Origin of the sequence: Rhizobium sp. ZPR4 (assembly GCF_040215725.1) — a bacterium.
Lineage (GTDB): Bacteria > Pseudomonadota > Alphaproteobacteria > Rhizobiales > Rhizobiaceae > Rhizobium > Rhizobium rhizogenes_D.
Genome location: NZ_CP157968.1, coordinates 1,657,282 through 1,714,279, shown reverse-complemented (window position 1 = coordinate 1,714,279; position 56,998 = coordinate 1,657,282). Strand labels below are relative to the sequence as shown.

At 59.2% G+C, this 56,998-nt stretch carries 51 protein-coding genes (2 of these 51 running past the window's edge); 26 read left to right on the top strand and 25 right to left on the bottom strand.

Annotation, left to right across the window (positions count from 1 at the left end; all coding sequences use genetic code 11):
• The 3 genes in view from ABOK31_RS27445 to ABOK31_RS27435 are tightly spaced (at most 22 nt apart) and all read right to left on the bottom strand, a layout consistent with a single transcriptional unit that may run on beyond the window.
• On the bottom strand, positions 1-732 hold the 5' portion of the coding sequence (locus ABOK31_RS27445; RefSeq protein WP_349959955.1) for an ABC transporter permease. It extends 321 nt beyond the left edge of the window; only the first 732 of its 1,053 coding nucleotides appear in the window; it begins with the start codon at positions 730-732; its stop codon lies off the left edge, out of view.
• A gap of 22 nt (positions 733-754) precedes the next feature.
• Positions 755-2,299: a sugar ABC transporter ATP-binding protein gene (locus ABOK31_RS27440; protein WP_174171827.1), complete on the bottom strand. Its 1,545-nt coding sequence runs from the start codon at positions 2,297-2,299 to the stop codon at positions 755-757.
• On the bottom strand, positions 2,296-2,937 hold the full coding sequence (locus ABOK31_RS27435; RefSeq protein WP_349959952.1) for a DUF2291 domain-containing protein: 642 nt from the start codon (positions 2,935-2,937) through the stop codon (positions 2,296-2,298). Before ABOK31_RS27435 ends, ABOK31_RS27440 begins: the two co-directional genes overlap by 4 nt.
• A gap of 905 nt (positions 2,938-3,842) precedes the next feature.
• Here ABOK31_RS27435 and ABOK31_RS27430 point away from each other — a divergent pair.
• From ABOK31_RS27430 to ABOK31_RS27400, 7 genes are all read left to right on the top strand, one after another.
• On the top strand, positions 3,843-5,393 hold the full coding sequence (locus ABOK31_RS27430) for an FGGY-family carbohydrate kinase (protein ID WP_349959949.1): 1,551 nt from the start codon (positions 3,843-3,845) through the stop codon (positions 5,391-5,393).
• A 78-nt stretch (positions 5,394-5,471) separates the two neighbouring features.
• Positions 5,472-6,983, top strand: coding sequence for a glycerol-3-phosphate dehydrogenase (locus ABOK31_RS27425; protein ID WP_349959947.1), 1,512 nt, complete (start codon positions 5,472-5,474; stop codon positions 6,981-6,983).
• A gap of 28 nt (positions 6,984-7,011) precedes the next feature.
• Entirely contained in the window at positions 7,012-7,944 is a 933-nt protein-coding gene (locus ABOK31_RS27420) for a TIM barrel protein (RefSeq protein WP_349959944.1), read from the top strand.
• Between the two features lie 132 nt (positions 7,945-8,076).
• On the top strand, positions 8,077-9,021 hold the full coding sequence (locus ABOK31_RS27415) for a sugar-binding transcriptional regulator (protein WP_349959942.1): 945 nt from the start codon (positions 8,077-8,079) through the stop codon (positions 9,019-9,021).
• A gap of 114 nt (positions 9,022-9,135) precedes the next feature.
• Positions 9,136-9,912: a DeoR/GlpR family DNA-binding transcription regulator gene (locus ABOK31_RS27410; protein ID WP_349959940.1), complete on the top strand. Its 777-nt coding sequence runs from the start codon at positions 9,136-9,138 to the stop codon at positions 9,910-9,912.
• Positions 9,909-10,679 carry a triose-phosphate isomerase gene (locus tag ABOK31_RS27405; RefSeq protein WP_349959937.1) on the top strand — a complete coding sequence of 257 codons (771 nt, stop codon included), beginning with the start codon at positions 9,909-9,911 and terminating at the stop codon, positions 10,677-10,679. The genes ABOK31_RS27410 and ABOK31_RS27405 overlap by 4 nt, the downstream gene beginning before the upstream one ends.
• A 10-nt stretch (positions 10,680-10,689) precedes the next feature.
• Positions 10,690-11,145, top strand: coding sequence for an RpiB/LacA/LacB family sugar-phosphate isomerase (locus tag ABOK31_RS27400; RefSeq protein ID WP_349959935.1), 456 nt, complete (start codon positions 10,690-10,692; stop codon positions 11,143-11,145).
• Between the two features lie 318 nt (positions 11,146-11,463).
• Here the strand turns inward: ABOK31_RS27400 and ABOK31_RS27395 are convergent, their stop codons facing one another.
• The 3 genes from ABOK31_RS27395 to ABOK31_RS27385 all read right to left on the bottom strand — a co-directional run bounded on the left by ABOK31_RS27395 (position 11,464) and on the right by ABOK31_RS27385 (position 15,300).
• Positions 11,464-12,477, bottom strand: coding sequence for a polysaccharide pyruvyl transferase family protein (locus tag ABOK31_RS27395; RefSeq protein ID WP_174171818.1), 1,014 nt, complete (start codon positions 12,475-12,477; stop codon positions 11,464-11,466).
• 59 nt (positions 12,478-12,536) lie between these two features.
• Positions 12,537-14,021, bottom strand: coding sequence for a lipopolysaccharide biosynthesis protein (locus ABOK31_RS27390; protein ID WP_349959932.1), 1,485 nt, complete (start codon positions 14,019-14,021; stop codon positions 12,537-12,539).
• Positions 14,022-14,427: 406 nt separating this feature from the next.
• Positions 14,428-15,300: a glycerophosphodiester phosphodiesterase family protein gene (locus tag ABOK31_RS27385; protein WP_349959929.1), complete on the bottom strand. Its 873-nt coding sequence runs from the start codon at positions 15,298-15,300 to the stop codon at positions 14,428-14,430.
• A 236-nt stretch (positions 15,301-15,536) separates the two neighbouring features.
• Between ABOK31_RS27385 and ABOK31_RS27380 the strand changes: the two genes are divergently transcribed.
• A complete protein-coding gene (locus ABOK31_RS27380) occupies positions 15,537-16,664 on the top strand; it encodes an ROK family transcriptional regulator (RefSeq protein ID WP_349959928.1) in 1,128 nt (375 codons plus the stop codon).
• 16 nt (positions 16,665-16,680) lie between these two features.
• Here ABOK31_RS27380 and ABOK31_RS27375 read toward each other — a convergent pair whose 3' ends face one another.
• Entirely contained in the window at positions 16,681-17,091 is a 411-nt protein-coding gene (locus ABOK31_RS27375) for a hypothetical protein (protein ID WP_349959926.1), read from the bottom strand.
• 227 nt (positions 17,092-17,318) lie between these two features.
• On the opposite strand from ABOK31_RS27375, the gene ABOK31_RS27370 reads away from it, so the two are divergent.
• A complete protein-coding gene (locus ABOK31_RS27370) occupies positions 17,319-17,966 on the top strand; it encodes a hypothetical protein (RefSeq protein ID WP_349959924.1) in 648 nt (215 codons plus the stop codon).
• A gap of 37 nt (positions 17,967-18,003) precedes the next feature.
• On the opposite strand, the gene ABOK31_RS27365 is transcribed toward ABOK31_RS27370, so the two are convergent.
• Positions 18,004-18,981, bottom strand: coding sequence for a DUF1402 family protein (locus tag ABOK31_RS27365; RefSeq protein WP_349959922.1), 978 nt, complete (start codon positions 18,979-18,981; stop codon positions 18,004-18,006).
• Between the two features lie 201 nt (positions 18,982-19,182).
• Between ABOK31_RS27365 and ABOK31_RS27360 the strand changes: the two genes are divergently transcribed.
• On the top strand, positions 19,183-19,518 hold the full coding sequence (locus tag ABOK31_RS27360) for a hypothetical protein (protein WP_349959921.1): 336 nt from the start codon (positions 19,183-19,185) through the stop codon (positions 19,516-19,518).
• Here ABOK31_RS27360 and ABOK31_RS27355 read toward each other — a convergent pair.
• Positions 19,506-20,180 carry a transglutaminase-like cysteine peptidase gene (locus ABOK31_RS27355; protein ID WP_349959919.1) on the bottom strand — a complete coding sequence of 225 codons (675 nt, stop codon included), beginning with the start codon at positions 20,178-20,180 and terminating at the stop codon, positions 19,506-19,508. The two genes, ABOK31_RS27360 and ABOK31_RS27355, sit on opposite strands and share 13 nt — an antisense overlap.
• Positions 20,181-20,506: 326 nt before the next feature.
• On the opposite strand from ABOK31_RS27355, the gene ABOK31_RS27350 reads away from it, so the two are divergent.
• On the top strand, positions 20,507-22,978 hold the full coding sequence (locus ABOK31_RS27350) for a glycoside hydrolase family 3 C-terminal domain-containing protein (RefSeq protein ID WP_349959918.1): 2,472 nt from the start codon (positions 20,507-20,509) through the stop codon (positions 22,976-22,978).
• Between the two features lie 108 nt (positions 22,979-23,086).
• On the opposite strand, the gene ABOK31_RS27345 is transcribed toward ABOK31_RS27350, so the two are convergent.
• Positions 23,087-25,165 (bottom strand): EAL domain-containing protein, encoded by a 2,079-nt coding sequence (locus ABOK31_RS27345; protein ID WP_349959917.1) that lies wholly within the window; start codon positions 25,163-25,165, stop codon positions 23,087-23,089.
• Positions 25,166-25,683: 518 nt separating this feature from the next.
• On the opposite strand from ABOK31_RS27345, the gene ABOK31_RS27340 reads away from it, so the two are divergent.
• Entirely contained in the window at positions 25,684-26,955 is a 1,272-nt protein-coding gene (locus tag ABOK31_RS27340; protein WP_349961330.1) for a pilus assembly protein TadG-related protein, read from the top strand.
• Positions 26,956-27,094: 139 nt separating this feature from the next.
• Here the strand turns inward: ABOK31_RS27340 and ABOK31_RS27335 are convergent, their stop codons facing one another.
• Together ABOK31_RS27335 and ABOK31_RS27330 are read right to left on the bottom strand one after the other, a co-directional pair.
• Positions 27,095-27,502, bottom strand: coding sequence for a helix-turn-helix transcriptional regulator (locus tag ABOK31_RS27335; protein ID WP_349959916.1), 408 nt, complete (start codon positions 27,500-27,502; stop codon positions 27,095-27,097).
• A gap of 261 nt (positions 27,503-27,763) precedes the next feature.
• Positions 27,764-28,660, bottom strand: a complete 897-nt coding sequence (locus ABOK31_RS27330) for a LysR family transcriptional regulator (protein WP_349959915.1) — start codon at positions 28,658-28,660, stop codon at positions 27,764-27,766.
• 140 nt (positions 28,661-28,800) lie between these two features.
• Here ABOK31_RS27330 and ABOK31_RS27325 point away from each other — a divergent pair, with 140 nt between their 5' ends.
• The 4 genes from ABOK31_RS27325 to queE all read left to right on the top strand — a co-directional run bounded on the left by ABOK31_RS27325 (position 28,801) and on the right by queE (position 31,866).
• Positions 28,801-29,907 carry an aldo/keto reductase gene (locus tag ABOK31_RS27325; protein ID WP_349959913.1) on the top strand — a complete coding sequence of 369 codons (1,107 nt, stop codon included), beginning with the start codon at positions 28,801-28,803 and terminating at the stop codon, positions 29,905-29,907.
• Positions 29,908-30,074: 167 nt separating this feature from the next.
• Positions 30,075-30,785, top strand: a complete 711-nt coding sequence (queC, locus tag ABOK31_RS27320) for a 7-cyano-7-deazaguanine synthase QueC (protein ID WP_174171804.1) — start codon at positions 30,075-30,077, stop codon at positions 30,783-30,785.
• Complete coding sequence (queD, locus tag ABOK31_RS27315) at positions 30,785-31,141, top strand: 6-carboxytetrahydropterin synthase QueD (RefSeq protein WP_174171803.1); 357 nt, start codon at positions 30,785-30,787, stop codon at positions 31,139-31,141. Before queC ends, queD begins: the two co-directional genes overlap by 1 nt.
• On the top strand, positions 31,138-31,866 hold the full coding sequence (gene queE, locus ABOK31_RS27310; RefSeq protein WP_349959911.1) for a 7-carboxy-7-deazaguanine synthase QueE: 729 nt from the start codon (positions 31,138-31,140) through the stop codon (positions 31,864-31,866). Before queD ends, queE begins: the two co-directional genes overlap by 4 nt.
• Positions 31,867-31,961: 95 nt before the next feature.
• Here the strand turns inward: queE and ABOK31_RS27305 are convergent, their stop codons facing one another.
• On the bottom strand, positions 31,962-32,318 hold the full coding sequence (locus ABOK31_RS27305; protein WP_092719518.1) for a metalloregulator ArsR/SmtB family transcription factor: 357 nt from the start codon (positions 32,316-32,318) through the stop codon (positions 31,962-31,964).
• A gap of 327 nt (positions 32,319-32,645) precedes the next feature.
• Between ABOK31_RS27305 and ABOK31_RS27300 the strand changes: the two genes are divergently transcribed.
• Positions 32,646-32,849 carry a hypothetical protein gene (locus tag ABOK31_RS27300; RefSeq protein ID WP_174171801.1) on the top strand — a complete coding sequence of 68 codons (204 nt, stop codon included), beginning with the start codon at positions 32,646-32,648 and terminating at the stop codon, positions 32,847-32,849.
• 188 nt (positions 32,850-33,037) lie between these two features.
• Here the strand turns inward: ABOK31_RS27300 and ABOK31_RS27295 are convergent, their stop codons facing one another.
• On the bottom strand, positions 33,038-33,928 hold the full coding sequence (locus ABOK31_RS27295) for an SMP-30/gluconolactonase/LRE family protein (RefSeq protein WP_349959909.1): 891 nt from the start codon (positions 33,926-33,928) through the stop codon (positions 33,038-33,040).
• A 90-nt stretch (positions 33,929-34,018) separates the two neighbouring features.
• Between ABOK31_RS27295 and ABOK31_RS27290 the strand changes: the two genes are divergently transcribed.
• Positions 34,019-34,438 carry a heme-binding protein gene (locus ABOK31_RS27290; protein WP_349959908.1) on the top strand — a complete coding sequence of 140 codons (420 nt, stop codon included), beginning with the start codon at positions 34,019-34,021 and terminating at the stop codon, positions 34,436-34,438.
• A 63-nt stretch (positions 34,439-34,501) separates the two neighbouring features.
• Here the strand turns inward: ABOK31_RS27290 and ABOK31_RS27285 are convergent, their stop codons facing one another.
• Positions 34,502-35,533, bottom strand: a complete 1,032-nt coding sequence (locus ABOK31_RS27285; RefSeq protein ID WP_349959907.1) for an L-idonate 5-dehydrogenase — start codon at positions 35,531-35,533, stop codon at positions 34,502-34,504.
• A 10-nt stretch (positions 35,534-35,543) separates the two neighbouring features.
• Positions 35,544-36,491 carry a 2-hydroxyacid dehydrogenase gene (locus ABOK31_RS27280; protein ID WP_349959905.1) on the bottom strand — a complete coding sequence of 316 codons (948 nt, stop codon included), beginning with the start codon at positions 36,489-36,491 and terminating at the stop codon, positions 35,544-35,546.
• An 86-nt stretch (positions 36,492-36,577) separates the two neighbouring features.
• On the opposite strand from ABOK31_RS27280, the gene ABOK31_RS27275 reads away from it, so the two are divergent.
• The 6 genes from ABOK31_RS27275 (at position 36,578) to ABOK31_RS27250 (ending at position 40,912) form a co-directional block, all read left to right on the top strand.
• Positions 36,578-37,336 (top strand): SDR family oxidoreductase, encoded by a 759-nt coding sequence (locus ABOK31_RS27275; protein ID WP_349959904.1) that lies wholly within the window; start codon positions 36,578-36,580, stop codon positions 37,334-37,336.
• Positions 37,305-37,847 (top strand): gluconokinase, encoded by a 543-nt coding sequence (locus ABOK31_RS27270; protein WP_174171795.1) that lies wholly within the window; start codon positions 37,305-37,307, stop codon positions 37,845-37,847. Before ABOK31_RS27275 ends, ABOK31_RS27270 begins: the two co-directional genes overlap by 32 nt.
• Positions 37,844-38,731, top strand: a complete 888-nt coding sequence (locus tag ABOK31_RS27265) for an NAD(P)-dependent oxidoreductase (RefSeq protein ID WP_174171794.1) — start codon at positions 37,844-37,846, stop codon at positions 38,729-38,731. The genes ABOK31_RS27270 and ABOK31_RS27265 overlap by 4 nt, the downstream gene beginning before the upstream one ends.
• Positions 38,728-39,060: a hypothetical protein gene (locus ABOK31_RS27260; RefSeq protein WP_174171793.1), complete on the top strand. Its 333-nt coding sequence runs from the start codon at positions 38,728-38,730 to the stop codon at positions 39,058-39,060. The genes ABOK31_RS27265 and ABOK31_RS27260 overlap by 4 nt, the downstream gene beginning before the upstream one ends.
• 134 nt (positions 39,061-39,194) lie before the next feature.
• Positions 39,195-40,214, top strand: a complete 1,020-nt coding sequence (locus ABOK31_RS27255; RefSeq protein ID WP_174171792.1) for a LacI family DNA-binding transcriptional regulator — start codon at positions 39,195-39,197, stop codon at positions 40,212-40,214.
• Positions 40,215-40,453: 239 nt separating this feature from the next.
• Positions 40,454-40,912, top strand: a complete 459-nt coding sequence (locus tag ABOK31_RS27250) for a DUF1419 domain-containing protein (protein WP_350019290.1) — start codon at positions 40,454-40,456, stop codon at positions 40,910-40,912.
• 275 nt (positions 40,913-41,187) lie between these two features.
• On the opposite strand, the gene ABOK31_RS27245 is transcribed toward ABOK31_RS27250, so the two are convergent.
• From ABOK31_RS27245 to ABOK31_RS27235, 3 genes are read right to left on the bottom strand one after another with little or no spacing between them, the layout of a single operon-like run.
• A complete protein-coding gene (locus ABOK31_RS27245; RefSeq protein WP_174171790.1) occupies positions 41,188-42,282 on the bottom strand; it encodes a substrate-binding domain-containing protein in 1,095 nt (364 codons plus the stop codon).
• A 40-nt stretch (positions 42,283-42,322) separates the two neighbouring features.
• Entirely contained in the window at positions 42,323-43,393 is a 1,071-nt protein-coding gene (locus tag ABOK31_RS27240; protein WP_349959902.1) for an ABC transporter permease, read from the bottom strand.
• 16 nt (positions 43,394-43,409) lie between these two features.
• The gene (locus ABOK31_RS27235; RefSeq protein WP_349959901.1) at positions 43,410-44,906 is read right to left on the bottom strand and encodes a sugar ABC transporter ATP-binding protein; all 1,497 of its coding nucleotides are present in this window, start codon (positions 44,904-44,906) and stop codon (positions 43,410-43,412) included.
• A gap of 386 nt (positions 44,907-45,292) precedes the next feature.
• On the opposite strand from ABOK31_RS27235, the gene ABOK31_RS27230 reads away from it, so the two are divergent.
• Positions 45,293-46,279 carry an AraC family transcriptional regulator gene (locus tag ABOK31_RS27230; protein WP_349959900.1) on the top strand — a complete coding sequence of 329 codons (987 nt, stop codon included), beginning with the start codon at positions 45,293-45,295 and terminating at the stop codon, positions 46,277-46,279.
• A 46-nt stretch (positions 46,280-46,325) separates the two neighbouring features.
• On the opposite strand, the gene ABOK31_RS27225 is transcribed toward ABOK31_RS27230, so the two are convergent.
• Complete coding sequence (locus tag ABOK31_RS27225) at positions 46,326-46,736, bottom strand: hypothetical protein (protein ID WP_174171787.1); 411 nt, start codon at positions 46,734-46,736, stop codon at positions 46,326-46,328.
• Positions 46,737-47,186: 450 nt separating this feature from the next.
• Here ABOK31_RS27225 and ABOK31_RS27220 point away from each other — a divergent pair, with 450 nt between their 5' ends.
• Positions 47,187-48,329, top strand: a complete 1,143-nt coding sequence (locus ABOK31_RS27220; RefSeq protein ID WP_349959899.1) for a polysaccharide biosynthesis/export family protein — start codon at positions 47,187-47,189, stop codon at positions 48,327-48,329.
• Between the two features lie 11 nt (positions 48,330-48,340).
• On the opposite strand, the gene ABOK31_RS27215 is transcribed toward ABOK31_RS27220, so the two are convergent.
• The 5 genes in view from ABOK31_RS27215 to tssK are tightly spaced (at most 23 nt apart) and all read right to left on the bottom strand, a layout consistent with a single transcriptional unit that may run on beyond the window.
• Positions 48,341-49,240 (bottom strand): protein kinase, encoded by a 900-nt coding sequence (locus ABOK31_RS27215; protein WP_349959897.1) that lies wholly within the window; start codon positions 49,238-49,240, stop codon positions 48,341-48,343.
• 23 nt (positions 49,241-49,263) lie between these two features.
• Complete coding sequence (gene tagF, locus ABOK31_RS27210; protein ID WP_349959896.1) at positions 49,264-50,652, bottom strand: type VI secretion system-associated protein TagF; 1,389 nt, start codon at positions 50,650-50,652, stop codon at positions 49,264-49,266.
• Between the two features lie 10 nt (positions 50,653-50,662).
• On the bottom strand, positions 50,663-54,145 hold the full coding sequence (gene tssM / locus ABOK31_RS27205) for a type VI secretion system membrane subunit TssM (RefSeq protein WP_349959894.1): 3,483 nt from the start codon (positions 54,143-54,145) through the stop codon (positions 50,663-50,665).
• Positions 54,142-55,671 carry a type VI secretion system protein TssL, long form gene (gene tssL / locus ABOK31_RS27200; RefSeq protein ID WP_349959893.1) on the bottom strand — a complete coding sequence of 510 codons (1,530 nt, stop codon included), beginning with the start codon at positions 55,669-55,671 and terminating at the stop codon, positions 54,142-54,144. The genes tssM and tssL overlap by 4 nt, the downstream gene beginning before the upstream one ends.
• Positions 55,668-56,998: the 3' portion of a type VI secretion system baseplate subunit TssK gene (gene tssK, locus ABOK31_RS27195; protein WP_174171781.1), read on the bottom strand. The gene runs 10 nt beyond the window's last position; only the last 1,331 of its 1,341 coding nucleotides appear in the window; its start codon lies beyond the right edge, outside the window; the stop codon is at positions 55,668-55,670. Before tssK ends, tssL begins: the two co-directional genes overlap by 4 nt.

Below are 56,998 nucleotides of genomic sequence, written 5' to 3'. Positions count from 1 at the left end.
AGCGATTTTGACCTGCTTGACCGGAACGCCGGAAAGATCGGCGGCGCGCTCGTTGCCGCCTGAGGCATAGAGCCAGCGGCCAAAGGCGGTGCGGCTGAGTACGAGGCCGCAGACGATCGCAAGCACAGCAAGGACGATGACGCCGATCGGGACGCCGACAAGGCGATTGAAGCCCAACCAGTTGAAGCCGGTATTGCCGAGTTCCGGGCGGCCACCGAGATTGTTGTAGGTGAGGCCGTTGGTCATCAGCAAGGCGATACCGCGGGCAACATAGAGAACGCCGAGCGAGGCAACGAAGGCCGGAACGCGCAGGTAGGCGACGAGCACGCCGTTGACCGCACCAACGACGCCACCGAGGACACAGGTCAGCACCACGACGGCCCAGACCGGCGGATAGAGGATGACGCCAAAGCTCGACAGCGTGACGCCCTGCATCAGGAAACCGGCAATGCAGCCGGCAAGACCGAGCGTCGAGCCGACCGAGAGGTCGATACCGCCATTCAAGATGACCAGCAGCATGCCGATGGCAAGGATACCGAAGATGGCGACATGCGAGGCCATTGTCAGGAAGTTGCTGAGCGAAAAGTAATAGGGCGACAGGAAGGAGAAGACCGCGATGATGACGATCAGCGCGAAGAAGGCGCGTCCTTCGAGGATCAGCCGCACGAGACTGAAGTTTCGCCGCTGTCCGTTCGCGATTGGCTTTTTATCTGTGATGTTCGTGACTGACATAATCAGTGCTCCATGAATGCGGCTAGTGCGCGACCACTGCTTCGCCCGAGGCGGCCATGATCTTCTCTTTGGTGACGTCCGGACCGAATTCGGCAGAGATCTTGCCGCGGTGCATGACGATGATGCGATGGGCTATGCTGAGGCATTCGGCGACTTCCGACGTCGAATAGATCACCGCCAGACCCTCCTTGGCGCGCTCGGCGAGCAGCTTGAAGACTTCCGCCTTCGCGCCGATATCGATGCCGCGGCTCGGCTCGTCGAGCAGGATCACGCGAGGATCGGTTGCCAGCATCTTGCCGATGACGACCTTCTGTTGATTACCACCCGACAGCGAGCCGATTGCCGCGTCGCCGCCATCGGTCTTGATATGAACCTTGCGGATGGAGTCGGTCACCAGCGTCCGCTCGCGACCGCTCGAGGTGAAAAGACCCTTGGTAAAGGCGCCGATGCTGGCAAGCGACAGGTTCGAGCCGACGGTCATGGTCTGAACGAGGCCGTCGCGCTGCCGGTCTTCCGGCACCAGTACCAGTCCTTGCGCGATGCGGCCGGCAATGGAAAGACCGCCGACATCGGTGTTGCCGAGCAACACGCGACCGCCACTCGATCGCAGCCGACCCGCCACGCATTCGAGCAGCTCGGTGCGCCCAGCACCCATCAGGCCGTAGATGCAGACGATTTCGCCGGCGCGAACCGCAAGCGACATGCGGTCGACGGCATTATAGGCAGCACCTGACGGACCGGGAACCGTGAGATTGTCGATCATCAGCGCCACGTCGCCTACTTGATGGCCGGTCGGCGGGCTGCCGAGGTCGAAATTATCGCCGACCATGTTGCGCACGATCCATTCGAGATCGATGTCCTTGCGTTCGGCATAGGCGGTCATGTTGCCGTCGCGGAGAACGACGGCATGATGGGTGATCTGCAGCGCCTCTTCCAGGTGATGCGAGATATAGACGATCGACACGCCACGGCTCGTCAGGTCGCGAATGACCTTGAAGAGAACTTCGACTTCGCTGGCGCTGAGCGCCGAGGTCGGCTCATCCATGATCAGGATGCGGGAATTGACGGAAAGCGCCCGGGCGATCTCGACGATCTGCTGCTGGCCGAGGCGAAGATCTTCGACCGGTGTAAGCGGATCGATATTTTCTTCCAGCTCTTCCATCAGCGCACGGGTCTGGCGCTCTTCCTCGGCAAAATCGACCACGCCGCCCTTCATGATCTCGCGACCCATGAAAATGTTGTCGCGGACGCTGAGGTTCGGCGCCAGGCTCAGTTCCTGATGGATGATGGAAATGCCGCAGGCGCGTGCATGTGTGGAGGAGGCGAAAGAAATGGGCGCGCCATCGAGAATGATTTCGCCCGATGTCGGCTGGATGACGCCGGACAGGATCTTCATCAGCGTCGATTTGCCGGCGCCGTTTTCACCGAAGAGCGTGGTGACTTCGCCGCGGCGAATATCGAAATTGACACCCTTCAGCGCATGGACGTTGCCATAGGATTTGGCGACGTTGCGGGCGGCGAGAACGACTTCGCCCGTGGTCACGCCATTGTGCTGGACCTGGCTCATTTCACATCGACCTTTACCGGGGTGATGAGCCAGTTCTTCGGATTGATGAGCTTGAAAACGCCAACGACCGTCGCCGTCTTGCCCGTCAGCTTCTCCGGGTCCAGGCCGCCAAGGGTCGCCTTCTTCATCTCGTTGTTGATGGCAGAACCCGCGTCCTGATATTCGATCTGGTTGGTGAACTGGCCGAATTCGATCTTGCCTGTGGCGTCGCGAAGATCGGTACCGTTGATTGCGGGACCCGTCTGAACTCGAACGGTGATGCCGTCAGGCATGCCGTCGACCTTGAATTCGTTGAGGTTGGCCTTGCGTTCGCCGAACGTGCCAGTCAAGGAGACGGGAAGAACGGGGCCTGTTGTAGTCGCAACGCCATATTTCGCGCCGGCCGCCTTCTTGTCGGCGAGAACGGCGGTGGCGAGCGTCACCGCATCGACGGCGCGCTTTTCGACATCCGTCTGCACCTTCGGGAATTCCTCTGCGCCATAGGCTTCCGGCTGGAAGCCCTGCTCGCGCACGTCGTGCGCGGAGCCGATCTTGATCACCTTGGTATCGGCGGCGATGGCGCCGATGACGATCACCGCTGCGGCGATGCTGGCGACGATCTTCAGCTTGGCAGTTGCGTATTGAGCTTGCGTATTCATGTTCAAACGACCTTGGGCATGTCAGCCGGATTGCCTGATGGAGAAAGGGAGAAAAGTGCCGTGATCCGGCTTAACGGAAGCCCGGCTTGCGCGTTCGCACCGTTGAGCGCTCCGCTTGGCTTTGGGCTGCTACGCCCTCACCGGAAAGGAAATTCAACATCAGGAGCCTCCTCAGCGTGCGGACGGCTGTCTCCTCCAGTCGCCCATCTTGGGTTCACAATCGCCGCATCCATGCGACATTTGTGATATAAGTATGTTAATTTCTGCATTTCATATGTTATAAATCTTTGAGCGTGTCAACCGTGATTTAATGGATCTGGTATTCGATCGGTCCCTGTGGATCTCCGTGCTTCTTGCCTTTTCATATTCGAAGCTTTCGCTCTATGGACCTTATATCGAGGTTCGGCGATCGCCATCTTCTTGATCGATATCACATCAAATTATCTTTGTAATTAATTGGTATAATTATGAAATATAAGAGTGTCGCCTGTGGCTTTCCGCCAGCCTCCCGGATTCAATCCGCGAGATCTCGGTTGTTGGTCCGTGTTCTTGCATGGCGTTGCCAGGGCCGTTCCTTGCCGCGGCTTAACTATCAACTGCACCTATTTTATATGAAAAAAATTACAACACCAGAAAAATATTACTGTATCAACGATATGATTATGTTATAAAGCCGCAAGCTGATTGATGGGTCGCGGCTATGTGTCGGATCCGTTGCGTGGCTGGTGTCGGGTGCGCGCTGGCGCTTCGTTCGCGATCCTCCCTTTGGAGTGGAGAGTACGATGGCGACGATAAATGCGACCTGGCGTAGATTATGCCCTTGGCCGCGTGGGGAGGAATGAAAATGTTTGTGATCTATGCTGATGCGCCTGTCGCAGGGGGCTGCATGGCGGAGCTGGCGTGCAATGTCTAAGAGCGACGGGATCATCATCGGGATCGATGCGGGTACTTCTGTTTTGAAGGCGGTTGCTTTCGAATTGTCCGGAAGGCAGATCGCTTCCGCTTCGGCGCGCAATCGCTACGAGACGGGGGAAGACGGCTCGGTCACGCAGTCGCTCGGCCAGACGTGGTCGGACTGCGTCAGCGCATTGCGCGGACTTGGGGAGAAGGTCGACAACCTTGCTGCCCGAACGGCAGCGATCGCCGTAACGGGGCAGGGCGACGGCACCTGGCTTGTCGGTTCCGGCAATACTCCTGTCGACGACGCCTGGCTCTGGCTCGACGCCCGCGCCGCCGCGACGGTTACACGTCTGGGTGCTTCGGCTGGCAATCGCGCCCGTTTCGAGGCGACCGGCACCGGTCTCAATACTTGCCAGCAGGGTGCACAGCTCGCCCATATGGATCGCTTCATGCCTGAGCTTCTCGATCGGGCAGAGACGGCACTCCATTGCAAGGACTGGCTCTATCTCAATCTCACCGGCATCCGCGCCACCGATCCGTCCGAGGCAAGCTTTACCTTCGGCAATTTCCGTAATCGCCAATATGATCCTGTTGTCATCGATGCGCTCGGCCTTGCCCGCCGGCGCTCGCTTCTGCCCGAGATCATCGACGGAACCGAGATCAGTCATCCTCTGACGGATGCTGCGGCCAAGGCCGCCGGCCTGCTTGCCGGAACACCGGTCTGCCTGGGTTATGTCGATATGGTCATGACGGCGCTTGGCGCTGGCGTGCGCACTGGCGGCGAGAACGCCGCCTGCTCGACGATCGGATCGACGGGCGTGCATATGCGCGCCAAGGCCGTGCCCGATGTCCAGCTTAACGAGGAGGGGACGGGATATGTCATTGCCTTGCCGATCCCCGGCATCGTCACGCAGGTCCAGACCAATATGGGTGCGACCATCAATATCGACTGGATTCTCAAGATTGCTGCGGATCTGATGTCTGCTGGCGGAAATCAGGTTTCTTATTCGGATCTCATCCCCCGCATCGATTCCTGGTTTGCCGACACGCGTGCGACGAACCTTCTCTATCATCCTTATATTTCAGAGGCCGGAGAGCGCGGTCCCTTCGTGAATGCACATGCGCGTGCCGGTTTTACCGGACTTTCGACACGGCATGGTTTTGCCGACATGCTGAGAGCCGTGGTCGAAGGGCTCGGCATGGCAACGCGGGATTGCTACGCGGCCATGGGCGACATGCCTTCAGAACTGCGTATCACCGGAGGAGCCGCTCGGTCGCGTGCACTGCGTGGTTCGCTGTCGGCCGCCGTCAAGGCACCGGTGCGGATTTCGGATCGCGAAGAGGCGGGGGCTGCCGGTGTCGCGATGATGGCGGCCGTCTCGATCGGCGCCTATCAGGACATGGACAGCTGCATTGCCGACTGGGTGACACCGTTGCTTGGTGACGCCGAGGCGCCGGATCCGGCAAATGTCGAGCGCTATGATCGCTTGTTCGATGCCTACAAGAACGTGCGTCAGGCGATCGCGCCGGCCTGGGACAAGCTGGCCCAGCATTAGCCGATACGGGAACCGGCGAGCGAGCGCCACTCTTAAAGATTGAATTGATGATGCCTCAGGCATCCCTAGGAGCATGACATGATGGAACCGGAAATCTTTGATCTTTTCGTGATCGGCGGAGGCATCAATGGTGCCGGCATTGCTCGTGATGCGGCCGGGCGTGGCCTTTCCGTGATGATGTGCGAGAAGGGCGACCTGGCGGAAGGAACGTCCTCGCGCTCCGGCAAACTGGTGCATGGTGGCCTGCGCTATCTTGAATATTACGAATTCCGCCTGGTGCGCGAAGCCCTGATCGAGCGCGAGGTGTTGCTCAATTCGGCAAGCCACATCATCTGGCCAATGCGTTTCGTGCTGCCGCACAGCCCGACCGATCGTCCTGCGTGGTTGGTGCGGCTCGGCCTCTTCCTCTACGATCATCTCGGCGGCCGCAAGAAGCTGCCGGGCACGCGTTCGCTGGATCTCAAGCGTGATCCGGAAGGCGCCCCCATTCTTGACCAGTATTCGAAGGGTTTCGAATATTCCGACTGTTGGGTTGATGACGCCCGGCTTGTCGTTCTCAATGCACTCGATGCTTCGGCGAAAGGTGCGCAGATCCTGACCCGCACGGCTTGCGTCAGCGCGCGACGCGATCAGGGGAACTGGGTCGTTCAGATGCGCGACGAACGTTCCGGCGATGTGCGGACCGTTCGTGCCCGCGTGCTGGTGAATGCTGCCGGCCCCTGGGTCAACGACATTATCGGCCGTGTCGTTGGCTCGAACAGCCAGCGCAGCGTCCGGCTCGTCAAGGGCAGCCACATCATCGTTCCGAAATTCTGGGCCGGTCAGCAGGCCTATCTCGTCCAGAATCACGACAAGCGCGTGATCTTCATCAACCCTTATGAAGGCGATAAGGCGCTGATCGGTACGACCGATATTCCTTATGAAGGCAAGCCGGAAGAGGTGAGGGCCGACGAGAAGGAGATCGACTACCTGATCACCGCCGTAAACCGCTATTTCAAGGAGAAGCTGCGCCGCTCCGACGTGCTTGAAAGCTTCTCCGGCGTCCGGCCGCTGTTCGACGACGGCAAGGGCAATCCTTCGGCCGTCACGCGCGACTACGTCTTCGATCTCGACGAGACCGGCGGCGCACCGCTCTTGAGTGTCTTCGGCGGCAAAATCACGACATTCCGCAAGCTCTCTGAACACGCCATGCAGCGGCTCACCAAATTCTTCCCGAAGATGGGCGGCGACTGGACGCGGGGTGCGGTTCTGCCGGGCGGCGAGATCCCGAATGCCGATTATGTCGCCTTTTCCGACACGCTGCGTGCCGCCTATCCCTGGATGCCGCGTGCGCTCGTCAATCATTACGGCCATCTCTATGGCGCCCGCACCAGGCAGATCGTTGGCAATGCGACGTCGCTGGCCGAGCTCGGCCGGCATTTCGGCGGCAATCTCTATGAGGCTGAGGTTCGTTATCTCGTAGCTTGCGAATGGGCGCAGGCGGCCGAAGACGTGCTGATGCGCCGCACCAAGGAAGGTTTGCGCATGACGGCTGAAGAGAAGGCAGCTTTTGCTGCCTGGTTTGACGCCGAGCTGGCGCTCGCCGCCTGAACCAACAGCCCCTGCCGGGAGACCATATATGCCCTTGACGCTTTCACTCAACACCAACCCGCTGGTGAACCGCTTTGCCGAGCCGGCCGATCTGATCGAGACGGTTGCGCGCGATCTGCGCATCCGCGACCTGCAGCTCACGCATGAATTCATCAATCCGAGCTGGCAGGCGCCGATTATCAGCCGGCTGACGCGCGACATGCGAGCGGCCCTGAAGCGGACCGGCGTCCGCGTAACCTCGGGGATGACCGGTCCCTACGGCCGTCTCAACCATTTCGGCCACCCGGACAATGATGTCCGCCGCTATTATGTCGACTGGTTCAAGACCTTTGCCGATATCACCGCCGATCTCGGTGGTCATTCCGTCGGCACGCAGTTCGCGATCTTCACCTACAAGGACTATGACGATCCGGTCCGACGCGAGGAGCTGATTGAGATCGCCATCGACTGCTGGGGCGAGGTGGCCGAGCATGCCCGCGCCGCCGGCCTCTCTTATATTTTCTGGGAGCCGATGAGCATCGGCCGCGAATTCGGCGAGACCATCGAGGCTTGCGTTTCGCTGCAGGGCAGATTGACGAAGGCCCCTTTCGCCATCCCCATGTGGATGATGGCCGATATCGATCATGGCGATGTCACCTCGTCCAATCCCGATGATTATGATCCTTATGCCTGGGCGCGTGCGGTCCCCAAGGTCTCGCCGATCATCCATATCAAGCAGAGCCTGATGGATAAGGGTGGGCATCGCCCCTTCACTGCGGAATTCAATGCCAAGGGCCGTATCCAGCCGGAGCCGCTGCTGAAGGCTTTTGCCGAAGGCGGCGCCAGGGATAACGAAATCTGCCTGGAACTCTCCTTCAAGGAGCGCGAGCCCAACGATCGCCAGGTCATCTCGCAGATTGCCGAAAGTATCGCCTTCTGGGCGCCTCATATCGACACGGGCGCCAGCGACTTGCATATCTAGCCGCTGGAGCGGCCGAGTCCCGATTCCGTGGGGTAGCTCTTATTCTCCGATCGGAGAGGTTGCCGGGATCGGGAACGTGCCGGAAAAAGACAGGCGAGAGATCATGCGGAGTGAAATGAAAAGGAACGGTCGATGACGGATGCAGATGCCTCGCTTGCCGTGCGGGCGGCCTGGTTGCACTATGCCGGCGGACTGACCCAGTCTGAGGTGGCAAAGCGTCTCGGCGTTCCCTCGGTGAAGGCGCACCGACTGATCGCGCGTGCCGTCGCCGAAGGCGTCGTCAAGGTGACGATCGATGGCGATATCGTCGAATGCGTCGAGCTTGAGACGCAGATCGCGGCACGCTTCGGCCTGCAATATTGCGAGGTCGCGCCCGATCTCGGTGAAGAAGGCTTCGAGTTTCGAGCACTCGGACAGGCAGGCGCCGGTTTCTTGCGCCGGGAGATCGAGAGTGGCAACAACAAGGTCATCGGCCTCGGCCATGGCCGAACATTGTCTTCGGCCGTCCATCACATGGCACGCGTCAGCGCCAAGGATTTGCGTTTCGTCTCGCTGCTCGGCGGCTTGACGCGAAACTATGCGGCCAACCCCTATGACGTGATGCATCGCATCGCCGAAAAGACCGGGATGCAATCGCATGTCATGCCGGTGCCCTTCTTCGCCAATACGAGGGAAGACCGCGACGTGCTGCTTGCCCAGCGTGGCGTGAAGGAAGTCTTCGATCTTGCAAACGGCGCCGATCTCAAGCTCGTCGGTCTCGGCACCGTCGATACGGATGCGCAGCTTGTCTTGTCGGGCATGGTCGAGCCGAAGGAGATCAAGGAGATTACCGCGGCCGGCGGCGTTGGCGAAATTCTCGGCCATTTCTTTGATGCCGACGGCAATATCCTTGAGACCACGCTGACCTCTCGCACATTGTCTGCCTCCTTGCCGCGCACGAAGGGCGAGCGGCTGGTGGCGCTTTCCGGCGGATTGCCGAAGGTCGAGGCCATCCGCGCCGTCCTCAAAAGCCGCTGTCTTTATGGTCTGATCACGGACGAGAAAACGGCGCGGACATTGCTGAAGGATCAGGTGTGATCCTGTCTGTGGAAACACGAATTCATCTCAATGTAACAATAGAAATGTTGAATTGTGAGATTTTAGTGTTATATTTTTCTGAGTTCCATTTCGGGCCAATGGCCGGAGTGCAAGGTGAAACGCGAAGAGCGCCAGCAATCGATCATCAATCTGCTCGTCGAGCATAAGACCGTCGATCTCGACGATCTGGCCGACCGTTTCGTCGTGTCCAAGATGACGATCCACCGCGATCTCGACGATCTCGAGCAGGCTGGCGTGCTGCGCAAGGTTCGCGGTGGCGCGACCATCGATGCTGGCACCCAGTTCGAAAGCGACTTCCGTTTCCGCGAGCGCCAGGACCATGACGAAAAGCTCGCCATGGCACGCTCAGCGCTCGATCTGGTCGAGCCCGGCATGACCGTCATGATCAATGACGGATCCATGGCCGCCGTTCTCGGCGAGATGCTGCTGCAAAAGCGGCCCCTGACGCTGATCACCAACAATGCTGCAATCATAGACCGCATGAAGAGCGAAAGCGGCATCACGCTCATCGCGCTCGGCGGCGTCTATTCCGCCAAGTTCAATGCCTTTTTGGGCGTCGTCACCGAAGAGGCATTGTCGCGGCTGCGCGCTGATATCGCCTTCCTGTCGACGCCAGCCGTTTCCGGCAAGCTTGCCTATCACATGGATGATAATGTCGTGCGCACGAAGCGGGCAATGATTGCATCGGCCGCTAAAAGCTGCCTGCTCGTCAGCCATCAGCGCATCGGGCATACCGCCCTGCATGTGATGGCCGATCTTACCGATTTCGATGCCGTGATTACCGATCACGTGCCAGATGCCGCCATTGCCGAGCAATTTCGCCGCGACGGCATCGCCCTTACCATCGCCTCGAACCAGGATATGACATGACAGAGAAGCCTCGCTATTGGATCGGCACGAGCTGGAAGATGAACAAGACGCTTGCCGAGGCGCGCGCCTTTGCTGAAGCGCTGTATGCCGCCGATGCCTTGCGCGATCCCCGCATCCAGCGCTTCATCATTCCGCCGTTCACCGCCGTGCGCGAGGTCAAGTCGATCCTGTCGGAAAGCTCAGTCAAGGTCGGCGCTCAGAACATGCATTGGGCCGATCAGGGCGCCTGGACGGGGGAAATCTCTCCGCTGATGCTGAAGGATTGCAATCTCGACATCGTCGAGCTCGGTCATTCGGAGCGTCGCGAGTTTTTTGGCGAGACCAATGAGACCGTCGGCCTGAAGACCGAAGCAGCCGTCCGTCACGGATTGATCCCGCTCATCTGCATCGGCGAGACATTGGCCGACCGCGAGAGCGGCCGCGCAACGGAAATCCTGAGCGAGCAGGTTATTGGAGCTCTATCGAAGCTCTCGGATGAGCAGAAGCGGGCTGAAATTCTGCTCGCCTATGAGCCGGTCTGGGCGATCGGCGAAAAGGGGATACCCGCCGAGCCTTCCTATGCCGATGCGCGCCAGGCCGAAATCATTGCGGTCGCGCGAAAGGTGCTCGGCCGAAAGATTCCATGCCTCTACGGCGGATCAGTCAATCCGCAAAATTGTGAAGAACTCATATCCTGCCCGCACGTAGACGGGCTCTTTATCGGCCGCTCGGCCTGGAACGTCGAAGGCTACCTCGACATTCTCGCCAAGTGCGCCGCCAAACTCTAGGAGACATATCATGAAGCTTGCTATTGCTGGAGATAGCGCCGGCGAAGGCCTCGCCAAGGTTCTCGCCGATCATCTGAAGGACCGTTTCGAGGTGAGCGAAGTGTCGCGCACTGATGAAGGCCCGGATGCATTTTATGCCAATCTCGCCGACCGCGTCGCCTCCGGCGTCGTCGATGGCACCTATGACAAAGCGATCCTCGTCTGTGGTACGGGCATCGGTGTCTGCATCTCGGCCAACAAGGTGCCGGGTATTCGCGCCGCACTCACCCATGATACCTATTCGGCAGAGCGCGCAGCGCTCTCGAACAACGCCCAGATCATCACCATGGGCGCCCGCGTCATCGGCACCGAACTCGCCAAGACAATCGCCGACGCCTTCCTGGCGCAGACCTTTGACGAGAACGGCCGTTCGGCCGGCAACGTCAAGGCCATGAACGAGGTCGATGCGAAGTACAACGCCCGTTAAGGGCAGCTTCCATCTGAAGCGGTGAAATCGAGCGGTGTGGCGAGCCTGGGCAGTGTCGCACCGCTTGTTGGATGGTCGTCTCGCAACTGAAATCAGCCCTAAAGATCGGGCGGGAGCGCTTAACGTGCTTCCGCCCGATATTCTATAGTGATCCTGCCGCCAGATCATGGATCGACGGCAAGCCAGCGATCTTGCTCAAGCGACAGCGTCGTGCGCGGCGACGCACACAGCGTCGAATTCAAGCGCGTGTACTTGCATATCGATCAGTACCGGCCTTCGACGCCTGGGATTTCTGTCGCCTGATGCGACCGGGCCGGGTCAGGCCGCCGGTGCCAATGGTTGCGTGGCCGCTTGATGGCGCGCCCAAGCGATACCGTCGTCGAGCGAGGTCGCTCGGTAAGCCAGATCGGTACCACCGGAAAATGCGGCCATGAACCGACGTATCTTGCCATAGCTATTGTCCAGTACTGCGTGCGGTCGCCCAAGCAGGATCGAGCAGATGTGGACATGCAGCCGGTCCGTGACGATCGCCCGGCCACGGGAGATCTGGCGGATGCCGCGCCGCAGTCGGTTATGCGCTGCCGCGTCGAGTTTGCGCAGGCGTATTTCTGCCGGCTTGAGGGCCAGCAATGCCGTCGCCGCACCGAACGCCTTGGAGATGCGCACACGCTTGGCGGATTCAGTCGTCCAATCCTCCTTCGGAATATCGGGATAGGCAGAAAGATTGGCATCTCCCACCTTCTCGAGATCGGATCGAAGCATGGCAAGCACCGGAAATTCCGGTTCATCAGGCTGGATCGTTCCAATGCTGAAGGCCATATCCGGGCAAAGGCGCACTTCGCAGTCGAAGTGCTTATGGGCAAACTCCTTCGATTCTTCGTCGCGCACCAGCAATACGAAGTTCTTGTGGCGTCCGATGACGCGGGCACTTTCTTCTATACGTGCCTGGGACTTGTAATGGATGGATTGCGGGAACTGGATCACCTGCCGATTGGGGAAACGCTCCAGTACCCGTTCGCGAAAGTCCTGATGCGCATCCCATATGTCGCCGAAATTGCCGCCGCCATGAATGAAGATCGGGCCGGTCGGCATGGTGCGTTCGAGTTGCTCGGGCGAAAAGTCATCGATCCGCGAGACATAGGTCGGCCGCTTGCCATATCGCCTGTTGAGATAGGCCATTTCGCCCAGCCAAATGGCCGAGTCGCCGCAATTGCGGATGTCAGGAAAATCGAGGATCGCCAGAGGCTCATCATTGCTGATGTAGTCTTTCAGGCAATCGTGGATCATGTTGTCCAGTTTTGCGATCAGCACTTGATTTGATTGTAATGTCATTTCCCCATTCCCCCGTTTAGATGACAGGTTAGTCTCCGGCCAACATCGGCCGCGCGTTTTCAGGCAGGACGAAGTTTCGGCAGCACTTTGCCGAGTATGTTGCGAACCTCCGTTTCAGGACCGGCCGGCCGCTTCATCAACGTCCACAGCAGGAGCGTCGAACCGCAGTAGAGCAGGCCACCAAGCAGGATCAGGATTGCGAGGTGCGTGACGAGCACGAGCTTGTCGTCCGTGTAGGCCAGATGGTTTGAGGCGAGCGAAACGCCTGCCGCCATCACGGCGACGCTTGCGAGTGCCCGAAGGTTCACCGACAGTTGCTTGGCGACGCTGATGCCGGTGAAGCGCCGCACGAGCATCATGTTGACGGCGGTGCTGAATAGGCCGGTGAATACCCGGCCGGCGATAACACCTGGAAGTCCGTAGAGGATCAGACCGCCGATCATGATCGGTACCCGCAGGCAGAACATCTGCGTGTCGCGAACGAAGAGCACGCGCGTCTCGCCCTTTGCCATGCCGAGCGGCTGCACGAGCGAACCCAGCGTCTGCAGCGCAAAGACGGAGGCAAGCGACTGGATGATGAAAATGACCGGCGCCCATTTGTCGCCAAGTGCGAGCCTGACCAGCGGATCGGCAGTCACGGCAACGCCGATGCCGGCCGGAAGGGCCACGGCAGCAACAAGCGCCTGCACACGCTGATAGGCGGCGGCGAGCCGGCCGGAATCGTTGTGAATGCCAGCAAAAGCCGGATAGATTGTCTGGGTGAGGGGCGCTGTCGCCTCCCGTGTCGGCATCATGGCGAGGTTGCTCCCCACCGAATAGTAGCCGAGCTGGATGCCGCCGAGCATCTTGCCAACAAGCAGATAGTCGAAGCGCCAGTTGAGCGTGCTGACGATCTGGCCGGCGGTAAGCCAGGCCGAGAAGGAGAAGAACTCCCGCATATGCTGGAAGGTGATCCTGGGACGGAACGGCAGCACGAGATAGGAAACGATGACATTCGTCGCCTGGCTGATAAGCGTGCCGACGACCAGTGCCCAATAGCTTTGATAGATGATCGCGATCGCAACAGAGGCAACGAAGCCCGCGAACTTCTGTGAAACGGCCAGCACGAACTCCTGCCAGAAGATCAGGTCGCGCTGGAGCATGATGCGCCGTGGATTCGTAAGACCGCCCATCAGCATGCTGATACCAAGAGCGAACATGACGCCTGTCAGTCTGGGCTCATTGAATAGGGCAGCCGCCGGATAGGCAAAGATCGCAAACAGGATGCAGATCGCCAGCCCTCGTGCGGCATTCAGCGTCCAGGCAGCACTGAAATGAGATTCATCCGGTGCGGCATGACGGATCAGCGCCTCGGAGAGCGACAGCTCGGTGATGGTCGTGACGATCATGAGGATGGTCATGCCCAGAGCAACGACGCCGAAATCGGCAGGTGCCAGATAGCGGGCTAATACGAAGGTGCTAAGCGTCGCAAGCCCGTTCACGATGGTTCGAGACAGGCTTAACCACATGCTTCCCTTGACGAGCCGTCCCGTAATGCTGCTCATACGATACTGAAGTCCCACTGCGCTGTGACGTGACCTCGTAACCGCACAGATTTTCCGTGCCGTACCAACGTCTTAGAGCTGGAACGGCTGCGCAAATTATGCAGAATTATATGGTCACTGTGGATGGGGCGGACCCCGGCGTCTCAGCGGGAACTAGTTCGGCGAATCCCGAAGTCAACATTTTCGGTTCATTTTCGCGTCAGTTTTAATTCATTTCCGCATCATTTTATTCGCAGTGCAGCATTTGCGCTCTAGAGGGGGATAATGTCGGCGGGCTCCGCCCATAGAAACCATCCCTGTTTGCAGGAAAAGATGTGCTTCGATGCCGATGGCCAGAACGCAAAAAGCCCGGACGATCGGATGACCGCCCGGGCTTTTCTGTCTGGCCGTTGAGCCGGAGAACCAGTTAGCTGCCGCTTCTGATTGCGAGCCACCGCTTGAATTCGACATTCGTGTCGGTCTGGATGGCGCCGACGCCGGCGTCAAGCAGCGCTCCCCAGACGCCTTCGGGGTCGTTGAGTGCGCGGCTGTCATTGAAGTCGAAATTGTGGGAGACGTCGAGTGTATTGATCCAGAGCCGGATATTTTGACGTTCCAGTTCCTGGCGCCCGGCGGCAAGATCCGCAATGTCGGTAAATTTCACCTCGACCATCGGCGCCTTGAGGGGTTCGATCATTCTGAGGTCCTCGGTGAATTTTCCGGGCCGGACGGGAAACATCGGCATATGCGGGATCGAGCCGAACCAATCGGCGTCCAGCACGGGGAAGCAGCCGCTTTGCGGCTCGACATCCGACTTGATGATGACGTGATCCTCGGCACCCAGCTGCCGCACCGCAGCAATCACCTGTGGCAGTTCACGCGGGAATTTCGTGTCGATATTGACGAAGACGCGACCGCGAGCTTCCTCCAACGCTTCTTCGAGCGTGGGGATGCGTTCATCCGTCAGTGCCGCCATCTCTCCGCCAGCACCGGCGCGCAGTCGTGCGTCGCGGACCGTGGCAAAGTTGCTCGCTCCGACGATACCCTTGGCAGAAGTGGTGCGGTCCAGCGTTTTGTCGTGAATGACGACGAGATGGCCGTCAGCAGTCGCCTGCGTGTCGATTTCGACGAATTCAACGCCAAGCTCGGCTGCAGCGCGGATTGCCGCCAATGAATTTTCAGGAGCTGCCGACCAAAGCCCGCGGTGGGCAATCGTCAGAATGTCGGAATTGGCGCGTGACAGAAGGTCATAGATATCGGCATTGCGGGATAAGGGAGGGGTGGCGGTCTGGCTATGCATGAGAAGAGCTTTCGTGCGCTGTCGGTTTTGAGGCGGGATGAGCTGATTTGAGGTTCGAGTCGAATGTGGACGCCAATGGCTGTGGCCGACGCAGCACATTGGCGCCGATCGCTTGTATGGCTAATAATACACATAAAGTGTAATATTTATGACGAGCGGCTGCGAATATGCGAGGGTTCGGATTGTGCGCAGCCAGACGAGCGGCTAAGTCGGAATGACAGGATCAGGGTTCAGTCATGGCAGCGCTTGAAAAATCCCCACTGGCAAGCGAGAACGAGCGCCTCATCCTCGATATTGTCCGCCGGCATGAGCCGATCCCGCGTGCCACCATTACGGCCCACACCAATTTGACGCAGCAATCGGTGCATCGCCTCGTCGAAGCACTGATGGCTCGCGGCTTGCTTCGTGCGGGTGCGCCATTCAAGGGGGCGCGAGGGCAGCCGAGCCCGACTATCGAACTGGAGCGGCAGACGGTCTATTCGGTTGGTATTTCCGTCAATACCGATGCCGTGACGCTGTCGCTTGCCGATTTCGGCTGCAACATCGTCGATCAGGAAATGCTGAGGGGGGTGCCCGCCGACCGCAAGGCAACGCTTGCAATCCTTGCCGAGAGGCTGAGCTTGATCTTGGCGCGCTGCGAAATATCGCGCGCAAATCTCATCGGACTTGGCTTTGCCATGTCGGGTTTCTTCGTCGGCGATGATCGTCGCTTCAATGCACCGGAGCCGCTGCGCGACTGGTCTCTGGTCGATCTGCAGCCGCAACTCGAGCATGTGTTCGCATTGCCGACCTGGTTGGAAAACAACGCAACGACGGGCGCAATCGGCGAGAGCCTACGCGGTGTCGGGCGCTGGTGCCAGACCTTCGCATACCTGTCCTTCAATTATGGATTTGGCGGCGGTCTTGTTCTGGAGGGGAGGCCCTATCTGGGCTTTCATGGGAATGCCGGGGAATTCAGCGTCATCTACAATCCGGACGAAGTGCTGCGCCGGCCGGCCTTGCAATATCTCATCCGCATATTGCGGGAGAGTGGTGTCGACATAGGTTCCATCGAGGAGCTGAAACAAAATTTCGACCCTACCTGGCCGGGCGTCGAGAATTGGCTCTCCGAGACCATGCCGACGCTTGACCGCCTGATCGCCACGCTTGCCGGGGTGATCGATCCGCAAGCCATCGTCTTCGGTGGCCAGCTACCGCCCGAGCTTGGACGAATGATGATCGCGCGCGCCCGCCTGCCGTCGCAGCGCCCGCATCGCTATGGTGCGGCGCCGCCAGGCCCCCGGCTGGTTCTCAGCGAAACCAAAGGTGATGCCAGCGCGATCGGTGCGGCTCTGCTTCCATTGAAATTCCGCTATTTCCTGTAAGCGTGCCGACCGCCTGTCATGCAGGATTACCGGATGGCGCCGCTTGACTATCCGGTATTTGCCAGCTCTCCGGCAAGTTGGCAAAATAACCCCACGAGGCCCAGGAGAGATCGCCCCGGTTGCTTGGTCGCGTCGCCAGCCGCCATTCCGGTGGATCGGGGAACCCATGCCAAATCTGCCGCATCAAAAGCATGTCCTCGCCATCACATGTCGCATAAAATTCGACATCAAGACTGCGAAGGTCACTTGCCTCGATGCCGAATATCGAATGGCCGGCATCGAAATCGAATATGGAAGCCCAGGTAATCGTCTTTACCGCCCTGTCCTGAAATCCGGCGAACTGTAAGTCCGCCACCTTATCGAGGGCGTCCCACGGGTCAGCCTCCCAATCGTTCGACGTCGAGTTCATGCGATCCACTTGCTTCATAAGCTGTCCGCTCGATCCGCTTTTCGGTATTGAGAGGAGGCAGTCTATGGCGATTTGGCGCGGTCTGCCAGGGAAGCCTCTCTCATTGTCGTTGCCTTGTGAGGGGCCGTCAAATACGTATATCCGGCAGACGGATCACATTTGTTCGGACGTGCTGGAACAGTTGGTCGAGGGGATTTCAGTTCCGCATCATCTATGTTTCAGTATGCTGTCAGAACCGCTTGCTAATGCACAGCCGTATTTTCTGGACGACCGTATTGGCGCGCAAGACTGCAATCATTGTCGGTAATGGGAAGCTGGAACGCGATATCGCCGGTATCGTAGACGAGGCGCAATTCGTTATGCGTTTCAATGAGCCGCTCCTTTCCGGAGGCATGAGCGGCGAGCGCACCGACATGATCATGCTGGCTGCCTCGAGCAAGATCTTGTATCGGCGGCTTCTCGAGCCGAACTTCATGGATAACGCCGCGCTCAAGGCCGCAAAGGTCTTCATGCTGGCCTATCACCCAGATATCATTCGCAAATATCACCCACGACCCAACATCTTCCAGCGCCTGCAGGGTCGGCGGGCTGACTGGACGATGCAGGCAATCGAGTTGCTGGGCAGGGCCGGCAAGGAGATCCGCATCATGCCGCCGCAGACCTATATGGACGGTTGCGGCGAACTCGGCATTTCCGGGCCTCGTATGCACAAGGTCTTTCCCAGCACCGGTTTCCTTGGCATCTGTTATGCCCTCGCAAGGTTTCCCGCGTCCGAATGGGACGTCAAGCTATGCGGCTTTGGCTGGGAGGGATGGAAGCGGCATGATTGGCAGAATGAACGAGCCTGGGTCGAAAACAAGATTGCCAATGATCGCGTCAGCCTGATCGCCTGATCAAACCGGTGTCCTTCATGGATAAGGTTCTGGCGGCTTACTGGCTATTGTCGCTGCCGAGCAACCCACGAAGTTCCGCCAGTTTGTCATTCACCAGCCAGCCGTAGTAATTTTCTTCCGGCAGTTTCTTGCCGCCCGAAGCGTCCGCCGCCTGCCGCAAGGCAGCCGCACGGCGGCGCGGCTGGCCGACATTGTAAAGCGTCGCGGTCAGGCCGGGATTGTCGGTGATGTCGAAGCCCTGGGCGCGATAGGCATCGATTGCGTCGCGCACGATCGCGGCGATATAGATCACGCTGCGATCGGGGTCCATGATGTCGCGGTAGATCGCCTGCGGATCGTCGACCGAAAGTTTCGGCAGGCCGCTCGTCGAATGCACGAGATCGGTGGCTTCAAGGGCCGTCAACGGGCTGATCTGTCCAAGGCCGAAGGTCTGGCCCGCAAAGAAGGGCTGGAAGAAGGCCCGCTGGAACGTCATGTTTTCGTAGGTGACGCCATCGATGACCTTGCCACGAAAACTCTTGTCCCACGTCTCGTCGCGGCATTCCCACAATTCGGCGCTGCCGGTGAAGGCGTTGCAATGGGCAAATTCCGGCTTCTTCAGGAAGGTCTGGACGGTTACGTCCTTATAGGCGAACTTGAAATCGGACTGCGAATAGGCGAGCGCCTTGACGTAGTAGGACTTCACCCTGTTGACGATCGTGATGTTGTAGGTGTGTTCACCCACAAGGGCGCCAACGATGTGGATGGGATCGATCTGGTAGGCCTGTCCGGCCTTCTTGATCGAGGCCATCAAGTCCTTGTCGTCGCGAAGCACTCCAACAATCTTCTGGTATTTTTCGTCGTAAGTCGTGTTGAAAGCCTTGGCCCGCAGCGCCGATGTATTCGGTACGGGCGGCTGAACGCTGTTGCGATTGCCGGGCGGCACACGTACGAGCTCATGCGCGGAACCGGCATTCGTCAATGCAAGAATAAGAAGAAGACCGAGTGCCGGGATTGTCGACAGGCGTGTTCGCATTCGCAAAGTGACTTTCCAAAATATTCCCCGGCGCGGGGACGATCTTCATACGCGATCACTGCGTGAAGGCAAGAGCGGATGCTTCTTCTGCCCCGCGAATCACAATAAACTTCGGCAAAAGCAGCTCTGGGCTGCAGAGGCATATGGGACACCGCCGTTGAAGGTTGCAAGCCCTTTGGCCTTGTTTTCGAGAGGGTGCCGGTGAAACATCTCGTGATCGCAGGAAGCGTCCTGCTTGCAGCCGCTCCGGGTGAAGCTGTGCCGACGATGGCGGATGTTCCGGCTCTGGCCAAGGCGGCGGTCGCGCGACGTATAGAGGTGCCCCCCTCAGCCATCCATATTCTGGCGGCCAAGCCGAGCGAACGAATGCCGGGTTTCGTCGCCTGTGGTCGTGTCGACACGGCGCCTGCCAATGACAGCGCCGGTGCGCAAGGCGCAGAACGCTTCTTTGTCGTCATCCCCGGCAATTTTGCCATTCTGGACCGGGATGGCAAAGGTCTGGTCGATAGCTATTGGGCCGCCAATCACTGCGAGTGAGAAGCCAATGCCTTGCTGATCATGGCAAGCTCTTCTGGCGTACGTCCCGATTCCAGCCGAACCCAATTGTTCGGATTGGCGGCCGTCTGGCGCTTGATGAAGGTGTAGCCCGTCCCGCTCCAGTTTTTGACCGTATCGGTGAGATTGTCGAGGATGAGATCGCCGTCGTTCGTGCGTGCCATCAGGACAAGATGTCCCTCGTTATGGGTGTCGAGAACGACCGTCAGCAGCAGGGCAGACCGTGGCCAGCCTGCTTCCACGAGCAATTTCTTCTTTAGGATAACATAGTCGTTGCAGTTGCCGGCACCGTCATCGGGATAGGTCCACCAGTTGATGATGCCGAGCTTGTAGATGCCGTAATGATCGTTGTCGCCGATGCCCTGGATCTCGTGATTGACGAGGCTGTTGATCTGCTGCAGCTGCGCCCACTGGTCATGATCGAGATTGGCGAATTCCGCGCTCTTCTCGCCGGCCGTACATTCGGCTGGCTGCGCGTTGCAGAAGCTTGTCCAACCAACGGGTACGCTCGCATCCGTCACCTCACGCGCAAACTGGTGTGCGTGTGCCGCGGCAGTATTCGCCACCGGTTTTGCCGTTGTTGCTGTCGAAAACAGCAGGCCGGCAACGAAGAGAAAGCTTGCAGCGACTAGAAGTGAACGCATACGCGGCTCCATGAGTTGGGCTCATGAAATCCGACGCGGTCAAATTTATTCGAAATAAGATTATTCGCATTTTATCGAACCGGTGCTTTTGGCCGGCGTGACAATCGGAGACATTCATCCAAGCAGCGAATTTATGATTTCCGATCGGTTGCGAAGCGTGTTCCGTAGCGGACAAGACCTGAATGTCGACAAAAAAGATATGTGATTTCATCCACATATCGCACTATCGGAAGAACATCTGGCGTGTTTATGATTTGTTTGTCTTAAATGCGAATCTTCATCGCGGATGGACGATGGAACAGCCAGGGAATTGCTCGGGAGGCCTAATGATCGACGATATTCTCGACCGGATGACGCTTGAAGAGCAGGTTTCGCTGCTGTCCGGCGCCGATTTCTGGACCACGGTGCCAGTCGAGCGCCTTGGTATTCCGAAAATCAAGGTCACGGATGGACCGAACGGAGCCCGCGGCGCCGGCTCACTGGTTGCCGGCGTCAATGCGGCCTGCTTTCCCGTTGCCATCGCGCTTGGCGCGACATGGAATCCGGCCCTTGTCGAACGCATGGGCGTGGCGCTTGCCGGCCAGGCCAAGAGCAAGGGCGCTTCGGTGCTATTGGCGCCGACGGTCAATATTCATCGCTCCGGCCTCAATGGCCGCAATTTCGAATGCTATTCGGAAGATCCGATGCTGACGGCTGAGCTTGCCGTCGCCTATATCCAGGGCGTGCAGGGCCAGGGCATTGCCGCCACGATCAAGCACTTTGCGGGCAATGAATCCGAGATTGAGCGTCAGACGATGTCGTCGGATATCGATGAGCGTGCTCTTCGCGAAATCTATCTGCCGCCGTTCGAGCAGGCCGTGAAGAAGGCTGGCGTCATGGCCGTCATGTCCTCCTACAACCGGCTGAACGGCACTTATACGAGCGAGCATCCCTGGCTGCTGACCAAAGTCTTGCGGGAGGAGTGGGGTTTTGACGGCATCGTCATGTCGGACTGGTTCGGTTCGCATTCGACGGCGGCGACTGTCAATGCCGGGCTCGATCTGGAAATGCCCGGTCCGACGCGCGACCGCGGCGAAAAGCTCGTGGCGGCCGTTCGCAACGGCGAGGTCGACCCGAAGACGGTGCGCGAAGCCGCCCGCCGCATTCTGACGTTGCTTGAGCGAGTCGGCGCCTTCGAGAAGGCACCCGACTTAAGCGAGCACGCGCTCGATCTGCCGGAGGATCGCGCTTTGATCCGTAAGCTCGGGGCCGAGGGTGCTGTGCTCTTGAAGAATGACGGCATTCTGCCGCTGCAGAAGGCAGGGCTCGGGCATGTGGCGGTTATCGGACCGAACGCAGCTGACGCCCGTGTCATGGGCGGCGGCAGCGCCCAGATTGCCGCTCACTACAGGATCAGTCCGTTGGAAGGCATCCGTCAGGCGCTGTCGAATGCAAACAGCATCCATCATGCTGCCGGCTGCCGCAACAATCGCCTGATCAATGTCTTCTCCGGTGAGATGCGGGTGGAGTATTTCAAGGGACGCGATCTTGCAGGCGCAGCCCTGGCCACCGAAACCGCGAACAGGGGCGAGTTCTTCTGGTTCGATCTGCCGTCCGCCGAGCTTGATCCCAACGAATTCTCCGCCCGCATGACGGCCTCCTACATGCCGACGGAGAGCGGCGAGCACATATTTGGCATGACGAATGCGGGCCTCGCCAGGCTTTATGTCGACGGCAAGCTCGTCGTGAATGGTTATGACGGTTGGGCTCGCGGCGACAATTACTTCGGCACGGCCAATGTCGAGCAGCGGCAGGGCGTCCATCTGGAAGCCGGCCAGAGCTACAAGATGGTGGTCGAATATTGCTCTTCCTCGGCGACCGAGGAGGGGATCAATCTGACGGCGGTACGCTTCGGCGTGGAAAAGCCGCTTGGCGAAGACGCCATGCTGGATGCTGTTGACAAGGCAAGGAATGCTGATGTCGTTCTACTCTTCGTCGGCCGCGACGGCGAGTGGGATACGGAGGGCCTCGATCTGCCCGACATGCGCCTTCCGGGTCGGCAAGAGGAACTGATAGACCGTGTGGCGGCGACAAACGCCAATACGATTGTCGTGCTGCAGACCGGCGGTCCCATCGAGATGCCGTGGCTCGACAAGGTTCGGGCCGTGTTGCAGATGTGGTATCCCGGCCAGGAACTGGGGCATGCCGTGGCCGATGTACTCTTCGGCGATGTCGAGCCCGGCGGACGCCTGCCGCAGACCTTCCCCAAGCGCCTGTCGGATAATTCCGCCATGGTTGGCGATGCATCCGTCTATCCCGGGAAGGATGGGCATGTGCGCTACGAGGAAGGCGTCTTTATCGGATACCGCCATCACGATAAGCGCGGCATCGAGCCCTTGTTCCCCTTCGGCTTCGGTCTCGGCTATACCCGGTTTTCCTGGGACGAGGCGCGGGCATCGGCAACAAAGATGGGCGCGGAGGGCGTCACCGTGACAATCGATGTCACCAATATCGGCGACAGGACCGGTTGCGAACTCGTGCAGCTTTATGTGCGGCCCCTTGTTTCGACGATCGAGCGTCCGGACAAGGAGTTGCGCGCCTTTGCCAAGCTTCGGCTTGCACCCGGCGAACAAGGGACGGCCTCGCTTGTCGTACGCCCACGTGATCTGAGCTATTTCGACGAGCAGGCGGGAGCATTTCGAGCCGTCGCCGGTCGCTACGAACTTCTGGCGGCGGCCAATGCTCTCGACATCCGCTCCGCCGTGACGATCGAGCTCACAACGGAATGGATTGGCGAAGTGTCTGACCGTTCGATCTGATGTTGCGGGCAGCAGCGGTCGGTGAATTCGCGCGGGGATGAAGGAGCGCGCAGAGCCGCGCCCCGGAATTGCCGCATCTATCTATCGCGCCAACGCGTTTGGATCCATCTAGCGGCGGCGCATGCGCTGGGGCGGTACCCGGCCGGAAAATGCGGATGCCTCGTCTTCTTCGGCGACAGGCTCTTTATGAAAGATCTGTCCGACGGGCTTCGGACGCCCGAGGAAGAAGCCTTGTGCCTCATCGCAGCCTTCGACACGGAGGATTTCGAGCTGATGGTTGGTTTCCACACCTTCCGCCAGCACCGGAATCTCAAGGCTCTTGCCGAGCGTCAGCACGGCGCGAACGATCGCTTTTGCCTGTATGCTGTGGTCCACCTCGTTCATGAAGGAGCGATCGAGCTTGATCTTGTCGAAGGGGAAGGAACGGAGGGTGTCGAGCGACGAATATCCTGTTCCGAAATCATCGATCGCAACGGTCACGCCGAGAGCCCGGATTTGCCGCAGCACATGCAGCGTTCGGCTCTTGTCCGCAATGATAGTGGACTCGGTGATTTCCAGCTCCAATCGCGACGGCGACAGGCCGGTTTCGAGAAGGATCGTATGGACGAGTTTGGCAAGATCGGCGTGAGCGAACTGTACGGGCGAAAGATTGACGGCGATCTTGTAGGGCTGGTCCCATGAGGCGGCCTGCTTGCAGGCGGTGCGCAACACCCATTCGCCGATGACTAGGATCGTGCCGCTTTCTTCGGCAATCGGGATGAATTCCGAAGGGGGCACAGCGCCGCGCTCGGGATGATGCCAGCGGACGAGGACTTCATAGCCGCAGATCTGCCCCGTGCGAACGGAGGTCTGTACCTGATAGTGCAGGTCGAGCTGGTCCAATTCGACGGCACGGCGCAGGTCCTGTGCGAGCGTATGGCGGGCGCGGGCGGCTTCATCCATCTTGGATTCATAAAAGCAGACGGCACGGCCGATATCGGCCTTGGCGCGATACATTGCAAGGTCGGCATTGCTGACGAGGCGCTCCTGATCGATGCCATCGTCGGGATAGACAGCGACACCGATGCTGGCGCCCGTTACCATCTCGAAGTCGTCGATCCGGATTGGTTCAAACAGGACCTTCTCCAACCGGGCTACGAAATCCAGAAGCTCGCTCTGTTCGCGAAAGCGCTTGACGGCGGCGAACTCGTCACCACCGACGCGGGCGACGAACTCGCCATCCCTGACGAGGCGCAGCAGCCGGCGTCCAATTGCCTTCAGTGCCTGGTCGCCGGCCTTGTGTCCTCGCAGATCGTTGATTTCCTTGAAGCGATCGAGGTCGATGCCGATAACCGCGAGTTTTACGCCGTCTTCCTTGGCATGTCCCATCTCGCGCTGAAGATGGTCGGCAAAGCTGCTGCGATTGGGCAGACCCGTCAATAGGTCGTTGAGCGCCATATGCTGAAGCTTCTCGATGGATTCGCGCGAGGCTCGTTCATCGATCATATAGCTTGCAACCCCAGTGCCGATGATGAGCAATCCTCCGCCGGCAACAGCTACGGCCATGGCCTTCAACGCATAGGCATCCGCGATAGCCGCGCCGGTTGCAAGCGGGGTGACCGATACGGCGGTCATTGCCGTAAAGTGAAGCGAAACCACGGCGACGACGAAGAGGGCAAGGCTGGCGATTAAGGAAGCGCGCCAGGGCCGGCGGACCGCCTGATTGAGCGCAAGCGTGGCAAAAATTATCGAAAGCACCACGGAGCCGACGACATAGCCCTGGTTCCATTCGACGATGCCATCGACATGGTAGGCCAGCATGCCCGTGTAGTGCATGATAGTGATGGAAAGACCGACGACTGCTCCTCCGAATTCCGGTGCGATACGCGGCAAGCGCGACAATGCGATAGTAAAGCCAGCGGCGCAGCCGATGGCAGCCAGCAGAAAGGAAGCCATCGTCAGGATCGGATCGAAAGTGACCGGGGCGCCGACCTCATATGCCAGCATGCCGATGAAATGCGTGCACCAGATCGACGATCCGGCCGCCACAGCGGTCAGGAAGATCCAGCCGCCACGCTGAAGTTCGCGCGTCTTTTCGGCCCGCTTGAGTAGATTGAGCGTGATCCAGCCGCCGCTGACGCAGACGAACGCTGCGAGAAGAACGAGCCACAGATTGTGTTCCGTGAAGATGCAGGAAAGAACGCGCACGTAAAGATCCCAACTATAGCCATCAGGGCAAGGACTGTTCCAACGACGGCTGCCGCACCTGAAACCGATGGCGATTGCTTTCGCGGGTAAACACTAAAAATCGGGTAAAGATACCTTGGGCAGATTTACAATTTTTGCGTTATTTTTGCGCTGACGAGTCTCGCGCTTATATTGCATGGCGCATGTCATTTTTCATGAAATAAGCGATTTATGCACGATTTAGGGTCGCTGCATGAAGAGTATCGTATCGAATTTCTATTCACTTCATCCGCAGGGTCAACGAATATATAATGGATTCTTGGTAAATTTCTCCTGAATTTCTGCAGTATAAATAGGAAGTTTGCTCTTATGAGAATTTAAATATTTCAGATCTATAATATAAATAAGTATATTTGAAAGTGATAATACTTTCAATTCGCGAAGGTTTTGAAAATACAACTTATACTACAGAGAGCTTTCTCGTGAAGAGATTCAGGATCTATCCGCAGTCGTTCGGCGCATTGGGCAAGCTTTCAGGGATGCTGTTTGCGGACCGGTCGGGGAATTTCGCAATCACGACAGCACTGGTTGCCGTTCCGTTGATCGCGGTGGGTGGTTTGGCGCTCGATGTCACCGATGCGATGCTTGTCAGAACGGAGTTACAAAATGCCGCCGACGCGGCTGCGGTGGGCGCAATCGCAGATTCATCTCCGGCGGTTGCGGCTGCCATGGCCATGACGAGCGACGGTACCATCACTATCGGTCAAAGCGACGCCAACAAGCTCTTTCTCGGCCAGGCATCAAGCGATCTCCAGAACATACCGGTCAGCGTCAGCGCCGCGGTAACGCGCACGGGAAATATCGTCTCATCGACGGTCAATTTTTCGGCGAACGTGCCGACGACGTTGAGCCAGGTCATCGGAAAAACATCCATTCCCGTCAGCGGGTCGGCATCTGCACAGTATCAGACGGCGAACTTCATCGATTTCTACATGCTGCTGGACAACACGCCATCCATGGGGATCGGTGCAACGCTGACCGATATTCAGACAATGGTGGCAAACACGTCAGACAAATGCGCCTTTGCTTGCCACGATACTACGACGCAAAACAATTACTACAATCTTGCAAAGAATCTTGGCGTCCAGACCCGCATCGGCGTCGTGCGGCAGGCGACGCAGTCGCTTACGGATACCGCTGTGACCAATCGAGTGACACCCGATCAATACAGAATGGCTGTCTATACATTTGGTGCTGACGCCAAGACCATTGGCTTGACCAACGTATCGTCGCTGTCATCCGATATGGCGCAGGTTAAGAGTACCACCGGTGCGGTAGACCTGATGACTGTTCCAGGACAGAGTTACAACAACGACCAGGATACGAGCTTCGATACAATGCTGACGCAGCTCGGGCCGATCATCGGAACAGGCGGCAGCGGCACGACCAGTACCGATCGCCAGAAGGTTCTCTTCCTTGTCACCGACGGCGTTGGCGACAGCTACAAGCCCAACACCTGCACCAAGCCGACAACCGGTGGGCGCTGTCAGGAGCCGCTCGCCAATTCCTTCTGTCAACCGTTGAAAAACCAGAACATCAAGATCGCCATTCTTTATACGACCTACTTTCCCCTGCCGACAAATGGCTGGTACAACCAATGGATCGCACCGTTCCAATCGCAGATTGGCACTGATTTGCAGAATTGCGCATCACCCGGCCTCTATTTCGAGGTCAGCCCGACGCAGGGTATCACCGATGCGATGAACGCGCTGTTCCTGAAGGTTATTCGCACGCCACGCATCACAAGTTGATAGCATGGGCAGGCGATAGGCTGTCCACGTGATGTAGAGCGAGGCGGTTCGACGTTTCACGGAGCCGTCAAACAGCTCCATCACCTTGTTTTTGTATGAGTGCGGACGGAAAGCTGCTGCGCATCTTTCCTGGAATTGCCTAAGTCAGGGCCAGCGACTTCAGCAGGCCCACGATCTTCTGGCGGGTCCTTGCATCCTTGATCTTTGCAAAGGCTCGGTTGAGCTCGATACCTTCTTCGGAGGAAAGGAAGCCGACGAGGTCGTTGCGGATCGTTCGTGCCTCATCGGTCGACATAGGATTGTCGAAAGCCGTGTTGTCGAAGAAATGTGAAATCGGGACGCTGAGACAGTCGGCAACACGCTGCAGGCGACTTGCACCGACACGGTTGGTGCCTTTTTCATACTTCTGAACCTGCTGAAACGTGAGGCCTAGTTTTTCGGCGAGCGCCGATTGGCTCATGCCCAGCTGGCGCCGTTGTGCGCGGATACGTTTGCCGACTTCGATATCGATCGGGCTAGGCGGCTTTCTTTTCGAAATATCTTGCACGAGTTCCTCATTCAGACCGGGAAGCTGGCAATCGAACTGGCAGGCGGTGATGGCGAATGCCGTGGAACTCCTGCATGTCCCCATTGGCGAAGCTTTCACACTATGACTGCCGAGTGCCATGAGAGACGGCAATCGCGATTCACCCGGATCGCGATCCAGCGCTGCATTTCGTGCGTATTTGGTACAATGCCTGCGCGATTTGACCATTCGTTAGCGTGTCGATAGGAACCGAATGGCATTTTTACCTAGCCGAAAGCCGACTCAACGATTGACCTGTCGTGCTGTGTCGATGAAGGCCCTGAGCTTCGGCGCCAGTTCGGCACGACGGGGGAAGTAGAGGAAAAGGCCTGCTTCCGTCACCGCATAATCGCTTAGAAGCTGAACAAGCCTGCCGGATGCGATCTCCGCCTTCACCAGCGGCTCGAAGACATAAGCCAATCCTACGCTTGCAATGGCCAGTTCTATCGCCGAATGCGATTCAGTAACGATCGCCTGGCCCTTTACCGTCACCGCGACATCCCGCCCATCCTCGACGAATTCCCATTGATAGAGGCCTCCGGAGCGGATCAGGCGATAGCCGATACAATTATGGCCGGAGAGATCCGCAAGCGTGTTTGGACGCCCGAAGCGCCCGATATACTCTGGCGAAGCAACGACGACGGATCGGAAAGGAGGGGTGAGGCGAACGGCGACCATGTCCTGTGCGATCATTTCGCCGACGCGGATGCCGGCGTCAAAACCCTCGGAGACAATATCGGTCAGCCTTTCATCGGAGAAGATCTCCACCTCGACTTCGGGATAGCGTTCGGCCATCGCCGCGATCACGCGGGTGAGCGTCAGCGGCAGGCTGATACGGGCAGCATTGATGCGCAACAGACCGCTTGGTCTGCCCTTGACGGCCTTGATGCGCTCTATGCGTTCGTGAATGTCCTGCAGTGCTGGGGTGATGGTGGCGATCAGGCTCTTGCCGGCCTCTGTCAAGGCTACACTGCGTGTCGTGCGCGCAAACAGCGGCTGGCCGAGCCGTTCTTCCACCAGCCGAACGGCATGGCTGACGGCCGATGCGCTCATGCCTAATTCGCTGGCGGCGGCGGCGAACCCGCCGCGGCGGGCCACGGCAGCGACGATGGGCAGATGTGTCAGTAGATCGCGATCCATTGCTGCACAGTATCGCATAATGCATGCGAATTACATGATCTTATCGAATGGCTCGAGAACAGCGAACCTAAACACATCGCATCGTTGCGGGCCTGTTCGGGCGCCGAACACAGCCCGGTTAGCCAAAAAGGAGCATAGCGATGACCATGGAATTTTACACGCTGGGCAATAGTGGGCTGAAGGTAACGCGGCTTGCCCTTGGCACCATGACCTTCGGCACCGAATGGGGTTGGGGGGCAGACAAGGCGGCGGCGCGGGCGATCTTCAATGCCTATGTCGATGCCGGCGGCAATTTCTTCGACACCGCGGATGCCTATACGGGCGGCACGTCCGAGGCTTGGCTTGGTGAGTTCATCGCTGAGCGGGGCTTGCGTGACGATGCCGTCATCGCAACCAAATTCACCATGAACCTTACCGCACAAACGCCGAATGCGGCCGGCAATGGCCGCAAGAATATCCTGCGAGCCGTCGAGGGGTCGCTGAAGCGGCTCAACACGGATTACATCGATCTCTACCTCATGCATTGCTGGGATCGCCTGACACCGCCGGAGGAGGTGATGCGCACCTTCGACGACCTCGTCCGCGCGGGCAAGGTGCGCCACATTGGCTTGTCCGATGTTCCCGCATGGTACGCCAGCCGGGCCCAGGCAGTCGCCGAACATCGCGGCTACGAGCCGATCTCAGCCCTTCAGCTCGAATATTCGCTGGCCGAGCGCAACATCGAAAATGAGTTCGTGCCGTTCGGAACGCGTTACGGCGCCGGCATCATGGCCTGGAGCCCGCTTGCGAGCGGTCTGCTCAGCGGTAAATATCATCCAAGCAGCAAAGGAGAGACCGCCGGCCGGCTCGAAACGGTGCGTGGCACCACCAATCCCGGCTTCCAGAAATTCAACGAGCGCAACTGGGCGATCGTCGCCGAGTTGGAGAAGGTGGCAGCCGAGCTTGGCCGCAGCATGGCGCAGGTGGCGGTCAATTGGGCGATGACCCAGCCTGGCCTTGCCTCGATCATCATCGGTGCTACGAAACTGGAACAACTGAGGGACAATCTCGGCGCCCTGGAATTTCAAATACCGTCCGAGCTGCGACGGCGTCTGGACGAGGTCAGCGCCCTGCAGCCAATTTTCCCTTATTCCTTCTTCGGATCGGAGATTCAGGGCAGCCTGACCGGCGGTCAAACGGTCGGCGGCAAGCCGGCAGGTTACTATCCGGATCTGAATATTTCCGGGAAGTTTGCGGGTGTCAGCTGACGGCCTCGCGAATAGGGCAGCACGCCGATAGGTGTCGGCGTGCTTTCATGAAATGATGTGGGGTGCCTTGTTTCCTCCCGGTTCCGCTGCTAGAGACCCGGCCGTGGCTTCGAAAAGCCATGAAATCCGGTCGCAGCCCACCCGGTCAAAACAAGGGATCATACATTATGAAGACTATCGTCATCTGCTCCGGCGGATTGGACTCTGTTTCGCTCGCCCACAAGGTCGCAGCCGAACATCAGCTTATCGGACTCGTCTCCTTCGACTACGGCCAGCGGCATCGCAAGGAAGTGGAATTCGCTGCAGCCTGCGCCAGGCGCCTCGGCGTATCGCATGAGATCATCGACATCACCGCCATCGGCAAGCACTTGACCGGATCGGCGCTCACCGATGACATCGAGGTGCCGGACGGGCACTATGCCGAGGAAACCATGAAGGCGACGGTCGTGCCGAACCGCAATGCGATCATGCTCGCGATCGCCTTCGGGCTTGCGGCCGCGCAAAAGGCGGATGCGGTTGCCGTTGCGGTTCATGGCGGCGATCATTTCATCTATCCCGACTGTCGGCCGGGTTTCATCGACGCCTTTCAGCAAATGCAGAACCATGCGCTTGAGGGCTATGCCAGCGTTTCGCTTTACGCACCCTATGTGACGATTTCCAAGGCGGATATCGTTACCGACGGTGCCCGGCATCGAACCCCCTTTGCCGAAACCTGGTCCTGCTATAAGGGCGGGAAACGTCATTGCGGCCGCTGCGGCACCTGCGTCGAGCGGCGCGAAGCCTTTCATCTCGCCGGCATTGCGGATCCGACCGAATACGAGGATGCCGATTTCTGGGTTGCCGCGACATCAGGCTTTTCGGCCGACGAGGTGAAGTGATGTACCGCATCACCAAGGAATTCCACTTCTCCGCCTCGCATCAACTCTCGCATCTGCCTGACGATCATCAGTGCGCGCGCATGCACGGGCACAACTATATCGTCGTGGTGGAGCTTTCGGCCGCAGAGCTCGACCAGAACGGCTTCGTGCGTGACTATCACGAGCTACAGCCGCTGAAGCGCTACATCGACGAGACCTTCGATCATCGCCATCTGAATGACGTCTTGGGGCATGATCGGGTTACGTCGGAATATCTCGCCAAACATTTCTATGACTGGTGCAAGGGACGCTTGCCGCAGACTTCTGCCGTGCGGGTCAGCGAGACGCCGAAGACCTGGGCGGAATACCGGCCATGAGCGAAGCGCGCATTCGCGTCAGCGAGATCTTCGGGCCGACGATCCAGGGCGAGGGGATCCTGATCGGCCTTCCCACGATTTTTGTTCGTACCGGCGGCTGCGATTATCGCTGCTCCTGGTGCGATACACTGCATGCGGTCGATAGCGACTATCGCGACCAATGGCGGTCGATGTCGGTCGACGAGATCTGGCAAGAGGTGACGAGACTTTCCGGCGGCAAGCCGCTCACCATTTCGCTTTCCGGCGGCAATCCCGCCATCCAGCCGCTCGGCCAGCTGATTGCCCGCGGTCATGCCGAGGGATATCGTTTCGCGCTGGAGACGCAAGCCAGCCTGGCCAAGGAGTGGTTTGCCGAACTTGACGTGCTTGTGCTCAGCCCGAAGCCGCCATCAAGCGGCATGGCGACGGATTGGGCCGCTTTCGACGATTGTCTGCGCATGGCAGGCGAAAGGCCGCAAATCGCCCTGAAGATCGTCATATTCGATGATCTCGACTATGAATATGCGCGAGAGGCGGCCGCTCGCTATTCACATCTGCCTGTTTATCTGCAGCCCGGCAATCACACGCCGCCGCCAGCCGATGCGGAAGATGCCCTTGTCGATATCGACGGCATTGTCGAGCGAATGCGCTGGCTTGTGGAAAAGGTCGGTAGTGACCGATGGTTCGAAGCAAGGGTGCTACCGCAATTGCATGTGATCATCTGGGGAAACAGGCGCGGCGTTTGAGCAATTGCGGTCGGGCCATATCGTGCCTACGCCATCCATCGGCATCCGAAATTGCATTTGGTGGCCGAAACCAGCAAAGCCGCATCGACGCTATGTCATGATTTTTCGTCGTGATCGTCGTTATCGCCGGTGGTCGATCTCGCCGGCTTGAGTTCTGCATCGAAAATCCCGGCAAGTGTCTTCAAAATCTGCAGGACACCGGGATGATCGCAGGTATAATATCTGAACTGCGCCTGGCGGCGCACTTTCACGATACCGGAATGATGCAGGCGGGTTAGGTGCTGACTGAGTGCCGATTGCGATATGCCCAGCTTCTTGGCCAGACTGTTCACATCTTCCTCATGGCCGGACAGATGAATACAGACCTCCAGGCGCTTGGGATTGGAGAGCTGGCTGAGAAGATCTGCATGATAGATGAGACGCTCGTCTTCTGTGGACTGATCTGAGTACATCGCGCGGCCAATCATTGGTGTTACACTATAGAGCCTCCAGCATCGCGAGACTATAAACGCAAAAGTTGCAAAATTATGGTCTAAATTATTGCAAAAAAGTTGCGCGTTCGCGGAGCAAACGGCCCTCCCACTTAGGCTGATCGCAATTGATCAACCCTTCCTTAGCCGACAACTAGGGTCCTATTGTATTTTGGGAATATGTCGCCGCAATCGATTTGCGATTAATCTGTAACAAAATCGAACGAACTGCCTTGTTTTTGTCCGGCTTTTGACATCGCAGTGCTAATTAAGCGGTCTATCTTCTGGGCTAACGAACAGGAGGTAACCATGACCCAAAGGGACTTGACGATCGCCGAAGTTCTTAAAGATCCGCTGATCCGCCAGGTCATGCGCGCAGATCGCATATCCGTCACCCGGATGGCGGAGCTGCTGCAGGACGCTGCGCGCAGGCAAGAACGCACCTTGTCCGCCAATCTTGCGTCGATCGCACATGTGGCAGCGCGTTCCGTACCGCAAGCCGACTTGCGTTGATATTCCACCATCCGACAGCGACAATCGCCAGATGATCCCGGCGATTGTCGTTGCAGCATTTCCGTTTATAGGCCTCTCTACCGGTGTCCATGCGGCCCAAGAGCGCTGCCTTTTCCGGAGCCTCGATAAAGCTGTCTCATTGCGGCGGCGCTCTACGGATCGTTTCCGAGTGCGATCGCAGCTTGGCATTAAAGTGCGCCGCTTCGATTGAGCGAGATCGCGTAGACGCTGGTGGTTCCCGTCATGAAGAGCTTGTGCTTGCCGCGTCCGCCGAAGCACAGGTTGGAGACCGTTTCCGGCACCAGGATCTTGCCCATGAGATGACCGTCTGGCGCGATGCAATGGACACCGTCCGCTGCCGACGACCAGAGATTGCCATCGCTGTCGAGTCGCATGCCGTCAGCGCAGCCCGGTGAGATCACATGAAATACCTCGCCGCCGGACAGCCGCCAGTTTTCGCCGACATTGAAGACCCGGATATGCTGCGGATCGTTACCATGCATACGGCCGGTATCGGCGACATAAAGCTTCTTCTCGTCGGGGCTGAAGGCGAGCCCGTTCGGGCAGTTGAAATCCGTCAGGACCGCCTGCATGGAGCCGGCGGGATCGACGCGATAGACATTGCAGGGCAGCTCCTGCTCATTCCTGTATCCTTCGTAATCCGTCGCGATGCCGTAATGCGGATCGGTGAACCAGATGGCGCCATCCGAGGCGACGATCACGTCGTTCGGAGAATTCAGGCGTTTGCCCTGATAGCGATCCGCGATGACCGTGATCGATCCGTCATATTCCGTGCGCGTCACGCGCCTGCCGCCATGCTCGCAGCTCACAAGCCGGCCCTGCCGGTCACGCGTATGGCCGTTCGAAAAATTCGAAGGCTCGCGAAAGACGCTGGTGCCGAGTCCCGGTATCCAGCGCATGATGCGGTTGTTGGGAATATCGGAGAAGAGCAGGCAGTTCAGATCTCCGAACCAGACAGGCCCTTCCACCCAGTCGAAACCGGTGGTGATCTGCTTGACGGGGGCATTGCCAAGAACAAATTTCCCGAAGGCTGGATCCATGGTCTCGAAGAACGACATTGTAACAATACCTCCCATAAGGTTACATCGAGAGATCGATGTGTTATCGATAACATATTCAATTGAGTCCGCAAGTCGGGAGGATAGTGCATGAGCCATGTTCTGACGTCGAGTGTCTTGAGCGACGAAGGGGTGATGACGTTGTTGACCGCTGCGATCTCGGCTGCTTCGCAGATGGGGCAGCCGCAATGCATCGTCATCGTCGATCAATCCGGCGTGATGCTTGGTTCTTTCCGCATGCGCGGTTCGCGTTTTCAGTCGCTGAAAAGCGCCACCGCCAAGGCGCAGACGGCTGCTTCCATCGGCGGGCCGAGCCATTCGCTGCCGGAACATGCGCGAGTGCCGCTGGCAATCGCTACCCATGGCGGGATGACGGGTTTGCGCGGAGGCTTGCCGATCCGTGTCGGCGGCACGCTTCTCGGCGGTATCGGTGTCGGTTCGGGTTCCGGAGAGCAGGACGAGCAAGTTGCCCGCGCTGCCCTTGATGCTATCGGCGCCGATCTCGACTAGATCGGATGAGAGCGCGAAATCCATCTTCGTTTTCGATCGGATGGATTTCGCGCCGCTTTCAGTTCAGGTGAAGGCGATCTGTGCCTTCATGGCCTTGCTTCGATCCGAAGCGATCTCGAAGGCGCTGATCGCGTCGGCAAGCGGTACCGTATGGGTAATGAGCGGCCGCACATCGATGAGACGCTTGCGCATCAGATCGACGCCGACGGCAAACTCCTCGTGAAAGCGGAAAGAGCCGCGCAATTCCAGTTCCTTGGCCGTGATCGCCAACATCGGCAGGCTCATGTCGCCGCCGATACCAAGCTGGACGATGATCCCTCGCGGTCTCAATGCCGCAATGCCGCCGGCAAGGGCAGCAGCAGCGCCCGAGCATTCGTAGAGCACATCGAAAGTGCCCTTGTCCGCAGAATAGGCGGCAAGCGCTTCGGGCTCGTCCTTCGTATTGATGACCCTGTCGGCGCCCGCTTGCCTGGCAAGCGACAAAGTGAAATCCGAAAGGTCGGTCGCCACGATCTCGACGGCACCTGCGCGGCGTGCGGCCAGGATCGAGAGCACGCCGATCGGGCCGCAGCCGGTCACGAGAACGCGCTTGCCGAGCATCTCGCCCGCGCGCCGGGTGGCGTGGAGCGTGACGGCCAAGGGTTCCGCCATGGCCGCTTCACCCGGCGTCAGGCCATCGGCCGGCACGCATTGGATGGCATCGGCGACGAGCGTCTCGCGGAACGCACCCTGGATGTGCGGGAAGGGCATGGCGCTGCCATAAAAGCGCATGTTGAGGCATTGATTGGGCAGCCCCTGCAGGCAGTAGCGGCAGGTCCGGCAGGGGCGGGAGGGGGAAACGGCAACAAGCTGGCCGACCTCGAGGCCTTGCACGCCAGGCCCGAGCGCGGTCACGGTAGCGCTGACCTCGTGCCCAAGGATCATCGGCTCCTTCAGGCGCACGGTGCCGAAGCCGCCGTGATGGTAGTAATGCAGGTCGCTGCCGCAGACGCCGCCGGTTGCGAGCTTAAGCTTGACTTCTCCCGCGCCCGGTTCTTCCTCCGGATAGTCCTCGATCCGCACATCCTTGGCGGCGTGGGCGATGATGGCCTTCATGTCTTTCTCCTCAAAGAACGGGTGTCGGCAGAGCCTGGCCGGCGAAATGCGCGGCGAGATTGTCGCGCACCAGCTGACCCATGGCCTTGCGTGTCTCCACCGTGCCGGAGGCATGGTGAGGCTGCAGCAGCACATTGTTCAGCGCCAAGAACCGCGGATTGAGCTTCGGCTCGCCTTCGAAGACGTCAAGGGCGGCCGATCCGAGCTTGCCGGTCTCCAGCGCGTCAAGCAGTGCCTCCTCGTCTATATTGGAGGCTCTGGAGATGTTGATCAACATGCCTTCCGGGCCGAGGGCCTCGATCACCTTCTCACCGACAATATGCCGTGTCGCGGCTGAAGCGGCGAGCGTAACGAACAGGAAATCCGATTGTGTCGCGAGCTCGACGGGATCTGCCACGAAGGTCATGTCGGAGGCGTAAGCTTTCGCCTCGACGTCCGAATAGGCAATCTGCATGTCGAAGCCCTTCAGGCGTTTGGCAACTTCGAAACCGATGCGGCCAAGACCGAGCACGCCGGCACGCCGTCCCCAGACGCGGCGCTTAAGCGGGTAAAGCCCCTTCTCGGTCCAGCTGCCGTCACGCACCCATGTTTCCGCACCGATCATGCCGCGCGACAGGCAGAGCATCATCGCAATCCCCAGATCTGCGACGTCATTGGTCAGGACATCGGGCGTGTTGGTGACGCGAATGCCACGCTCGCGGCAGGCTTGCAGGTCGACGGCGTCGAAGCCGACGCCATAAACGGAAATGACTTCCAGCTTAGGGCAGGCCTCGATCATGGCGCGATTGGCGCCAAGCTCGCCGCGCGTAGCAATGCCCCTGATCGATGGTCCGACCTCGGAGAGCAATTTTTCCTTGTCGGCAGCCTCGAAATAGCGATGAACCTGAAACGCCGCGTCGAGTGGCTCTTGATCCCATTGTGGATAGGGGCCAATCTGCAGGATCGGTGGCTTGTTCATCTTACACGTCCTCCCTTGACATCAAATGTTATCGATAACATAAACAAGGGAGGCGACCATTGTCGAGATAAAAAACGGAGGAAACGATGTCTCTTGGTCTTTTCGATCTGAAAGGGCGGCGCGCCCTGGTGACGGGTTCTTCCCAAGGTATCGGGCTTGCGCTCGCCAGGGGTCTTGCGGCTGCTGGCGCCGAACTGGTGCTCAACGGTCGCGACAAGGAAAAACTTGCCAAGGCGGCTGAAGGCTTTGCAGGCAAGGTGCATGTGCTGCCGTTCGACGCCACTGATCACGAGGCCGCGCGTCAGGCTGTCGATGCCTTTGAGGCTGAGATCGGTGCAATCGACATTCTCGTCAACAATGCCGGTATGCAGTTTCGCACACCGCTGGAGGACTTTCCCGCCGATGCCTTCGAGCGGCTTCTGCGCACGAACATCTCGAGCGTCTTCAATGTCGGCCAGGCGGTCGCGCGGCATATGATCAAGCGCGGCGCCGGAAAGATCATCAATATCGCCAGCGTGCAAACGGCGCTGGCGCGGCCATCGATCGCGCCCTATACGGCAACCAAGGGTGCCGTTGGCAATCTGACCAAGGGCATGGCAACGGACTGGGCCAAGCATGGGCTGCAATGCAACGCCATTGCGCCCGGTTATTTCGATACGCCATTGAACGCAGCCCTCGTTGCCGACGCGGATTTCTCGGCATGGCTCGAAAAGCGTACGCCGGCCGGCCGCTGGGGCCGCGTCGACGAATTGGTCGGCGCCTGCATCTTCCTTGCCTCCGATGCCTCCTCCTTCGTCAACGGTCATGTGCTCTATGTCGACGGCGGCATCACAGCTTCACTCTGATGGCGCGGCACTGCGCCGCTTCGTCGTCATGGGCGTCAGCGGCTGCGGCAAGTCGTCGGTTGGCTTAGCGCTCGCGCAGCGCCTTGCCGGCATCTATGTCGATGGGGATGATCTTCATCCCGCAGCCAATGTTGCCAGGATGAGTGCCGGCATTCCTTTGACGGATGCCGATCGATGGCCCTGGCTCGACAAGATCGGTCAATGCCTGGCTTTGGCGGATGATACGGCGCTGATCGGATGTTCGGCACTGAAGCGCATCTATCGCGACCGGATCCGCGAGGTTGTCGGTGCGCCGGTTTCGTTCATCCATCTCGCCGGTTCAAGGGAAACTATCCTGAGGCGTCTGCAGGCAAGGCGCGATCATTTCATGCCGCCGGCGTTGCTTGACAGCCAATTTGCCGCGCTCGAGCCGCCCGGAGCCGACGAACTCGCGATCACCGTCGATATCGATCGGCCGCTGGATGTCGTCGTTGCGGCCATCATTGCAAGCTTGGAGGAAACGCAATTATGAGCAACAAGGTAGCGCTGATCGGCGCAGGCGCAATGGGCGGAGCGATCGGCGCTCGCCTGGCGGAGACCGGCAATCAGCTGACGGTTTTCGATCTCGACAAGGATAAGGTTGCGGCTCTGACGGCAAAAGGCGCTACGGCTGCCGCCAGTGCGGCCGCAGCGGCAGCCATTTCCGATTTTGTCGTCCTCAGCCTCAATTCCCCGAGGATCGTCCATGCCGCCGTATTCGGACCCGAAGGTGTTGCCGCAGGTGCAAGAGCAGGCACGCTGATCATCGATATGTCGTCGATCGATCCCGATGCGACGAAGGCACTATCGGCCGAAGCGGCAGAAAAGGGATTGCGCTGGGTGGATAGCCCGCTTTCCGGTGGGGCGCCGAAGGCTTTGATCGGACAGTTGACATTGATGGCCGGCGGCAGCGAGCAGGATGTCGCGGACGCGCATCAAGTCCTGCGCCATGTGGCCTCGAACTATACACATATGGGTCCTGTCGGTGCGGGCCAGACGACGAAGCTCATCAATCAGGTTCTTTGCGCGTTGAATTTCCTCGCCGTCGCGGAAGCCACCCAACTGGCGCTCGATGCCGGCGTCGATGCAGCGAAAATCCCGCAGGCGCTGAAGGGCGGGCGGGCCGACAGTGCCATTCTGCAGGAATATATGCCGCGCTATGTCGCCAGGGATTATCGCCGCACCGGCCGGATCGACAATATGGTCAAGGATCTGAACGGCGCTCAGGATCTGGCCCGTAGGACCAATACCGCCATGCCGCTGACGGCCGTCTGTGCCGAGATACACCGCATGCTGACGGCGTCCGGGCTCGGCGGTGAAGATCAGGCTGCATTGATGGAATTCTTCAAAGGGCCGAACAAGGAGATCGCCGGATGATTACACGATATGCACTATTCGAAGGCAAGGTCAGGGAAGGGGAGGCAGAGGCGTTTCGAACGGCTGTCATGGAAACCATCCTGCCGAAGTGGAAGCAGTTTCCGGGTGCCCTCGACGTGCGGGTTACCTTTGCTGAGGCGCGCGATGAAGGCGCCCCGGAGTTCCCGATGATTTTGGCCGTGAACTATCCGGACATGGCCGCCGTGGAGAAGGCCCTTGCAAGCCCGGCGCGCACCGAGGCACGGGCGGCGACGGAGGAGGTTCTCTCGCGCTTTTTCGAAGGACGCATCCATCATCATGTGACGCTGGCACATGAGTTCCAGCTATAGACCCCCATCGGACGACGCTTTCCGATGCGCAGCGCCAGTGGCGTTTTGCTCGCATGGCGGGATACCTGAAACCGCCTCTTGCCATTCTGGGAAGAGGCATATTACTCTGATGGTAACGATAACATAGGCCATTGATGAGTAACGATCGCAAAACGCCTACCATGGCAGACATAGCCCGCGTCATGGGAGTTTCTCCCATGACGGTGTCGCGCGCCTTCAAGGCCGACAGCCTGGTCAGCCCGGAGACACGCGAAGCCATCCTGAAGGCGGCGGAGGAGCTGGGCTATGTCTTCGATAGCACGGCTTCCAATCTGCGCTCGCAAAAGTCTGGCTTTGTTGCCGTCACCATTCCTTCCATCAACAATGCCAATTTCGCGGATACGGTCGGCGGCCTCTCGGACACCCTGTCCAAGCGGGACATGCAGATCCTGCTTGGCTACACGAACTACAATGTCGAGGAGGAGGAGCGGCTGATCGAGCAGCTGCTTCGCCGCAAGCCGCAGGCGATCGTCGTGACCGGCGGCACGCATACGGAGCGCGCTCGCAGACTTCTGCAGACCGTTGCGATCCCCGTGATCGAGACCTGGGATATCCCGACAGATCCGATCGGCCACTATGTCGGTTTTTCGAACAGGGCCGTCATGCGCGATATGGTCGATCATTTCGTTGCACTCGGCTGTCGTCGCATCGCCTTCATCGGGGGTGATGTTCAGCGAGATTCACGCGGCAGCGAACGCAGGCTGGGATTCATTGCGGCGATGCAGGCGCATGGCCTTGATGCGTCGAGATTAATCGCAGCCGGATCGCCGCCGATCTCGATGCGGGAAGGCGCCGACGCCATGGCGAAGCTGATCGGGCTCTATCCCGACACGGACGCCATCGTCTGTGTCTCTGACCTTGCCGCCTACGGTGCACTTACCGAATGTCGTCGGCTCGCAATTCCTGTGCCTGATCGCTTTTCCATCGGCGGTTTTGGCAATTATGAGATCGGAGAGGTCTGCGTGCCGACATTGACGACGATCAACGCTTTTGCGCGCGAGATCGGCGAGCGGACTGCGCAATTGATCCTGGATATCCTCGATGGAGTAGAGCAGGCGGGCAATGTTAAAATTTCCCCGCAGCTGATTGCCCGCGATAGCAGTCGCGCGCCTTAACCTTTGCCAGCGAAACCGCCAAACCTGCAACCTACCCCGCTGTTGATTGTGTTCCGATTCCAGCAGGTGCGGACGACAACATCGGATCGTGAAAGGCTGAATGCATATATCGTCGGCACCGAAGCCCATCGACGTTTCAGCCCGTTTCAATTTCCTTGAAATGCTCGTCTGCCGATCTAGTTTATCGCTCTTACTATTTTGGTCCGAGCAGGTGGTCACTGCACGGGACACCCAGCTGGTTGAATTTGTTAAGTGCGATTACGATGTTGAGTCATCCGCCATTTCGTAAAGTTTTCCCAAGAGTTGCCAGTCGTTCCGATATTTTGGTCCTATTAAATCGTTATGATCAGCAATCTTTTCAGAAGCACTACATCGACACGGCTTACGCAGGTGAGTGGTTTGAAATAGGCAAGGCCGAATACGAGCATATGCTGAATACCCGGCCTCCGATTTTCGTTCGACCGGGTGCCTTTTCGGTATCAGAGTTCAAAGGCGGAACCGTTGCCATGGTTCTCATTACATTGAACGTCATCGCCGACGAGCGGTGGTTTATGGGATTTTGCGATCTTCGAGTATTGAATTGCCCTGAAATGCTGAGGGAGGCCATTGTTGCCTGCGAAACGAATAGGCATTTCCGTCAGCTCGGCCATCAAAATAGCGCCGCGCATCTCGTGGCGGAAAACCCCTTATGCTTCTAACGTCGAGAAATCCGCGCCATTTGGCACTCTCTTGGGATAAACAATCTACTCCATCGCGGCTGACTTCCAAAAGCCGTGATGCATATAGAAAGCCAGATCAGCTTTGATCCTGGCTGCCGGATGGCGGATGGATCACGACATAGATGCATCCGTATAGGCAGCGGCGCTTATGACAGGTGCGCCACAAAACCCGACATTCCATAGCCGGGTTTTGCTGACGCCAGAGAGCAGAATGAAGGCCCCGTTGAAGGGCCCTTGCTTTATTCCGGGCGTGATTACTTGCCCCAGATCTTCTTATATTCGTCCTTGTAGCCGTTGTCCGGATCGAAGGTATTCTTCGGGCCGCCGTCCGACTGGATGTTGTCTGCCGTCACGACATGCAGCGGCGAGAGGTAGCCGGACCACTTTTCGCCGGCGAAGGCGCGATTGAGTTCGTCGACCAATTGCCAGCCCTGGAGATTGAGCGGCTCAGCCACTGTGACCTTCTGGAACTGGCCGGCACGGATGCGCTCATAGGCCGATTGCGAACCGTCGCCAGCTGCGACATTGATCGGCGCATCGGTGCCGCTCTTGCCGGCGGAGGCAAGCGAAGGACCCATGAAGTCGAAATAAAGGTCATTAATCGCCAGCGAATGTGTCCAGCTGTCTCCGTATTTCTGCAGCAGCGAGGTGGTGAGCTGCGGCATGCGCTGCGACGTCTCTGCGATCGGAGTGTCGACATATTCGAGCACCTTGCCGCCGAGCCGCTCGATCTCCTGCTTCATCTTGTCCGCCTTGGCGATGGCGATCGCATAAGTGGAGTCGGTGAAGATGATGACGCCCGGCTTGCCCTTGGCATCGACGAATGCCCAATCGGCGGCTGCCTTCGAGACTTCCATGGCGTCGGTGCTGACATTGGCGAACAGGCCGTTCTTGTCGTCGGGGCCGATGGTCGGGCCGGCATGCCAGGCGACCAAGGGGATCTTGGCTGCCTTCGCCTGTTCCAGTGCCGGGGCCTGTTCGACGGCGTCGAAGCCATCGATGATGATGCCGGCAGGCTGCAGCGCTATCGCCTGACCGAAGGCTGCCGTGCGGCCGCCGATGGAGCCCGCGCCATCGAGGACCTTCACCTGCCAGCCGATCGCCTTTGCCGCCTCCTCGACGCCGTTGCTGACGCCGAGAATGCCGCCGTTCTTGAGGTCGCCTGCGAGCACGACGATGGTCTTGCCGGCCTGCGCCTTCGGACCGGTGGTCGGGCCGTCCCATTTGGTGACCGGGGTTGCATATTTGTCGACGACGGCCTTCGCATCCGCCATCGGATCGGCATAGGCCTGACCGGCGCAAAGCACCAGTGCTGCGGTTGTTACCTGCAGGAATTGTCTACGGTTCATGTCTTCTCCTCCCTTTGGACATTCGAATTTCTGATGATCTTCACTTCTCCGCCGGCTTGGCGGAGAGCTGTGCTGCTTGAGCCGGCGCCATGCGTCCGGCATGGCTGCGGCGGCGTTGGGCGTAACCGGCAATGCCGATGGCGACCAGCAGGGTCACGCCGTTGAACAGAGGCTCGACATAGAAGGAGCCGCCGAATTGCTGGATACCGGCGATGCCGACCGCCAGGATGATGACGCCGATCATCGTGCCCCAGACGTTGACGCGGCCCGGCTTGATGGTGGTTGATCCGAGGAATGCGCCGACCAGCGCGGGCAAAAGATATTCAAGCCCGACGCTTGCCTGACCGATACGCAGCTTGGACGCCAGCAGGACACCCGCGATGGCGGCAAGCGTGCCCGAGGTGACAAAGGCGCCGATGACGAAGCGGCGGACGGGAATGCCGTTGAGCGCAGCCGCCTTCGGATTGGCGCCGATCGCATAGATGTAACGGCCGATCGGCAGATATTCGAGGACGATCCACATGATGAAGGCGAGGGCAAGGACATAGATGCCGGTGATCGGCAGTCCGAAGACCATCGTACCGTTCAGCGCATAAAACCCCTGCGGCAACATGCCCACCACCTGCCGTCCGCCGGTATGCCAGAGCGCGATGGCATAGAGGACCGTGCCCGTGCCGAGCGTTGCGATGAAGCTGTCGATCTTGGCGATCTCCACGAGAAGACCGTTCAGGAAGCCGGTCAGCGCGCCAAGCGCGATGACGATCAGGACGGCAACCGGCCAGGGCAGCCCGAACATCGTCTGCAGGCTGATTGCGAGCACATGCCAGAGTACGATGCCATAGCCGATCGTCAGGTCGATGCGGCCTGCCGCCATCGGGATCATCGCCGCAAGCGACAGGATGGCGATGATCGTCTTGTCCGAAATGATCGAACGCAGATTGAGCATCGTCGGGAAGGTCTGCGGCAAAAGAATCGAGAAAAGCAGGATCAGCAAGACCGTCAGGATGACGAGGCCATAGACGGGCAGCAGGCGCTGGAGCTTCTGGCCGAAGCTCATGGCCGAAAGCTCGGCGCGGGTCGGCTCGAGCGCGTTGGATTCGATCGATTGCATGGTGTTCTCCTCCGGTTCAGGCCGCTTCTGATGCAGATGCGGCGGCGATGACCGCCGGCGTTGTAAGGTCAGCACCGCTGAGTTCGCGCACGATTCTCCCGCGCGAAAACACCAGGGCACGATGGCAGATATGAGCGATCTCCTCGAAATCCGTGGAGACGACGAGAACGGCAAGGCCCGCCTCGACCGCCTCGGCAATCAGCCGATAAATGTCGGCCTTGGCGCCGACATCGACACCGGCAGTCGGATCCTCGGCAATCAGCAATTTGCGGCCTGTCGCCAGCCATCGTCCCACGACGACCTTCTGCTGATTGCCGCCCGACAGCGCCTCGATGGCAAGGCTCTGATCGTTGGGCCTGAGGCCGACGCGGCTCCCGAGGGAATAGGCCGCTTCCGCTTCGCGGCGCGGGGACAGGAACGAAAACAGGCTTCGTCCCGAGGCGCCCGGATTGAGGAAGGTATTTTCGCGCAGGCTGAGGGACATGGCGACGGACTCTTCGGTCCGATCCCTGGCGATCAGCCCGATTCCCGAAGCCATCGCGGCGACGGTGCTGGAAAGATCGGGTACCGCCCCATTCAAGCGAACGCTGCCCTGCGACGGTTCGCAACCGAACAGCGCACGGCCGATCAATTCCTGTCCAGCGCCCCGCAAGCCAACGAGGCCAAGCAGCTCACCTTGGCGGATATCGAAGGATACGGGTCCGGCGCCGCGGCACGAAAGCTCCTTCACCGAAACGATCGCAGGGCCTGCGCTTCTTTCCGCCTTGACGAACAGCTGGTCCGCCTTGCGTCCGACGATCATGCGGATAAGCTCATCCGGCGTCGTCTCGGAAACCGGCTTCTGACCTACCAGCTGACCGTCACGCAACACGGCAACGCGATCGGCAATGCGGAAAATCTCGTCAAGACGATGCGAGACGTAGATCATGGCGACGCCGCGCTCTTTCAGCGGGCGGATGGCGGCGAAGAGCTTTTCGACCTCGTCGGCGGGCAAGCTCGCCGTCGGCTCATCGAGAACCAGCACATCCGCCTCGACGGCTAGCGCGCGGGCGATTGCGACAAGCGACTTTTCGGTGCGGGTCAGCTCCTGGACGCGGGTCGATGGATCGAAATCGCAGCCGACCAGCTTCAGCGCCTCGGCGGTACGCCGTTCCGTCGCGCGCCAGTCGATCAGTTTGCCGCGCAGAGAATAGCCCTGCGCAAGCCCGACATTCTCACCCACCGTCATCCATTCGATCAGCCCGAGATCCTGATGGATAAAGGCGACCGGCTGGCGCTGGTTGGGTTGCGGCGGGCGATGATGATAAGGCTTGCCGCGAAACAGGATCTGACCGCCATCCGGCTTGTAGATGCCAGCCAAAGTCTTGATGAGCGTCGATTTGCCGGCGCCGTTCTCTCCGAGAAGCGCGAGGATTTCGCCCCGCTGCAGGTCAAGAGATACATTCGACAGCGCGCGCGTTCCGCCAAATTCCTTGGTGATATCGGAAAATTCGAGCAGCTTTCCGTCGTCCATCCTGCTCCTCCCAAAGCTTCGATGAGAAGAGGCTATGTTATCGATAACATTCCGTCAAGAGGCTCGAAGGCAGCTGAGGAATACTCAGGGACCTGGTGTCGGAGTGTGGGAAAGTTCACGTATTAACCGAAATGTTGGTTTAGGTATAAAATATATTCCTGAAGGTGAGATCATATTATGAAATAATATAAGTATAATCAAAATACATGCAGCAATGATATGCTGATATATCCGTATGGTTGCAATTGTAATATTTATTGTTTGGCGCATTGATTTTGTTTATCATCTGGAATTATTTCATGCAGGGATGTGGGCAGGGATTTACTTTCAGGGAAATAATTGAAGTCTGAAAGATGATCCGCTGATGCAGCACATGAGGGGATCATTTGACCTACGCGACGCGCTCGGTATTCAAAGTCGACAAGGCCGATGCCGAGGAGATGACGGCGCATTATGCGAGAACCCTGTTTCCTGCCATTGTCGAGCCTCTTAGTAAGCGCGGCACGATTTCAGTGGTGGATCGTCACTATACGATCGGTTCCTGCAGCGTCTGGCGCGGGAAATGTCATTCCGGCATGAGTGTCAAGCTGTCCGGTGGTCCCGATGCTTACGGCCTTTATCTGCCGACTGCTGGGAAGATGTTGATCGACGCTAAAGGGCGGCAACTGGAGTCGCTGCCGGGCAGGGGCCTGCTGGCCGATATGTCATCTTTCGAACATCTGACGTTGTTCGAACAGCGCGGCCATATGGGTATCGCATTCGAAAAGTCGGCTATGGTTCGGCAGCTCAGCGAGTTGCTGGACGCACCGGTTCCAGATGATTTGAAATTCACCGGCCCGGTCGATCTGATGTCGGGGCGAGGGATGCAGATCGCAGCGCTTGGAAATCTGATTTGGCAGGATCTCGCGGCGGGCGGCACAGAACGATCCTCCGCCGCATTCAGCGAATGCCTTCTGCAGGCGATGATGATCGCTCTTCTTGAAACCGTCCCGCACAACTATTCGGCACAATTGCAACGGCCGACATCACCGGCCATCCCGAGGCAATTGAAGCGAGCAATGGAATATATGCACGCCAATGCCGGTGCAGACATCAGGATGGCCGATATCGCCAGGGAAACTGGAACGAGCGTGCGGTCTTTGCAGGCCGCGTTTCAGCAGTTCAAGAACACAACGCCTCTTGGCTACTTGCGCAGCATACGACTGCAGGGCGCGCGCAGAACGTTGATGGATTCGAGCCATTCGCGGCTGGTTGCCGACATCGCGCGCGATTGGGGATTTTCTCACATGGGCCGCTTCGCAGCGCTTTACTATCAATCCTTCGGCGAGATGCCTTCCGAGACCGTCAGGCAGCCTCGGCGAGGGAATGGATAGCGCTACGATCTTCTCGCGCGAGGAAATTGCCTCGCCGGAGCCAGGCTTATTCGCCGACTGCGCTCACGATACGGCAGAGGTTCTTGCTGACGCCCGGCGCCACTTGTCCCGCCTGCACGATGAACAGCGCATCGACGCGGCTGCCCTTGCCGTTCTTGCGCACGACGACCCGCAGGGTTTGCGGTCTGCCGGAGCCGCTCGTTTCCTGCTGCGCGGTCAGCGTGCCGAGTTTCTTTTCGACGTTCACGTCGACGAAGCCTTCCGCCAGAACGGCGCGGGATATCTTGTCAAAGGCGGCGGTTGGATTGACGGATGGAAAGACCATCCAGGTCTTGTAGGTGATGCCGGTGACGAGCGGCACGCCGCTGCTCTCATAATGGTCCGAGCAGGCGTCGGCAAATGCCGGAGTGGCCGAAAGAACCCCGAGCGCCAACGCGCAAGCTATTCTTGTGAGCATGTTATATTGCCTTCTTGCTGCCGCTAAAGACCCTTGGGTCTTTTGGGCGATAACCCTACTATTTTTGAGAGAATCCATCCACCAACAGAAACCCGCAAAAGTGGAAGATTTCGACGAAAAAATTATCATCCGTGCCTTGTAGAAGTGGCATCGGTGGAATTAGGTCGACACGCTCGAATTGCAATGGGGTTGTTATGTTTTCTTTCCGCATTGCCTATCGCTAAGGTTGCTTGTGATTCGCATGGCTGCGGATATTTCGGCACAAAACCGCTGCCCGACAGCCGTTGGAGGAGGCACGTTTTGGTGCTCGAAACCGCAATCGGTTGCCATTTGGACACAATGGTAAACAACCGAACTGTCACAATTCATTATTTATTAGCCCCGCATATTGCCTCCCGCCTTGTGGTTGATATTTCTGCCTTGCTTCTAACATCCGAAGGAGATTCCGGAATGCGGAAATGGGCGGCGATTTTACCCTTGGTTGTCTTCAGCGCCTGTGCAGGGCCGTCTGATGGGCCAAACGCCCTCAACATTCGCAATGCAAGGATGCCTGACACGCAGCGGAAGATTCCGGTGGTGCCGCTCTCCGAGGCTCCGATGGGTGCACAGGTCGTTGCTCCGTCCTATTCGCCGACCGATCAGGGGCTTACAAGCCTGCGCGCGCGCGGCTTTTCGGATGCCCGCTTGCGTCCAGGCGACGTATTCGACGTAACGGTGCTGGATACCGGCGAGGATGGACTGCTGTCCGCCACGCAGAGCAAGTCGCTCAATCTCGGCCGCTTCACCGTCGATCCGCGCGGCTTCGTCACCATGCCCTATGTCGGCAAACAGCGCGTCATCGATTCGACCCCGGAAGGGTTGCAGTCGAAGATCGTCACGGCCCTCAAGGGCTCCTCGGTCAATCCTCAGGCAGTTGTGACGGTCGTCGACAAGCCGTCCAGCGCCGTAACGGTCGATGGCAAGGTCCGTTCTGCCGGCCGCTTCCCGCTGACGGCGCGCGGAGAGCGCGTGCTTGACGTACTCGCTCTTGCCGGCGGCGCATCCTCCGCACCGGCCAACACGACCGTGACGCTGACCCGAGGATCGCAAAGGGCGAGCGCGCCGCTGGATCGCATCCTGCAGGATGACAAGCAGAACGTGCGCCTCCTGCCGGGCGATCAGCTTTTCGTCAATGGCACGTCGCAGACCTTCACGGCACTTGGCGCCTTCAAGAGCGTCGGCGAGTTCCCGCTGGAACCCGGCCAGACCACCTTGGCGCAGGCGCTTGCACGTGCCGGCGGCATGCTCGATGATCGTGCGGACTCCCGCAACTTCTACCTTTTCCGGAACCAGAAGACTTATTCGCAGGTTGCGTCTGGTCTGGCCAAGAGTGTGAGTGCGCCGACTGTCGTTTCGGTCAAGCCGGTCATCTACAGTGTCAATCTCAAGCAAGTCTCGAATTTCGTGCTGATGCAGCAGTTCAAGATGCAGGATGGCGACACGATTTACGCCAGCAATGCGGACACGGTCGATTTTGCCAAGTTGTTGACCGTCTATCAGAAGAGCGCGCCGACGGCTGCCGCCCCGCTGCCGGGCAGTTCATCGTCGAACTGACAGGGTTCGAACTAGACTGTCTCTATCAGGGCAAGGGCCGCCATTGCGTTTGGCGGCCTCCGGGAAGGAGCGGGGTCCGCCAGATGCCGGGCGGCAGCCTTGATCGCGGCGATCGATTGCTCGGTCTCGTCGCAATGTTCCAGAAGCAGGTTCATGACGCGTCCGGCCGAAAAGAGGTCGGCGCTGAACTGCATGGCGACGTCGCCTGAAACCTCAGGCTCTGCAACCTCTGGCGCAGTGAAGCCCGGCGTCACCGCCCTGGCGATATCGAGATCGCTGTATCGGGTTCCACATTTTACCGCCGTACCGAAATCGGCGATTTTGAGCTTATTGAAGTCGCCATCCGAAAGTAGAAGATTAGCCGGAGAAATATCTCCGTGGACATAACCGGCATGGTGGATCGCGCTCAGTCCGACGAGCATGGATTTCGCCGCTGCGCTGACATCCGCGGGTGAAAGAGAGCCTTCCGCCAATCGTTGCGACAAGGACGGCCCGATCCATTCCATGATGAGCGCCGGACGGCCATCGGGCAGGCGGATCGCGCATTGGGCCGCGACAAGGTCACTGCTGTGAAGCATCATGCCAATGCTTGCCTCACGCAGCAGCAGGGCTTTGGCCGTCGCCTCGCTTGAGCGATCCGCCCGGACGGTTTTCATGGCATGAAGCGTGCCGAGATCGCGATGGCGCAATCGGCTGATTTCTGTCCGTTCATTGCGGTGTATGACCGCCTCGACGAGAAAGGTGTTGCCGATGAAAGCCGGCTCACCATCCGGCAGGGAAGGCAGGCGCCGGTCCAATGCATCGCGCAATCGATCGATCAGAAGATCGCGCATCCCCTTCGGCCGCTCGACTTCGCCATCATGGGTTAAAAGATGCTGCAGCTCGGCAAAGCTGGCCGCAATTCTCTTCATATCCTCGTCGCTTGCATCCCCACTCATGTCGCGCCGATGACGATCGCGCTGACATTCTCACGGCAATTGGCGATGAGCGCTTCCTGGATCAGCGCTTCGGCTGCTTGTTCCAGCGGCGTTTCGATCAGGATCTCGGCGATAATGCGATCGGTAAGCGTACGGGAAAGCGGACCGCTTGCAAGCAGCAGCCGGTCGCCCGACTGAAGCTGGTCGCCAACGACTTCCGAGACGAATTGATCCTTTAGTCCCAGGGCTCGGCCGAGTGTTCGCCGCAGCCCGATATCGATATGGTCGTGGGTCAACAGCCGCATCATCCCGTCGCGCAGGAGATAGCAGCGCGCATCTCCGGCCCATATTGCGGCAAATTCGCCATCGAGCAGTGTTGCGGTCACGACGCTGGCGACGGGAGGCTCGCGTTCGGCGGTGGCACCCTTGGCGCGCAGGATAGCATGGGCATGGCTGAGCTTGCTCTTGATATCCTGTACCAGAAGCTGCAGCGCTTCACGCCGCGGAATGCTGGCGAGGATTCCCGTTGTGATCCGTGAAGCTTCGATGGCACCAATGCCATCGCCGACGCCGTCTGCAATAGCGTAGATATGCGGTGCTGCACTTACAAGGAGTGCATCGGCATTCATTGATAGACGTGTTCCGGCGTGGCTGGCATGGCTGTGTGCTATCGCAAATTCCAGCGATTCCGCCTTCGGCGTTTGCGGCGCCTCGATCGGAGTGGAGGCAACAACCGGGTGCACCGGCGGTTCCGCAGTCTCAGCCGCCTTGTGAACGTCCGCCGTGACAAGCCTGACGAAATCCTGTGCCGTAGGGGCAGTTACGGTACGAAATCCCTTGCCGTGGCGGGTACCGGGATTGATGCGCCACCATAGAGACGCAGGCGCCGGGGTATTGCCTATGGTCGCGAGCTGTGCCGTCGTCGATTGCTTGTCGATGAATGGCGGGCGAAGCCGCTTGATGCCCTCGACGAAACGTTGCATCTCGAAGTCGGCTTTGTCGGAGGTCTCCGCCAAGGCTTCGGCTGCGGTAAACCAGCTGTCGTCTTCGCACAGGTCACGCAGCTGTCCGGAAAAGCGCTGCAATTGAGCGGCGATAATCAGAGGGAAACTTCGACCGACGCGGTCGCGGCTCGGCAAAAGGACGCCTGCAACAGCAGATGGCGCCCAGACACCCTTGCCGACGACGAAGCGCCAGGCGGTCGTCGCATGAAACAGCCGGCGCCAATCCGACCCTAATGCTGCTTCAAGTGCGACCAGGCCATTGTGAACCCATTGATCAAGTTCGCTCTGCAGGCGTGAGCCGAGCGCGGAGGAAACGAAATCTCCGTGCGTCGGCAACTTTCCAAAAAAGCCGATCGCATCGGCTTGCATCGGCGATTGAGTGCGGGCGAGCGGTTCGTTCATCGGCGGACCGTCAGAATTGCGCCGGGCAGCTGAAATCGGACAATGCCTGCAGCCGGAAGGGATTGAGCACCGAACCGAACTGCACGTCGAATTCCGCCGTCTGGCCCTTGTCTTCAAATCGAGCCCGGAAGAGATCGGGAGCCTGAACTGTCACTTTGGCGGCATCGAACAGGCGGAAGGGTGACCAGTCTCCGCTCTGTGTGATGGCCGGCTGCAAATCTCCGGGGAAAAATCTGACATTGGACTGGTTAACGGCGCCAGCCGGCGGCCAAGCGATGGATTTCGGCACAACCTGCCCATGATAGTAAACGACGTGCTCGCCGACGATATCAACCATCACCGAATTGGCATTGTCCGACAGCGAAACGGGCTTGATATTGATCGATATAGCCGGCTTTTCGCTTCCGGCCGGAAAGAAGGCGTGCTCAATCTTGCTGGCATTTTCGAACTGCGCGATTGCCTGGCTCGGAATGCTGTCGCCACCGAAGGTGCCTCGCCAGCCCCAGGGCTGAGCGCTCGTATCGACAAATGCGTCCAGCCGGTTCTTGAAGAAGGACTGGAACAGGCCCTGCGGTCCGAACAATCGAATGAAATCCGCCATGGCGATATCTTGGCTGGATTTCCGGTCGAAGGGGTAGCGACCGGTGACGATGCGGGCGCAGAGATCGGCGCCCTCCGCAGCCCAAAGATCGTTGATGCGGGCACGCGCCGTCTTGACCGCCAGCGAGCCGATATCGGCGGCAACCGCCACCATCCATGCATCGGCGGGTGCCGGCAGCCCGCGGGCCTGCTGCAGCAAATCCTGATTGGCATTGGCGAGCTGGCCGCCGGCGTCGAAAACGCGTGCCACTTCTGCCGTCGAGTTGGCGGCGCGCGACAATTGGCCGTAGATGTTCTGCAGGATCGGCTGGAGACTCTGGATCTGGGAGCGCGGCTTATCGCTGCCGTTGGCCTTGCCGTCCTGTGATGCCGGTTGCGCATTGGCGGCATTCGCCTCGAGCGCGGCCCGCAGCGGACCGTAAGGATCTGGCGCGCTGACTGCACCTGTGGTGGCGGCGGTCAGAGCTGCGTCCGGAACATCGTCAAGCGAGGCAACTTCAGCGCCTGCAGCAGGGCGCAGGTCGGTGGCGGCTGCTATGGATTTCAGCGCCATCTCCACAGGGCTTGGATTGGCCGCCAGGATGCGTGCCGTCTCCGTCGCATCGGCAAGATTGCTCGACGGGCGTACCTGAAGGTCAGCCAGCAGCGAAGACCATTGCTGCTGGAATGCGTCGAAATAAAGCTGCAGCGTCGCCTGGGAAATCGCGTCCGCAGTCATTCCCGAAGGAGCCGCCCCGCTGTCGCCGCGAACCCATTGCTCCTTGAGCGCTTCCGAGGCTGCGGTCGCAACCATCGGCAACACCACGTCACGATAGCCCTTGCCCGTGAAGATTCCTGGAATGCCCTCACGCAGCGTTGCCTTGGATTTGCGTTGGAAAATCTGAGCTCCGAGCGGCCCCAATGCGTCCATGGGAAGCCAGGCATCAAGCTGGCGGGCCTGTCGGGAATGGATGAGGATATCATAGGCTCGGGCTGCAAGACTTTGCGAATGGATTGTCTCCCGCGCCTTGGCAATCAAGGCATTGTCCAACTCGATCTGCGGCAGACCGCCCGCAGCCATCGCCTCGACATGCCCCAGGAGTGCCTTGCGTGCAGCAGAGCGTCCTTCCTCACGATAAAGCGCTGCAAACATGTCTTCCGATTGCTGAGAGACGAAATCCCTGTCGATCGGTCCCATTCCACCGAGCATGCCGTACAGTTTCAAGGCATCGAAAGTCTTCGGGACATCCGATGTCTGCTTGAGCTCATTTTGAAGTGCCACGAGCATGCGAGGCAGAAGAAGCGCGTTCAAGGCGCGCTGATAGGCTCCGCGCTGGCGGCTGGCGATCTTATCCCCCTGGTCGAGGCCGAAACTCGTTGGCCAGACGCGCGCCTCGTCGAAACCGCTGGTGACTGCGCGCAGATTGTCGAGCGCCGGCAGGATCCGCAGAAAATCCGCATCGGTCACGTCGCGAACCTGAATGCCGCTAGCCAGCTTCTCGTAATTGTCGATACGACGTTCGGCTGCAGCGATCGCGCGCGAATTCTGAAAATAGGTTGCCGTCCAGCCGGTGAAGACGATCGCCAGCGCGATAGCGGCTGCGCCATAGGCAATCCGTCTGATCATGGCTTGCCTGCCGGACAGGCGCCTGTCACGGGCAACCAGCGACGCTTCGCCGAAGATCACCTCCTTGAACAGGCGCGACAGGAAATAGCTGCGCCGCGTGCGCGGGGTATCCGTCTCCCGGCTCTGCGTGCCGGAAGCGAAATAGACGCCGCGAACGAGGGGGGATTCGATGAGGCTGGAAGATGCACAGAGCTCGGTTAACAGCTCCTGCAGACGCTCTCCCAAGGAGGCAAGTTCTGCCGGGAAACGGAAGATGCGGCCGCGGACCTCGACATTCGGCTCCTGCTGCAGGCGTTCGATCAACATGGCATCGACCCGCTGCTGCAACAGCGCGAACTCTTCCATGAAACGCTCAGGCAGGTTCTCGCCCTTATAGCTTTCGTCGAGATTAAAGGTCGTGCCCCAGACCTGCTCACGGTCGGTTTTGGCAAGACCATCGAAGAACTCGACAAAGCCGGTCAAGAGATCGGCCTTCGTCAGGACGACATAGACGGGGACGCGCGCATGCAGGAACTCGTCGAGTTCCGACAGGCGTTTGCGAATGGAGCGCACTTCTTCGAGCTGTATTTCGTGATCGCGGCCGAGAAGGTCGCCGATCGAGAGGGTGACGAGCGCGCCGTTGATCGGTTGCGAGCGGCGATATTTGCGCAAGAGCCCGAGAAAGCCTTCCCATCCGGCTTTGGACGCACCGTTCAAATCATCCTGCGTGGTGTATCGGCCGGCGGTATCGATCAGGATCGCTTCGTCGGCGAACCACCAATTGCAGTTGCGGGTGCCGCCGGCACCCTGCACCGAGTTGCTGCCCATCGCATCGCCAAGCGGGAACTTCAGGCCCGAATTGGTCAGGGCCGTCGTCTTTCCGGATCCCGGCGCGCCGAAGATGACGTACCAGGGCAGCTCGTAGATATAGCCGAAACGCTTCTTGCTGATACGGCGCAGAAGCAGCAAGGCTTCTTTGAGACGGCTATGGATTTCGCCCACTTCCGCCTGTTGACTGGCGGCATCGTCGGCAATGCCGTCCACCAGCGCCTTGTCGCGCCTGCGGGCGCGCAGCGTTGTTACCAGCAGATAGATCAGCCAGCCGGCAATGATAATGCCGATCGCGATCATCCGTGCGGTGGCGCTCGCCAGCGGCTTGAAGCTGCCATAGCCGGCCATATAGCCATAGAACCAGATAACGACGCAGATCGCCGCAACCCAGATCAGTGATATGAAGCGCTGGCCGAGGAGGCCGGCATAGGCCGAAACGTAGGAGCGAAGCGTATAAAACGCGCCAAGCGGATTCATCGGGCTCCTCCCGTCGTCGTGGCGGGTATCGGCGGCGTATTGCCGGTCTGCGTTTGTGGCGTTGCCTGCGGATTGAGGGCGGCATCGCCGAGGCGTTGTGTCGGGTCGGTCAGCACCAGGATCTCCGTCCGGCGGTTTGCCTCACGTCCCTCCGGTGTATCGTTGCCTGCCAGCGGATCGCTGTCGGCGCGTCCCTCCGTGAGGATGGCATCCTTGCCGGTATAGGCGGCAAGGATATCGCCGACGGCGCGGGCTCGGGCCTCCGAAAGATGCCAGTTCGACGGGAATTGAGCAGTTCGGATCGGCACATTGTCGGTATAGCCGACGACGACGGCGCGGAATTTTTCTGAAGCCAATGCCCCACCGATGCGCTGCAGGAGATCGCGGAATTTAGCGCTGACTTCGGCGCTGCCGGTGTCGAACAGGCCGGAATTGTTGATGCGCACCAGCAGCCTGCCATTGGAATTCGACAGGGTGACCAGCTTGCGGTCGACTTCCGGCTGCAGGAAGGCGAGCAGATTGTCGAGCGGCGTCGGTTGCGGCTTGACCGGCGTCGGTGTTTCCGGCTGCTTCTTCACAGGCGGGGGCGTCTGTACGGCGACTTCCTTCGGCTTGGGTGTGTCGATCAGGACACTCGGCGTTTCGCGCGGCGGCAGGTTGGCCAGACGTTCGAAGGTTGTATCGGAGGCGTTGTTGAGCGACAGCGTGAAGAACATGTAGCCGAGCGCAAACAGAAGCGCGAGTACGGAAAGAATCGTCCAAAGAGCAACAGCCGTGCGCAACGGCTTATGGCGCGCCGAAACGCCGCGCCAATGCGGCGACAGCTCGCGCTCGAAGACGCCATATTGACCGAGCAAAGTCTTGTAGAGACTGTCACGGATGCGCCCGAGTTCCAGCGATCCGCGCGGCGAAACGCGCGTGCGGCCTTCGAAGGCGAGCGACAGGCAGAGATAGATGAGAAGCAGCAGGTCCTTGTTGGTGCCTGGGCTTTGCTGGAAATGGTCCAGGAGATCGAAGACGCGATCGCCGCCGGTGACGTCCATGTGGAAGGTCGATACCAGGCCAGATCGCGCCCAGCCGGCGCGCACGCCCCAAGGCTTGCTCAAAACCACATCGTCGATGGTCGCACAGATGACATAGTGCGCCGCGCGTGCCCGTTCCGGGCTGATGCGCGCGCTGGCAAGATCGCGCTCGTAGCGTCCGACCGCGTCGATCGTCACGCGCCTGAGTTCGGCAATGTCGGGCTGTTCTTCGGTGTTGCGCAGGCTATGGGCGAGATTGAGCAATGGTGCGGCCGAGCGCACGATGGTCGGGACATCATCGCCGCCGAAGCGAAAGCCGCGGATCAAGGCATCGACGGACCAGCCGCCGGCTGCATTGCCCGATTTGCCGTTCGGCTGCTTATCCAGCTCCTCATCGAGAATATCGGCCATCTTGCGGGCAGCGTCGTTCTTGCGCGCGCCGTCCTCGGTCAGCTCGATGATCGTCGGCAGCTCGTGCCAGGGTGTTGAGCGCGTTGTGTTCATTCTCTAAGAGCCCACAGTTCCATCTCCAGGCCAGGGAAGTCGCCCGCAAGATGCAGCGCGATCGCACCGGAGGTATCAAGCTGTTTCCAAAGCGGATTCTTCGTATCGAGTTCGAAGTAGATCGTGCCGGATCGGTAGGGCAGCTGCCGCGGCAATACGGGAAGCGGCCTGACGGGAATGCCGGGCAGGGCGACATTGACGAGCTCGGCAATCCGCTCCACGGGCCCGATCTTGATCTGCGCGGGCAGCTTGCGCCTGACATCCTCTGCCGACATCTCGGCGCGGACTGCAAGCACGAAGCCGGCATCCTTGAGCAACGAGCGGTCATTGATGGTACCGACGCGTACGTCGTGGCGGCGCTCGATGAGTTCGATTGCAACCGCTGCCTGCTCAAGTACTGCAGAAAGAGATGCGCGCAGATCATTGAAAACAGCTGAAAATGTTGCTTTCAGATCATCGTGCCGATAAGGCGGAAAGTCGCTGGCACGCTTGCGGTCGGTCGTGAAGGTGGCAAGCTCACCGGCAAGCTGGATGCACTCTTCGTAGAAGGTCATCGGATGCATGCGCGAAGCATTTGCCGCGACATGGCGCAGCATGGGGTCGGCGCGATTGAGGATATGCAGCAGAAAATAATCGCCCACTTCCGCCGTGCCGCGCACCGTGGGATCGCCGATGCGCTCGGCGATCGCCTCGGCACGGTGGCGGACGATGCCGAGCAATTCGGTGATGAGTTCGTTCAGCCGCGCTTCGGCCGCACAATTCAGCGAAGGGGCGATGTAGTCCGGATCGAGAATGACCGACCGGTCGGAACGAACCTCGATGATACGGGCAAGGCCGATCAGATCGTAGCCGGCGAGTTCGTCGCCGGTCTTCAGGTAACGCAGGCTCAGGCGGCCGACATCGATCGGCGCCATGAAGTCGGTTTCCAAGTTCGCATCCGGCGCCTCATATTGCGAGGCGGTGATACGAACGCTGTTGCGCATGGCGCTGCCGTTCATGGCGACGTCGGCTCTGCCGGGCTGACGTGTCGGCAGTGCCAGATAGACGATGGCGTTCTTCGTTGAATCGTCGAGCTCCAGCGGCGGCGGCAGATCCGCATCGATCGGCGCTTCAAACGGCGTGCCGTCGGGCAGGATGCCGCGCAGATTCGACAGTGCGAATTGGCCGATCGCGAGCGCGCTGCGATCGATGCCGATCTCTGCAATACCCCAGGGGTAGGGTGCCAGCCCCCGCGCAGTCGTTCTGACCAGCCGCTCTGTCCAGCGGTCGGCCTGCTGAAAATGCTGCACGCGAAGGAACATGCCCTCGCTCCAAGCCACGCGATTTT

What these genes read in the sequence shown, in the direction of transcription:
- queC (WP_174171804.1), top strand. Translation starts at nt 30,075, where the DNA reads ATGAAGACTATCGTCATCTGCTCCGGCGGATTGGACTCTGTTTCGCTC.
- ABOK31_RS27365 (WP_349959922.1), bottom strand. Translation starts at nt 18,981, where the DNA reads ATGCGAACACGCCTGTCGACAATCCCGGCACTCGGTCTTCTTCTTATT.
- ABOK31_RS27395 (WP_174171818.1), bottom strand. Translation starts at nt 12,477, where the DNA reads ATGACATTACAATCAAATCAAGTGCTGATCGCAAAACTGGACAACATG.
- queD (WP_174171803.1), top strand. Translation starts at nt 30,785, where the DNA reads ATGTACCGCATCACCAAGGAATTCCACTTCTCCGCCTCGCATCAACTC.
- ABOK31_RS27375 (WP_349959926.1), bottom strand. Translation starts at nt 17,091, where the DNA reads ATGAAGCAAGTGGATCGCATGAACTCGACGTCGAACGATTGGGAGGCT.
- ABOK31_RS27330 (WP_349959915.1), bottom strand. Translation starts at nt 28,660, where the DNA reads ATGGATCGCGATCTACTGACACATCTGCCCATCGTCGCTGCCGTGGCC.
- ABOK31_RS27255 (WP_174171792.1), top strand. Translation starts at nt 39,195, where the DNA reads ATGAGTAACGATCGCAAAACGCCTACCATGGCAGACATAGCCCGCGTC.
- ABOK31_RS27300 (WP_174171801.1), top strand. Translation starts at nt 32,646, where the DNA reads ATGACCCAAAGGGACTTGACGATCGCCGAAGTTCTTAAAGATCCGCTG.
- ABOK31_RS27390 (WP_349959932.1), bottom strand. Translation starts at nt 14,021, where the DNA reads ATGAGCAGCATTACGGGACGGCTCGTCAAGGGAAGCATGTGGTTAAGC.
- ABOK31_RS27380 (WP_349959928.1), top strand. Translation starts at nt 15,537, where the DNA reads ATGGCAGCGCTTGAAAAATCCCCACTGGCAAGCGAGAACGAGCGCCTC.
- ABOK31_RS27350 (WP_349959918.1), top strand. Translation starts at nt 20,507, where the DNA reads ATGATCGACGATATTCTCGACCGGATGACGCTTGAAGAGCAGGTTTCG.
- ABOK31_RS27290 (WP_349959908.1), top strand. Translation starts at nt 34,019, where the DNA reads ATGAGCCATGTTCTGACGTCGAGTGTCTTGAGCGACGAAGGGGTGATG.
- ABOK31_RS27435 (WP_349959952.1), bottom strand. Translation starts at nt 2,937, where the DNA reads ATGAATACGCAAGCTCAATACGCAACTGCCAAGCTGAAGATCGTCGCC.
- ABOK31_RS27325 (WP_349959913.1), top strand. Translation starts at nt 28,801, where the DNA reads ATGACCATGGAATTTTACACGCTGGGCAATAGTGGGCTGAAGGTAACG.
- ABOK31_RS27385 (WP_349959929.1), bottom strand. Translation starts at nt 15,300, where the DNA reads ATGCATAGCCAGACCGCCACCCCTCCCTTATCCCGCAATGCCGATATC.
- ABOK31_RS27430 (WP_349959949.1), top strand. Translation starts at nt 3,843, where the DNA reads ATGTCTAAGAGCGACGGGATCATCATCGGGATCGATGCGGGTACTTCT.
- ABOK31_RS27425 (WP_349959947.1), top strand. Translation starts at nt 5,472, where the DNA reads ATGATGGAACCGGAAATCTTTGATCTTTTCGTGATCGGCGGAGGCATC.
- ABOK31_RS27275 (WP_349959904.1), top strand. Translation starts at nt 36,578, where the DNA reads ATGTCTCTTGGTCTTTTCGATCTGAAAGGGCGGCGCGCCCTGGTGACG.
- ABOK31_RS27280 (WP_349959905.1), bottom strand. Translation starts at nt 36,491, where the DNA reads ATGAACAAGCCACCGATCCTGCAGATTGGCCCCTATCCACAATGGGAT.
- ABOK31_RS27415 (WP_349959942.1), top strand. Translation starts at nt 8,077, where the DNA reads ATGACGGATGCAGATGCCTCGCTTGCCGTGCGGGCGGCCTGGTTGCAC.
- ABOK31_RS27215 (WP_349959897.1), bottom strand. Translation starts at nt 49,240, where the DNA reads ATGAAGAGAATTGCGGCCAGCTTTGCCGAGCTGCAGCATCTTTTAACC.
- ABOK31_RS27285 (WP_349959907.1), bottom strand. Translation starts at nt 35,533, where the DNA reads ATGAAGGCCATCATCGCCCACGCCGCCAAGGATGTGCGGATCGAGGAC.
- ABOK31_RS27340 (WP_349961330.1), top strand. Translation starts at nt 25,684, where the DNA reads ATGCTGTTTGCGGACCGGTCGGGGAATTTCGCAATCACGACAGCACTG.
- ABOK31_RS27260 (WP_174171793.1), top strand. Translation starts at nt 38,728, where the DNA reads ATGATTACACGATATGCACTATTCGAAGGCAAGGTCAGGGAAGGGGAG.
- ABOK31_RS27405 (WP_349959937.1), top strand. Translation starts at nt 9,909, where the DNA reads ATGACAGAGAAGCCTCGCTATTGGATCGGCACGAGCTGGAAGATGAAC.
- ABOK31_RS27305 (WP_092719518.1), bottom strand. Translation starts at nt 32,318, where the DNA reads ATGTACTCAGATCAGTCCACAGAAGACGAGCGTCTCATCTATCATGCA.
- ABOK31_RS27400 (WP_349959935.1), top strand. Translation starts at nt 10,690, where the DNA reads ATGAAGCTTGCTATTGCTGGAGATAGCGCCGGCGAAGGCCTCGCCAAG.
- ABOK31_RS27355 (WP_349959919.1), bottom strand. Translation starts at nt 20,180, where the DNA reads ATGCGTTCACTTCTAGTCGCTGCAAGCTTTCTCTTCGTTGCCGGCCTG.
- ABOK31_RS27370 (WP_349959924.1), top strand. Translation starts at nt 17,319, where the DNA reads ATGCACAGCCGTATTTTCTGGACGACCGTATTGGCGCGCAAGACTGCA.
- ABOK31_RS27220 (WP_349959899.1), top strand. Translation starts at nt 47,187, where the DNA reads ATGCGGAAATGGGCGGCGATTTTACCCTTGGTTGTCTTCAGCGCCTGT.
- tssM (WP_349959894.1), bottom strand. Translation starts at nt 54,145, where the DNA reads ATGAATCCGCTTGGCGCGTTTTATACGCTTCGCTCCTACGTTTCGGCC.
- ABOK31_RS27270 (WP_174171795.1), top strand. Translation starts at nt 37,305, where the DNA reads ATGTCGACGGCGGCATCACAGCTTCACTCTGATGGCGCGGCACTGCGC.
- queE (WP_349959911.1), top strand. Translation starts at nt 31,138, where the DNA reads ATGAGCGAAGCGCGCATTCGCGTCAGCGAGATCTTCGGGCCGACGATC.
- ABOK31_RS27235 (WP_349959901.1), bottom strand. Translation starts at nt 44,906, where the DNA reads ATGGACGACGGAAAGCTGCTCGAATTTTCCGATATCACCAAGGAATTT.
- tssL (WP_349959893.1), bottom strand. Translation starts at nt 55,671, where the DNA reads ATGAACACAACGCGCTCAACACCCTGGCACGAGCTGCCGACGATCATC.
- ABOK31_RS27265 (WP_174171794.1), top strand. Translation starts at nt 37,844, where the DNA reads ATGAGCAACAAGGTAGCGCTGATCGGCGCAGGCGCAATGGGCGGAGCG.
- ABOK31_RS27225 (WP_174171787.1), bottom strand. Translation starts at nt 46,736, where the DNA reads ATGCTCACAAGAATAGCTTGCGCGTTGGCGCTCGGGGTTCTTTCGGCC.
- tagF (WP_349959896.1), bottom strand. Translation starts at nt 50,652, where the DNA reads ATGAACGAACCGCTCGCCCGCACTCAATCGCCGATGCAAGCCGATGCG.
- ABOK31_RS27295 (WP_349959909.1), bottom strand. Translation starts at nt 33,928, where the DNA reads ATGTCGTTCTTCGAGACCATGGATCCAGCCTTCGGGAAATTTGTTCTT.
- ABOK31_RS27245 (WP_174171790.1), bottom strand. Translation starts at nt 42,282, where the DNA reads ATGAACCGTAGACAATTCCTGCAGGTAACAACCGCAGCACTGGTGCTT.
- ABOK31_RS27440 (WP_174171827.1), bottom strand. Translation starts at nt 2,299, where the DNA reads ATGAGCCAGGTCCAGCACAATGGCGTGACCACGGGCGAAGTCGTTCTC.
- ABOK31_RS27420 (WP_349959944.1), top strand. Translation starts at nt 7,012, where the DNA reads ATGCCCTTGACGCTTTCACTCAACACCAACCCGCTGGTGAACCGCTTT.
- ABOK31_RS27240 (WP_349959902.1), bottom strand. Translation starts at nt 43,393, where the DNA reads ATGCAATCGATCGAATCCAACGCGCTCGAGCCGACCCGCGCCGAGCTT.